The organism is Paenibacillus nasutitermitis (assembly GCF_014641075.1).
In the GTDB taxonomy this organism is placed as follows: Bacteria; Bacillota; Bacilli; order Paenibacillales; family Paenibacillaceae; genus Paenibacillus_Z; species Paenibacillus_Z nasutitermitis.
On sequence record NZ_BMHP01000015.1, the window covers coordinates 1 to 55407 of the forward strand.

General features: G+C 48.6%; 72 protein-coding genes and 1 other annotated feature (1 of these 73 only partly in view). Of the genes, 3 read left to right on the top strand and 69 right to left on the bottom strand.

Annotation, left to right across the window (positions count from 1 at the left end; genetic code table 11):
* Positions 1-171: 171 nt before the first annotated feature.
* Positions 172-393: a hypothetical protein gene (locus IEY46_RS34355; protein WP_189000399.1), complete on the bottom strand. Its 222-nt coding sequence runs from the start codon at positions 391-393 to the stop codon at positions 172-174.
* A 230-nt stretch (positions 394-623) separates the two neighbouring features.
* A complete protein-coding gene (locus tag IEY46_RS34360; protein ID WP_229750739.1) occupies positions 624-1235 on the bottom strand; it encodes a stage II sporulation protein M in 612 nt (203 codons plus the stop codon).
* 111 nt (positions 1236-1346) lie between these two features.
* On the opposite strand from IEY46_RS34360, the gene pdaB reads away from it, so the two are divergent.
* Entirely contained in the window at positions 1347-2150 is an 804-nt protein-coding gene (gene pdaB, locus IEY46_RS34365; RefSeq protein WP_189000402.1) for a polysaccharide deacetylase family sporulation protein PdaB, read from the top strand.
* Between the two features lie 21 nt (positions 2151-2171).
* On the opposite strand, the gene IEY46_RS34370 is transcribed toward pdaB, so the two are convergent.
* Positions 2172-2801, bottom strand: a complete 630-nt coding sequence (locus tag IEY46_RS34370; protein WP_229750740.1) for a KinB-signaling pathway activation protein — start codon at positions 2799-2801, stop codon at positions 2172-2174.
* A gap of 246 nt (positions 2802-3047) precedes the next feature.
* Between IEY46_RS34370 and gerD the strand changes: the two genes are divergently transcribed.
* Positions 3048-3686, top strand: a complete 639-nt coding sequence (gene gerD, locus IEY46_RS36655) for a spore germination lipoprotein GerD (RefSeq protein ID WP_373288942.1) — start codon at positions 3048-3050, stop codon at positions 3684-3686.
* A gap of 225 nt (positions 3687-3911) precedes the next feature.
* Here gerD and salA read toward each other — a convergent pair whose 3' ends face one another.
* The 63 genes from salA to IEY46_RS34690 form a co-directional block, all read right to left on the bottom strand.
* Positions 3912-5015 carry an iron-sulfur carrier protein/transcriptional regulator SalA gene (gene salA / locus IEY46_RS34380; RefSeq protein ID WP_189000406.1) on the bottom strand — a complete coding sequence of 368 codons (1104 nt, stop codon included), beginning with the start codon at positions 5013-5015 and terminating at the stop codon, positions 3912-3914.
* A gap of 202 nt (positions 5016-5217) precedes the next feature.
* Positions 5218-5991: an N-acetylmuramoyl-L-alanine amidase CwlD gene (gene cwlD / locus IEY46_RS34385; protein WP_189000409.1), complete on the bottom strand. Its 774-nt coding sequence runs from the start codon at positions 5989-5991 to the stop codon at positions 5218-5220.
* Positions 5992-6109: 118 nt separating this feature from the next.
* A complete protein-coding gene (sat, locus tag IEY46_RS34390) occupies positions 6110-7276 on the bottom strand; it encodes a sulfate adenylyltransferase (protein WP_189000412.1) in 1167 nt (388 codons plus the stop codon).
* Positions 7277-7292: 16 nt separating this feature from the next.
* A complete protein-coding gene (locus IEY46_RS34395; RefSeq protein ID WP_189000414.1) occupies positions 7293-7985 on the bottom strand; it encodes a phosphoadenylyl-sulfate reductase in 693 nt (230 codons plus the stop codon).
* A 148-nt stretch (positions 7986-8133) separates the two neighbouring features.
* Positions 8134-8526 carry a 30S ribosomal protein S9 gene (gene rpsI, locus IEY46_RS34400; protein ID WP_189000417.1) on the bottom strand — a complete coding sequence of 131 codons (393 nt, stop codon included), beginning with the start codon at positions 8524-8526 and terminating at the stop codon, positions 8134-8136.
* Between the two features lie 19 nt (positions 8527-8545).
* On the bottom strand, positions 8546-8983 hold the full coding sequence (gene rplM, locus IEY46_RS34405; protein ID WP_189000419.1) for a 50S ribosomal protein L13: 438 nt from the start codon (positions 8981-8983) through the stop codon (positions 8546-8548).
* Between the two features lie 211 nt (positions 8984-9194).
* Positions 9195-9935, bottom strand: a complete 741-nt coding sequence (truA, locus tag IEY46_RS34410; protein WP_189000422.1) for a tRNA pseudouridine(38-40) synthase TruA — start codon at positions 9933-9935, stop codon at positions 9195-9197.
* A 638-nt stretch (positions 9936-10573) separates the two neighbouring features.
* Complete coding sequence (rplQ, locus tag IEY46_RS34415; protein ID WP_189000425.1) at positions 10574-10939, bottom strand: 50S ribosomal protein L17; 366 nt, start codon at positions 10937-10939, stop codon at positions 10574-10576.
* A 14-nt stretch (positions 10940-10953) separates the two neighbouring features.
* Complete coding sequence (locus IEY46_RS34420; RefSeq protein ID WP_189000428.1) at positions 10954-11898, bottom strand: DNA-directed RNA polymerase subunit alpha; 945 nt, start codon at positions 11896-11898, stop codon at positions 10954-10956.
* 128 nt (positions 11899-12026) lie between these two features.
* Complete coding sequence (rpsK, locus tag IEY46_RS34425) at positions 12027-12422, bottom strand: 30S ribosomal protein S11 (RefSeq protein ID WP_125663943.1); 396 nt, start codon at positions 12420-12422, stop codon at positions 12027-12029.
* A gap of 18 nt (positions 12423-12440) precedes the next feature.
* Positions 12441-12809: a 30S ribosomal protein S13 gene (rpsM, locus tag IEY46_RS34430; protein WP_189000431.1), complete on the bottom strand. Its 369-nt coding sequence runs from the start codon at positions 12807-12809 to the stop codon at positions 12441-12443.
* An 18-nt stretch (positions 12810-12827) separates the two neighbouring features.
* Positions 12828-12941, bottom strand: coding sequence for a 50S ribosomal protein L36 (gene rpmJ, locus IEY46_RS34435; RefSeq protein WP_003333770.1), 114 nt, complete (start codon positions 12939-12941; stop codon positions 12828-12830).
* Positions 12942-12987: 46 nt separating this feature from the next.
* Positions 12988-13203 (bottom strand): translation initiation factor IF-1, encoded by a 216-nt coding sequence (gene infA, locus IEY46_RS34440; protein ID WP_015847200.1) that lies wholly within the window; start codon positions 13201-13203, stop codon positions 12988-12990.
* Between the two features lie 2 nt (positions 13204-13205).
* Complete coding sequence (locus IEY46_RS34445; RefSeq protein WP_189000574.1) at positions 13206-13478, bottom strand: KOW domain-containing RNA-binding protein; 273 nt, start codon at positions 13476-13478, stop codon at positions 13206-13208.
* A 14-nt stretch (positions 13479-13492) separates the two neighbouring features.
* Entirely contained in the window at positions 13493-14254 is a 762-nt protein-coding gene (gene map, locus IEY46_RS34450) for a type I methionyl aminopeptidase (protein ID WP_189000434.1), read from the bottom strand.
* Positions 14251-14904, bottom strand: a complete 654-nt coding sequence (locus tag IEY46_RS34455; RefSeq protein ID WP_189000437.1) for an adenylate kinase — start codon at positions 14902-14904, stop codon at positions 14251-14253. Before IEY46_RS34455 ends, map begins: the two co-directional genes overlap by 4 nt.
* An 88-nt stretch (positions 14905-14992) precedes the next feature.
* The gene (gene secY, locus IEY46_RS34460) at positions 14993-16294 is read right to left on the bottom strand and encodes a preprotein translocase subunit SecY (protein WP_189000440.1); all 1302 of its coding nucleotides are present in this window, start codon (positions 16292-16294) and stop codon (positions 14993-14995) included.
* A complete protein-coding gene (gene rplO / locus IEY46_RS34465) occupies positions 16295-16735 on the bottom strand; it encodes a 50S ribosomal protein L15 (protein WP_189000443.1) in 441 nt (146 codons plus the stop codon).
* Between the two features lie 50 nt (positions 16736-16785).
* Complete coding sequence (rpmD, locus tag IEY46_RS34470) at positions 16786-16965, bottom strand: 50S ribosomal protein L30 (RefSeq protein WP_189000446.1); 180 nt, start codon at positions 16963-16965, stop codon at positions 16786-16788.
* 13 nt (positions 16966-16978) lie between these two features.
* The gene (gene rpsE / locus IEY46_RS34475; RefSeq protein WP_189000449.1) at positions 16979-17476 is read right to left on the bottom strand and encodes a 30S ribosomal protein S5; all 498 of its coding nucleotides are present in this window, start codon (positions 17474-17476) and stop codon (positions 16979-16981) included.
* A gap of 31 nt (positions 17477-17507) precedes the next feature.
* Positions 17508-17873, bottom strand: coding sequence for a 50S ribosomal protein L18 (rplR, locus tag IEY46_RS34480; RefSeq protein ID WP_189000452.1), 366 nt, complete (start codon positions 17871-17873; stop codon positions 17508-17510).
* A gap of 65 nt (positions 17874-17938) precedes the next feature.
* Positions 17939-18481: a 50S ribosomal protein L6 gene (rplF, locus tag IEY46_RS34485; RefSeq protein ID WP_189000454.1), complete on the bottom strand. Its 543-nt coding sequence runs from the start codon at positions 18479-18481 to the stop codon at positions 17939-17941.
* Between the two features lie 30 nt (positions 18482-18511).
* Complete coding sequence (gene rpsH, locus IEY46_RS34490; protein WP_189000457.1) at positions 18512-18910, bottom strand: 30S ribosomal protein S8; 399 nt, start codon at positions 18908-18910, stop codon at positions 18512-18514.
* Between the two features lie 32 nt (positions 18911-18942).
* Positions 18943-19128, bottom strand: a complete 186-nt coding sequence (locus IEY46_RS34495) for a type Z 30S ribosomal protein S14 (protein ID WP_027087364.1) — start codon at positions 19126-19128, stop codon at positions 18943-18945.
* Positions 19129-19148: 20 nt separating this feature from the next.
* Positions 19149-19694, bottom strand: coding sequence for a 50S ribosomal protein L5 (gene rplE / locus IEY46_RS34500; RefSeq protein WP_189000459.1), 546 nt, complete (start codon positions 19692-19694; stop codon positions 19149-19151).
* A 32-nt stretch (positions 19695-19726) separates the two neighbouring features.
* Positions 19727-20080, bottom strand: a complete 354-nt coding sequence (gene rplX, locus IEY46_RS34505) for a 50S ribosomal protein L24 (protein ID WP_229750742.1) — start codon at positions 20078-20080, stop codon at positions 19727-19729.
* Positions 20081-20132: 52 nt separating this feature from the next.
* Positions 20133-20501: a 50S ribosomal protein L14 gene (rplN, locus tag IEY46_RS34510; RefSeq protein WP_090583243.1), complete on the bottom strand. Its 369-nt coding sequence runs from the start codon at positions 20499-20501 to the stop codon at positions 20133-20135.
* Between the two features lie 43 nt (positions 20502-20544).
* Positions 20545-20808 carry a 30S ribosomal protein S17 gene (rpsQ, locus tag IEY46_RS34515; protein WP_189000461.1) on the bottom strand — a complete coding sequence of 88 codons (264 nt, stop codon included), beginning with the start codon at positions 20806-20808 and terminating at the stop codon, positions 20545-20547.
* Between the two features lie 55 nt (positions 20809-20863).
* Positions 20864-21064 carry a 50S ribosomal protein L29 gene (gene rpmC, locus IEY46_RS34520; protein WP_189000463.1) on the bottom strand — a complete coding sequence of 67 codons (201 nt, stop codon included), beginning with the start codon at positions 21062-21064 and terminating at the stop codon, positions 20864-20866.
* Positions 21054-21488: a 50S ribosomal protein L16 gene (gene rplP / locus IEY46_RS34525; protein WP_189000465.1), complete on the bottom strand. Its 435-nt coding sequence runs from the start codon at positions 21486-21488 to the stop codon at positions 21054-21056. Before rplP ends, rpmC begins: the two co-directional genes overlap by 11 nt.
* Before the next feature lie 2 nt (positions 21489-21490).
* Positions 21491-22159: a 30S ribosomal protein S3 gene (gene rpsC / locus IEY46_RS34530; RefSeq protein WP_189000467.1), complete on the bottom strand. Its 669-nt coding sequence runs from the start codon at positions 22157-22159 to the stop codon at positions 21491-21493.
* A 13-nt stretch (positions 22160-22172) separates the two neighbouring features.
* Complete coding sequence (gene rplV, locus IEY46_RS34535) at positions 22173-22508, bottom strand: 50S ribosomal protein L22 (protein ID WP_189000469.1); 336 nt, start codon at positions 22506-22508, stop codon at positions 22173-22175.
* Positions 22509-22552: 44 nt separating this feature from the next.
* A complete protein-coding gene (gene rpsS, locus IEY46_RS34540; protein ID WP_189000472.1) occupies positions 22553-22834 on the bottom strand; it encodes a 30S ribosomal protein S19 in 282 nt (93 codons plus the stop codon).
* 68 nt (positions 22835-22902) lie between these two features.
* Complete coding sequence (rplB, locus tag IEY46_RS34545; protein ID WP_189000475.1) at positions 22903-23733, bottom strand: 50S ribosomal protein L2; 831 nt, start codon at positions 23731-23733, stop codon at positions 22903-22905.
* Positions 23734-23808: 75 nt separating this feature from the next.
* Entirely contained in the window at positions 23809-24099 is a 291-nt protein-coding gene (gene rplW, locus IEY46_RS34550) for a 50S ribosomal protein L23 (protein WP_189000478.1), read from the bottom strand.
* On the bottom strand, positions 24099-24722 hold the full coding sequence (gene rplD / locus IEY46_RS34555) for a 50S ribosomal protein L4 (RefSeq protein WP_189000481.1): 624 nt from the start codon (positions 24720-24722) through the stop codon (positions 24099-24101). Before rplD ends, rplW begins: the two co-directional genes overlap by 1 nt.
* A gap of 29 nt (positions 24723-24751) precedes the next feature.
* A complete protein-coding gene (rplC, locus tag IEY46_RS34560; protein ID WP_189000485.1) occupies positions 24752-25375 on the bottom strand; it encodes a 50S ribosomal protein L3 in 624 nt (207 codons plus the stop codon).
* A 41-nt stretch (positions 25376-25416) separates the two neighbouring features.
* Positions 25417-25725 (bottom strand): 30S ribosomal protein S10, encoded by a 309-nt coding sequence (rpsJ, locus tag IEY46_RS34565; RefSeq protein ID WP_005544556.1) that lies wholly within the window; start codon positions 25723-25725, stop codon positions 25417-25419.
* Positions 25726-26120: 395 nt separating this feature from the next.
* Positions 26121-27311: an elongation factor Tu gene (gene tuf / locus IEY46_RS34570; RefSeq protein ID WP_189000488.1), complete on the bottom strand. Its 1191-nt coding sequence runs from the start codon at positions 27309-27311 to the stop codon at positions 26121-26123.
* 125 nt (positions 27312-27436) lie between these two features.
* On the bottom strand, positions 27437-29512 hold the full coding sequence (gene fusA, locus IEY46_RS34575) for an elongation factor G (RefSeq protein ID WP_189000491.1): 2076 nt from the start codon (positions 29510-29512) through the stop codon (positions 27437-27439).
* 29 nt (positions 29513-29541) lie between these two features.
* Entirely contained in the window at positions 29542-30012 is a 471-nt protein-coding gene (rpsG, locus tag IEY46_RS34580) for a 30S ribosomal protein S7 (RefSeq protein WP_189000494.1), read from the bottom strand.
* A 54-nt stretch (positions 30013-30066) separates the two neighbouring features.
* The gene (gene rpsL / locus IEY46_RS34585; protein ID WP_189000497.1) at positions 30067-30486 is read right to left on the bottom strand and encodes a 30S ribosomal protein S12; all 420 of its coding nucleotides are present in this window, start codon (positions 30484-30486) and stop codon (positions 30067-30069) included.
* A 133-nt stretch (positions 30487-30619) separates the two neighbouring features.
* Positions 30620-30850 carry a ribosomal L7Ae/L30e/S12e/Gadd45 family protein gene (locus IEY46_RS34590; protein ID WP_189000499.1) on the bottom strand — a complete coding sequence of 77 codons (231 nt, stop codon included), beginning with the start codon at positions 30848-30850 and terminating at the stop codon, positions 30620-30622.
* 286 nt (positions 30851-31136) lie between these two features.
* Complete coding sequence (rpoC, locus tag IEY46_RS34595; protein WP_189000503.1) at positions 31137-34760, bottom strand: DNA-directed RNA polymerase subunit beta'; 3624 nt, start codon at positions 34758-34760, stop codon at positions 31137-31139.
* Between the two features lie 146 nt (positions 34761-34906).
* Positions 34907-38470 carry a DNA-directed RNA polymerase subunit beta gene (rpoB, locus tag IEY46_RS34600; RefSeq protein WP_189000506.1) on the bottom strand — a complete coding sequence of 1188 codons (3564 nt, stop codon included), beginning with the start codon at positions 38468-38470 and terminating at the stop codon, positions 34907-34909.
* A gap of 420 nt (positions 38471-38890) precedes the next feature.
* Positions 38891-39496: a class I SAM-dependent methyltransferase gene (locus IEY46_RS34605; RefSeq protein ID WP_189000509.1), complete on the bottom strand. Its 606-nt coding sequence runs from the start codon at positions 39494-39496 to the stop codon at positions 38891-38893.
* Positions 39497-39695: 199 nt separating this feature from the next.
* Entirely contained in the window at positions 39696-40058 is a 363-nt protein-coding gene (rplL, locus tag IEY46_RS34610; RefSeq protein ID WP_189000512.1) for a 50S ribosomal protein L7/L12, read from the bottom strand.
* 80 nt (positions 40059-40138) lie between these two features.
* The gene (gene rplJ / locus IEY46_RS34615) at positions 40139-40636 is read right to left on the bottom strand and encodes a 50S ribosomal protein L10 (RefSeq protein WP_189000515.1); all 498 of its coding nucleotides are present in this window, start codon (positions 40634-40636) and stop codon (positions 40139-40141) included.
* 59 nt (positions 40637-40695) lie between these two features.
* Positions 40696-40859 (bottom strand) — a sequence feature (ribosomal protein L10 leader region).
* Positions 40860-40873: 14 nt separating this feature from the next.
* Positions 40874-41566 (bottom strand): 50S ribosomal protein L1, encoded by a 693-nt coding sequence (gene rplA / locus IEY46_RS34620; protein WP_189000518.1) that lies wholly within the window; start codon positions 41564-41566, stop codon positions 40874-40876.
* A 111-nt stretch (positions 41567-41677) separates the two neighbouring features.
* Positions 41678-42103, bottom strand: a complete 426-nt coding sequence (gene rplK / locus IEY46_RS34625) for a 50S ribosomal protein L11 (protein ID WP_189000521.1) — start codon at positions 42101-42103, stop codon at positions 41678-41680.
* Between the two features lie 88 nt (positions 42104-42191).
* Positions 42192-42725 carry a transcription termination/antitermination protein NusG gene (nusG, locus tag IEY46_RS34630; protein ID WP_189000579.1) on the bottom strand — a complete coding sequence of 178 codons (534 nt, stop codon included), beginning with the start codon at positions 42723-42725 and terminating at the stop codon, positions 42192-42194.
* 29 nt (positions 42726-42754) lie between these two features.
* Complete coding sequence (gene secE, locus IEY46_RS34635) at positions 42755-42964, bottom strand: preprotein translocase subunit SecE (RefSeq protein ID WP_189000524.1); 210 nt, start codon at positions 42962-42964, stop codon at positions 42755-42757.
* Between the two features lie 20 nt (positions 42965-42984).
* Complete coding sequence (gene rpmG, locus IEY46_RS34640) at positions 42985-43134, bottom strand: 50S ribosomal protein L33 (protein WP_183604319.1); 150 nt, start codon at positions 43132-43134, stop codon at positions 42985-42987.
* Positions 43135-43483: 349 nt separating this feature from the next.
* On the bottom strand, positions 43484-44134 hold the full coding sequence (gene sigH, locus IEY46_RS34645; RefSeq protein ID WP_189000526.1) for an RNA polymerase sporulation sigma factor SigH: 651 nt from the start codon (positions 44132-44134) through the stop codon (positions 43484-43486).
* A gap of 373 nt (positions 44135-44507) precedes the next feature.
* Entirely contained in the window at positions 44508-45029 is a 522-nt protein-coding gene (locus tag IEY46_RS34650) for an NYN domain-containing protein (protein ID WP_189000528.1), read from the bottom strand.
* A 3-nt stretch (positions 45030-45032) separates the two neighbouring features.
* Positions 45033-45794 carry a 23S rRNA (guanosine(2251)-2'-O)-methyltransferase RlmB gene (rlmB, locus tag IEY46_RS34655; protein WP_189000530.1) on the bottom strand — a complete coding sequence of 254 codons (762 nt, stop codon included), beginning with the start codon at positions 45792-45794 and terminating at the stop codon, positions 45033-45035.
* Entirely contained in the window at positions 45791-46237 is a 447-nt protein-coding gene (locus IEY46_RS34660; protein WP_189000532.1) for a Mini-ribonuclease 3, read from the bottom strand. The genes rlmB and IEY46_RS34660 overlap by 4 nt, the downstream gene beginning before the upstream one ends.
* Positions 46234-47640, bottom strand: a complete 1407-nt coding sequence (cysS, locus tag IEY46_RS34665) for a cysteine--tRNA ligase (protein ID WP_189000533.1) — start codon at positions 47638-47640, stop codon at positions 46234-46236. The genes IEY46_RS34660 and cysS overlap by 4 nt, the downstream gene beginning before the upstream one ends.
* Positions 47637-48305, bottom strand: a complete 669-nt coding sequence (gene cysE / locus IEY46_RS34670; RefSeq protein WP_189000534.1) for a serine O-acetyltransferase — start codon at positions 48303-48305, stop codon at positions 47637-47639. Before cysE ends, cysS begins: the two co-directional genes overlap by 4 nt.
* Before the next feature lie 544 nt (positions 48306-48849).
* Positions 48850-50307, bottom strand: a complete 1458-nt coding sequence (gene gltX / locus IEY46_RS34675) for a glutamate--tRNA ligase (protein WP_189000535.1) — start codon at positions 50305-50307, stop codon at positions 48850-48852.
* Between the two features lie 40 nt (positions 50308-50347).
* Positions 50348-50833 carry a 2-C-methyl-D-erythritol 2,4-cyclodiphosphate synthase gene (ispF, locus tag IEY46_RS34680; protein WP_189000536.1) on the bottom strand — a complete coding sequence of 162 codons (486 nt, stop codon included), beginning with the start codon at positions 50831-50833 and terminating at the stop codon, positions 50348-50350.
* Positions 50834-50850: 17 nt separating this feature from the next.
* On the bottom strand, positions 50851-51570 hold the full coding sequence (ispD, locus tag IEY46_RS34685; protein WP_189000538.1) for a 2-C-methyl-D-erythritol 4-phosphate cytidylyltransferase: 720 nt from the start codon (positions 51568-51570) through the stop codon (positions 50851-50853).
* Between the two features lie 85 nt (positions 51571-51655).
* Positions 51656-52744 carry a PIN/TRAM domain-containing protein gene (locus IEY46_RS34690; RefSeq protein WP_373288943.1) on the bottom strand — a complete coding sequence of 363 codons (1089 nt, stop codon included), beginning with the start codon at positions 52742-52744 and terminating at the stop codon, positions 51656-51658.
* A 185-nt stretch (positions 52745-52929) separates the two neighbouring features.
* On the opposite strand from IEY46_RS34690, the gene IEY46_RS34695 reads away from it, so the two are divergent.
* Positions 52930-53325: a nucleoside triphosphate pyrophosphohydrolase family protein gene (locus tag IEY46_RS34695; RefSeq protein ID WP_189000540.1), complete on the top strand. Its 396-nt coding sequence runs from the start codon at positions 52930-52932 to the stop codon at positions 53323-53325.
* Between the two features lie 92 nt (positions 53326-53417).
* On the opposite strand, the gene pssA is transcribed toward IEY46_RS34695, so the two are convergent.
* The 3 genes from pssA to radA all read right to left on the bottom strand — a co-directional run.
* Positions 53418-54176, bottom strand: coding sequence for a CDP-diacylglycerol--serine O-phosphatidyltransferase (gene pssA / locus IEY46_RS34700; RefSeq protein WP_189000542.1), 759 nt, complete (start codon positions 54174-54176; stop codon positions 53418-53420).
* Positions 54177-54270: 94 nt separating this feature from the next.
* Entirely contained in the window at positions 54271-55347 is a 1077-nt protein-coding gene (gene disA / locus IEY46_RS34705; RefSeq protein WP_189000544.1) for a DNA integrity scanning diadenylate cyclase DisA, read from the bottom strand.
* 13 nt (positions 55348-55360) lie between these two features.
* Positions 55361-55407, bottom strand: partial view of a DNA repair protein RadA gene (radA, locus tag IEY46_RS34710; RefSeq protein WP_189000546.1) — the end only. 1321 nt of this gene lie beyond the right edge of the window; 47 of the gene's 1368 nt are visible here — the last part of the coding sequence; its start codon lies off the right edge, out of view; the stop codon is at positions 55361-55363.

A 55407-nucleotide genomic window follows, 5' to 3' on the forward strand; every position in this document is an offset into this window, starting at 1 on the left:
CATTGTTCAGTTTTCAAAGAACAAATGCTTCTTGGTTGGCCGTAATTTCCAGCCTTCTTATTAAGCTTATGATGTTGCCTCATCGGCGACTTTTATAAGATACCATAGGCTATATCCACAATGCAAGCTTTTTTTAAAAAAAGATATTCACATGTGCATAATCTTTCATTTTCAACGGTATGTCTTCATATTAAGCGCATAGCGCGATAGTTCTTTTGAAGAGGCAATACGGGCGTACATACGAAAAATAATCTTGTAGCGCTTGGCAATCGCTACTTTAATATCACTGTCCAAACGGGAGTCGTTCAAATCAAGCAGCATTTCATCAAGCTCTTTGCGCAGTACATAGTCATATTCTTTGCACTCTTTATCACTGAACAGGATTCCAAGCATATCCCTTAAGCCGCCTCCTTATATGCATGTACGAAGAAATGATTCTCTGACTTTACCTTGAGGGTAAAGCTGTTACCTTACTGCGCATGACCCAAGCCAAAGTAATAGAGTTGAAATATAAACACCGTATAGGTGAATACTTATACTTGCTTATATTTTAAAGAAAAGGCGTCTTACGCATGTCGCGAAAGACGCCGCTTTATTGTTATGCTCAGATTTTGGGAATTTTATTACTTGCCGAGCAGCCAAAGTGTAAATGTACTTTCAATAACCGCTGCAATCAACAGCAGACCCACAATGAAAACCATCGCCGGCAGGGTCCTCGCAACAAACCGCTCCAGCTCTTTCCCCCAACCGGTACGTTTGGTCACAGCCGATCCGATCCCTTTGAACATCATCGCCCCAAACTTAAAGCCATAGGCGCAAGCAATAATAATAGCAGGAATTTCAATAATGCCATGGGGCAGCAGTCCCTTCATCAGCATCACGATAGCGTCGCCGCCCCCGGCTGCGGTTTTGCTGACAATATACCCGATCATCATCCCGTTGACGGCCAGGAAAATAAAAGGCACAATTCCAAAAATAGCGCCCAGGTACATCACAATGATGGATTTGATCGCATTATTGAAAAAAATAAACACCATAAACCAGAGCGTCGGGTTACTGCTGCTATCGATGGTCTCCGCCATTTGCTTCAAACCGGACATCTGTCCCTGGATAAAAGAATCAAAGCCGGGGTTTGTGGCACCCACGACAATGCCCGCCAGCATAATGACACAGCTGAAGATTAAATAATGCCGCAGCGTACCCAAATGGCGTAAAATTTCGCGCAAACCAAACAATGGTCTCACCCTCCTTCAGCATCTATTTTCACGGCAATAATGAATAAGTTGATGGTACGAGCATAGATTGTACTAGAACAAGCCTCAATCCAGAAAGGAGCGCCCATTCCCATGAACATGTTTTACGTAATAAACGGCCAGCGGTTGAAACGTTATTTCTTCATCGCAATCGGCATCATCTTTGCGAGCGGCGTCATCTATGCAGAGAAGGATAATATCACGGTGTTTTCGCCGCAGCAGCCAGCCGCAATCTACAGCGTCCCGACAGACAAGAAAGTAGTCGCACTCACCTTTGACATCAGCTGGGGGGAGAAACGGGCAGAACCCATCCTCGAAATTTTGAAGGAGAAAAAAGTAACAGACGCAACATTCTTTTTGTCCGCTCCCTGGAGTCAAACCCATCCGGAAATTGTCAAAAAGATTGTTGATGCCGGTTACGAAATCGGCAGTCACGGGAATAAGCATGAAAATTACAGCACGCTGAACGACGAAGAAATTCGCAAGCAGATCGAAACCGCCCATTCCGTCCTTACTCAAATTACGGGCAAATCCCCCACCTTGATCCGTTTGCCTAATGGGGATTTTGACAAAAGAGTACTGGCTATTGCAGAACAAATGAACTACAAAGTCATTCAATGGGACACGGATTCTCTGGACTGGATGAATATAGGCACGGAGAAAATTGTCAACCGCGTGGTGGGCAAGGCGCATCCTGGTGATATTATCCTGATGCATGCCAGCGATTCAGTGAAACAGACGCATGAGGCCCTCCCTGCCATTATCGATCAGCTTCGGGAAAAAGGCTATGAGTTCGTAACGGTCTCTGAGTTAATTGCACAAACCGAAGTACAGGGCAAAACCGTAAAGGATAAATCAACCATGTTCCAGCAGCTGGATGCCTTTGCCGGTTTGTGATTCACTCCCCGTCTTCGCCAATTACACGACCGGCTTCGCATTGACTGCGGGGTCGGTTGTTCGTTTACCCACTAGACGGTGCAGCCACATAATTTGATAGGCATTACAGACAAACATGGGAATGATCATAAAAACGATGGCGCTGGGGTTGCTTTCTTCCCCCGTCAAGCTTGGCCAGGATTCCAGTATCGTCACCACGATTAGAAGAAACACCGTTGGAATAAAAGCATGGTTATTCGTCTGCTTTGCCTTGAAATAAGCGACCAGCCATGAAGCCAGAGCAATACCGAGCGGTAGAGACCAAAAGAGCCAATTATTCAGAAGCTCTCGGTTGCTATACAAAATGTATCCTAATCCACCAAGCACGAACAGCGTGGTATACGCCTGCAGGGCATTCCATAAGTAGCTTTTTCGAATAACGCTAAGGGCAATGTAATTAAGTGTTAAATAAGCAAAAAAGCCCATTTGACTAAATGCGCCAAATAACAACCCAACCAAAAGCATCATAAGGGCATTAAAGCCAGCTGCCTGAAGTCCCATAAAACCAAAGGATGAATCGGTCCATTGCATAATACTCCCGACGATCATGGTCACGATACCACCAACGGCCATTGTACTCCAAAACAGGAAAAACCATTTCCGTAAATTCACTCTTTCGTTCACTCCTTGGAAGGTTCATGCAAAATAATTTCAACCTTTATTTTACCACGTTCACAACAAAAAGCTATGTCGTGTCCATGATAATACATTGAACAATGTCGCATACTATGGCTTGAACGATTACTGGTGGATTCAATCATGATCCCGCATGATAAAGCGAATTCCCAGGCAGAAAGGAGATGGAGTTTGGAAATGCTCAGACGCTTCGCAATAATGGCTTTCATTGCTGCTTTGACAATGCTCCTGACAAGCTGCGGATCCGAGCCATCCAGTGGCGGCAATCAGATGCTCAGTTATAAAGATATGAAATCCATGGTAATTGACATACTGAAGACCGAAGATGCGCAAAAGGCGCTGCAGGAATCGTCAAGTAGTGGAGGATCCATGGGATCCAGCTCCACTTCAAAGCTTTTATCCATACAGGATCAGGAGCAGGTGAAACTGGCGGTAAAAGATACACTAGTATCTCCGGAATATAACAAGGTCATCGAGAAGTTGATGCTTGATACCCGATTTGCCGGAGAATTTGCCACGGCCGTTAATAAACAAAATAAACAAATCCATAAGGATTTGCTGAAGGACCCCACTTACCAAAAGGACTTAATGAAAGTCATGAAAGATCCGGAAATGGAAAAGATGTATCTTGAGATCATGCAAAGCTCGCAATATCGTTCCCAGGTGATGACAATTATGCAGGAATCGATGTCCAGTCCAATTATCCGCATGGAGATTTTGGATTTGCTTAAAAAAGCGGTAAAAGAAGAGCTTAAGCCCAGTTCCAATGAAAAGCAGAAAAGCGGCTCCGATAAGGGTAAAGACCAGGGAGAAGGCAGTCAACAAGAGTCCAGTGACATGGGTGGTCAAAGCGAAGGTTAATCATATTGTCGGATTTAATCATATTGTCGGACAAGAAGAAACGGCTAACGCCGTCCTTTGCGGGGAAGCAAGTTTCTTCCCTTAGAAATATAAGCCTGATATAGGTGGAAACTTATACGTTCTTATATTTTAAGAAAAAACCCGACCGCTGAGGGATCCGGTTTGTTGTTCGGATCACGCAGTAATCGGGTTTTTATTTACGAGTAATATTTAGGGTGATTAATGTTACGATTCACATTTGGTAATAATCCGGTCGGCAATCTCCAGATACAACCGGCCGACTTCCGTATCCGGCTTATATACAGATGGTGAAAAGTCTGCCTCGGAGGGGTGATTATCCGGCGCTCCAAGCGGAATTTGAGCTAATAGCTCCGCATTAAGCGACTCGGCCAAGCGGGCACCGCCGCCTCTTCCGAACACATACTCTTTTTCTCCGCTTTTGCTTTCAAAATAGGACATGTTCTCAATAATACCCACAATTTCATGATTCGTTTTAATGGCCATTGCCCCTGCCCGGGCAGCTACAAATGCGGCTGTCGCATGTGGGGTGGTCACAATGATTTCTTTGCTTTGCGGGATCAGCTGATGAACGTCAAGAGCGACATCCCCGGTTCCCGGAGGCAGATCGAGCAGCAGGTAATCCAGATCACCCCATTGAATTTCAGCAAAGAAATTACGAAGCATTTTGCCTAACATAGGTCCGCGCCATACAATCGGGGCATTGTCTTCAACGAAAAATCCCATTGACATGACTTGAACCCCAAACTTCTCAATTGGAATCACTCTTTCATTGACGACTTCCGGCTTCTCTTCGATCCCCATCATATCCGGAACGCTGAAGCCGTATATATCAGCATCGATGATACCCACCCGTTTTCCTTGACGGGCCAGAGCCACGGCCAAATTAACGGTCACTGTGGACTTGCCGACACCGCCTTTCCCACTGGCAATGGCAATGAACTGCACATTGCTGTCGTCCCGCAGCAGAGGATGGGATTCGAGTCCCGCCCCATGCCCGCGCACAGGAGCGGTATTTGCTCCAGCACCGCTCGCCGCTCCTGACCCAGCTCCTTGCTTCGCCTCCGGAGTTCCTTCACCCGCCACTGCGGCGGCACGGAACCGGCAATGTACGGATTGGGCTCCTAAACGCGCCACAGCCTCGCGCAGGGCCGCTTCGAAGCCAGTTTGCGCTGCTGGCGCAACCCCCTGCGCTGTTAATGAAACCTGACCATCTCTTACCATCACATCGCGGATGACCACTTGTCCATCCTTGCTATATCGCGCCGCTACAGCTTCAGCGGCAGTAATCGCTTCCTCACGAGTCAACATCGGTTTGCGTCACCTCATATTCCAATATCAGCACTACCGGCATTTGCGATATGTACCCTTCGTATTATATCATAACCGCGAACACTCACGCCCCCTTTTCAAAGGCTGTGCACATTTCTTACCCTCCGTTCCAAGATGCGTTCTTTATAAGCTCTTGCGTTCTGGAAAAAAAATAGCTTCTCCTCGCGGGAGAAGCTGTCCTCTATGAACCATTTGCGGCATTTGGTCCCCACTTTTCCCCGGATGCAAATCGAAGGATACCCTGATATACAGAAGCAGCCACCATTTTCTGATAATTGGTATCCACAAGGCGGCTCGCTTCTCCGGGGTTGGAGAGAAAACCAACCTCAACGAGCGCACTGGGGATGTCTTCTGTCGCTTTCAGCAAATATACGGTATTGACCTTCCCGGCCACTCGCTCAGTATTATCAAGATTTCGTTTAATTTCCTCCTGGATAAACGATGCCAATGCCGAATTATCGGGATGATTGGGATAAAAAAACGTTTGCGCACCCGACCACTTCGGAGAGGGAATACTGTTCATATGGATACTGATCAGCATCGAAGCTTGCTGGTCCTTAACAAATTGTACCCTTTTGAGAAGATCCTCCGTTTTACGTCGGCTGGTTTTTCGCGTCCCTTCGTTCGCCAAATCATAATCGCCCTCGCGTGTCATCACAACAATTGCTCCCGATTGCTGCAAATAATCGCGCAGCTGCAGGGCAATGGCCAAATTGAGATCCTTCTCCACAACTCCCTGCTTGCTGACCGCACCGCCGTCAATACCTCCATGTCCCGCATCGATCGCAATGATTTTACCCGACAGCGGCATGGTCCAATAGGTCCAAGTGCGGGTAGCCGGAACTTCCTGCGTCAGCAGCACGATCGTCAGCAGCACAACTGCCATGCCCACCGCAACACGGAGCGCCCCCCGATACGTAATCCAGATCACAAACCGGTTACGAAAACGGTGCATACAAAAAACCACCCCAATCTCCAACAATGATAACGTGAGAAGCATGTCTTTGCCTGCTCTCTTATCATCTTATGGGACGAGGTGGCTGGTTATGCGAATATCAGAGGCTAATGCTGCATTAGTTCACAGGCTGCTCCGACATGCCTTCAATCAGAATCTGTGCCACTTCCGGACGTGAAAATTCTGGAGGCGGGCATACACCGTCGCGCAGCAAAGCGCGAACCTTGGTGCCCGACAAGGTCAAATGATCTTCTTTATCATGAGGGCAGGTTTTGCTGGATGCCATATTGCCGCATTTCTTACAGAAAAAGCTGTGTTCAAAATAAAGCGGCGTTATGCCAAGCTCTTCTGCTGTGAACGTGCGAAGCAGATCCTGGGCTTCATAGGTTCCGTAATAATCGCCTACGCCGGCATGGTCGCGGCCAACGATGAAGTGGGTACAGCCATAATTTTTACGGACGGTCGCATGGAAAATCGCTTCACGCGGACCGGCATAACGCATCGCTGCCGGGAAAACACCAAGGAATACGCGGTCCTTCGGATAATAATTTTCCAGCAGCGCCACATAGCTCTTCATCCGTACGTTTGCTGGAACGTCATCGGACTTCGTTTCGCCCACAAGCGGATTCAGGAAAAGGGCATCAACAATTTCCATTGCACATTTCTGAATATATTCATGAGCCCGGTGAACAGGGTTGCGCGTCTGGAAGCCGACAATCGTTTTCCAGCCGTTATCCGCAAATATTTTACGGGTCTCAGCAGGGTCAAAATAAAATTCATTAAATTTCTCCGGCTGCGGCCGGTTAATAATTGTGATGGGTCCACCGACATATGTGGAAGGACGTCCAAACAGTTTGGCCACTCCAGGATGCTCTTCATCATCCGTTTTGAAAACATTAACGGCTTCAAGCTTCTGATCTGCCTTGAAGATGCTCTCAATGTCGATAACGCCGTACAATACGCCGTCTTCCCCTGTCAGCGCCGCACGGGTTCCGACAGAAAGACCTGCTGCCACGTTTTCTTCGACCGCAAGGGTAATGGGAATACTCCAGACAATGCCGTTTGCCAGACGCATACGCTCCACAACCGAATGATAATCGGCTTCATTCAGGAAGCCCGTCAGTGGCGAAAACGCACCGACGCCAATTAAATCCAGATCTGATACTGTCCAGGTATTGATGATAATCGATGGCAAGGTTACCGCTTGCGAAATTAGCGCATCGCGCTGTTCTGTATTGGCGATTCGGTTGACGAGTTCGCCGCCATGGGGCTTTATGCTGCTCATGTAATCAAGTGCCTCCTTATTTGTGCAATCCGCATTCTGTTTTTTCTTGGCCAGACCAACGGCCGGCGCGCGGGTCTTCACCAGGCATTACCTGGCGCGTGCAGTGCTCACAGCCAATGCTCGGATAATTATTGTCATGCAGCGGGTTGTAATAAACATTGTTGGTTCTTATATAGTTCCATACATCCTCTGTAGTCCAGCCAGCAATCGGATTAAATTTTACGAGTCCGAACTTGGTATCGTACTCCACTTTTTTGGAATTTGCTCTGGTTGGCGCTTGATCTCGGCGGATTCCAGTTATCCAGGCTTCGTATTTGGAGAGAATCTTGGTCAAAGGCTGCACTTTACGGATACTGCAGCATTGATTCGCATCGCTTTTCCAAAGCTCTTCCCCGAACTGCTCCGCCTGCTGCTCAGGCGTAATCTCCGGCTTTACCTCAACAAAGTTCATCCCGTAAAGCTCTTTCATCCTATCGCGTGTTTCGTACGTTTCCCGGAAATGAAAATCGGTGTCCAAGTAAAAAACATCTGTATTGGGACTGATTTTTTGCAGCATGTCGACCAGTACAACATCTTCAGCGCCAAAGCTGCACGCAAATGTTATATTAGGAAATGTCTCAACGGCAAACTTAATAATTTCCTGGGGTGTCGCATCCTCCAGCTCTACTGCCTTCTGTGTTATAAGTGCTTCTTTTTCAAAAAGATTCATATCTGATGCCCTCCATTACGAATTCCTAGTAAAGTGATCTACTTTAAATTATACGTCTTATGACGATAATGTTCAATCACCTAAATCGTCTAAAATAATGAAAAATACCCCCTCCGACAAGCAGAGGGGGTAGATATCTTTGAATTGATTAACGTTTGGAGAACTGAGGCGCGCGACGAGCCGCTTTAAGACCGTATTTCTTACGTTCTTTCATACGCGGATCACGTGTCAGGAAGCCAGCACGTTTCAAAGCGGGACGGAATTCAGGATCTGCTTTAAGCAGAGCGCGGGAAATACCGTGACGGATCGCTCCTGCTTGACCGGAAATACCGCCGCCGTGAGCAAGTACCAGTACATCGTACTTGTCCGTTGTATCCGTAAGCGTCAGTGGTTGTTTCACGATCAGTTTAAGTGTTTCGAGACCGAAATATTCATTCAGGTCACGTTTGTTAATAATGATTCGTCCTTCACCCGGCACAAGGCGTACACGTGCAACAGAGTGTTTGCGACGACCGGTTCCATAGTATTGAACTTGAGCCATGAAACTGTCCTCCCTCTAATTATCCGCGAAGTTCATAGACTTCCGGGTTTTGTGCTTGATGTGGGTGTTCCGATCCGGCATAAACTTTCAGTTTAAGCTTCATTTTGTCGCCCAGGCGGTTTTTTGGAAGCATGCCGTGAATAGCTTGCTCCAGAACGCGTTCCGGTGTTTTGTTAATCATGTCCTGAGCGGAAGTAACTTTCAAGCCGCCTTGGTACATGGAGTGACGGTAGTACATTTTCTTTTGAAGCTTGTTCCCCGTCAGATGAATTTTCTCAGCGTTGATAACTACAACGAAATCGCCGGTGTCAACGTGCGGTGTAAATTCTGGCTTGTGCTTGCCGCGGATTAAAGCAGCTGCTTCGCTTGCAAGACGTCCCAGAGTTTTTCCTTCCGCATCAATGACAAACCATTTGCGTTCAACTTCGTTTGGCTTAGCCATATAGGTGGTGCGCATGGATGATCCTCCTTCTTCATTAAAACAACCGTTCTCATGTATGAAGAAACGATGTCGTTTCATCGATTCATTAGCATATTGATTATTATTATGGTTTGGCGAACTTAGTCGGGGCCGTGGGATAGCCACTAAGAAAGCACAAGTTATATTCTACTATATACAGAACATATTCGCAAGCACTATCTTTGGGCTTTTTACTTGCCGTCAAAAGCTATGCCAAGTACTCCACTTCCCACAAATTCAGACCATACGCCATCGCTGTCGGTCCGGCTGCGGACCGGTCCTGCGCCTCCAGAATGTCCTGAACCTGCCCTGCTTGCAGCTTGCCTTCCCCAACCAGCAGCAGCGTGCCTGTAATGACCCGCACCATATTGTAGAGGAATCCGCTGCCTGAGATGAATAAGTCCAGCTTGCCATCCGAAGCGTCTATACGGGCCTCATAGACGGTTCTCACATGAGAGGTCTTGGTAGAGCGCCGGGAAGTGAATGAGCTGAAGTCATGCTCGCCAACAAGAAAAGCCAGCCCCTTGCGCATCTCTTCCACGGATAGAGGCGTGGGATGATGAAACCGGTAGCGGCGCTCAAATACATCCGGAAACTTGTTCGTATCTATGGAGTAGCGATACGTTTTTCGTTTCGCGGAGTAGCTGGAATGAAACTCAGGTTCAACCTCATCCACACAGCGGATTACGATATCCGAAGGCAGCCTGGTATTCAGGGCGATCGCCCAACGTTCAACCGGTATCGCCGCATCCGTATGAAAGTTGAACACTTGTCCGCGCGCATGAACACCGGCATCCGTTCTTCCCGATCCGATAATGCGCACGTCTTCGCCGCTCAGCTTCTTGATCGTATCCTGAATGATGTCCTGAATCGTATTGCCGCCCGGTTGTGTCTGAAAACCGTAATAACGGGTTCCGTCATAACTGACGACCACCCTCAGGTTCCTCATCCCACACCTCCCTTCCGTACAAAAACCTTAAGCGTAATGTGAACGCATTGCTGCTTCTGTTATTTCACCCGTAATCTTCTGGCTGCTGGTCTAAGTTGTCGATCTTCTGGGTTGATATGCCATGCGACATGCAGTTGTTGGTCTGCGGTCATTCGATGGTTTGTTTTTGTTGGAAACGCAGTTGTTGGTCTGCGGTTGTTGCAAATGTCTGAACGTGATTCTTTCAATCATGTTGTTTAAGATAGTTAATCTCCTAACCCGTCAGCGGAGCTGGCAAGCCCCTTGCAGGGTCATTTGTAAAGATCTGCTGTTGTCTTTGCCATAAAGGCTGCAAGCCTTTAAAGACGCAGCAGCGTCTGCAGAAGGCTCATAAAGGCTTCTCAGACCAGCCACCGAGGGTTTGCGTCCAATCGCCAGCGCGGCGAGAAGAGCCGTAGGGGAGAGCATAGATGGGGCGGAGAGTTTACGTCCTGCCTTTGTCCACGTGTGATTACCTTGGTAATCCAATTCAATATTATACTTGGACAACAGCAGGCGCAGCCCCATCTATAGCTCGTACCGAAGGCTCCCCGAAGCCGCGCAGCGTACAACTTGGGCACAAAAAAAAGGTGGCCGCAAGGTCCACCCTTTCGTTTGTTCTACGCGCGGTCCACGAGTTCCAAATAAACCATAGGCGCCGCGTCTCCACGACGAGGTCCCAATTTCAAAATACGTGTATATCCACCTGGACGTTCCGAGTAGCGGGTAGCAAGCTCAGAGAACAGTTTTTGGATTGCATCCTGTTCGCCATCGATAGATTCGCGACGAACGAACGCAGCCACTTGACGACGAGCGTGAAGATCACCGCGTTTAGCAAGCGTGATCAGCTTTTCTGCGATCGGGCGAAGCTCTTTCGCTTTCGCTTCGGTCGTTTGAATGCGCTCATACAGGAACAAGTCTGTGCAAAGATCGCGGAATAATGCTTTACGCGAACTAGCATCACGGCTCAATTTTGAATATGCCATCGATTTTCCCCTCCTTATTCTTCCATACGGAGGCCAAGACCTAATTCTTCAAGCTTCTCTTGTACTTCCTCTAAAGACTTGCGCCCAAGATTGCGGACTTTCATCATGTCTTCTTCGGTTTTCGTGATCAGCTCTTGAACGGTATTGATGCCTGCACGCTTGAGACAATTGTAAGAACGTACGGAGAGATCGAGTTCTTCAATCGTCATCTCAAGTACTTTTTCTTTTTTGTCTTCTTCTTTTTCCACCATAATTTCGGCATCCTTGGCTTCATCCGTAAGACCTACGAACAAATCCAGATGCTCGGTCAAAATTTTGGCGCCGAGACTTACAGCCTCTTCAGGCCTGATGCTGCCATCGGTCCAAACTTCCAATGTCAGCTTATCATAGTTCGTTACTTGGCCGACGCGAGTATTCTCAACCGTGTAGTTCACCCGGGTAATCGGCGTGTAGATCGAATCTACAGGGATTACACCAATCGGTTGATCTTCCCGTTTGTTACGATCCGCTTGAACGTAACCACGTCCACGATTTGCGAATACACGCATGTGAAGCCGTGCACCGGAAGCCAGAGTAGCGACATGAAGATCAGGGTTTAAAATTTCGACATCGCTATCCGCGCGAATATCGCCCGCCGTAACGTTGCCCTCGCCTTCAGCGTCAATTTCCAATACCTTCTCTTCGTCGGAATGGATTTTGAGTGAAAGTCCTTTGAGGTTCAGAATGATCTCGGTTACGTCCTCCATCACACCTGGAACCGTCGAGAATTCATGAAGCACGCCGTCGATCTGAACCGATGTTACAGCAGCGCCCGGCAATGACGACAAGAGAATTCGGCGAAGCGAATTTCCGAGCGTCGTTCCATATCCGCGTTCCAACGGTTCGACTACGAAACGTCCGTAAGTGCCTTCCTCGTTCAGCTCTACGGTTTCGATTTTCGGCTTTTCGATCTCAATCACTAGTAGTCCCCTCCTTCAAAACGTCGCTCCGTTACCATGATCGCAATTGAAGTCTAATCATGTAGTATGCCAAACCTTCACAACCATTATTCACAAGTTGTCGATATTTGATACCACACCCGGCTAGACTATACGCGACGACGTTTCGGCGGACGGCATCCGTTATGCGGAACAGGCGTTACGTCCTTAATGAGGTTAACTTCAAGACCAGCTGCCTGCAGGGAACGGATTGCTGCTTCACGACCTGCACCAGGACCTTTAACCATGACTTCAACAGCTTTCATACCATGCTCCATCGCTGCTTTAGCAGCGGATTCAGCGGCCATTTGAGCTGCGAAAGGCGTGCTTTTACGGGAACCTTTGAAACCAAGGTTACCTGAGCTTGCCCAAGAGATTGCGTTGCCGTGCGGATCGGTAATGGTAACAATCGTGTTGTTGAATGTTGAACGAATGTGTGCCACGCCCGATTCAATATTTTTACGGTCACGACGTTTTGTACGAACCGCTTTTTTCGGTTTTGCCATTTGAGTTATCCCCCCTTATTATTTCTTCTTGTTAGCTACAGTCCGGCGAGGACCTTTACGCGTACGAGCATTGGTTTTCGTCCGTTGTCCGCGAACTGGAAGTCCACGACGGTGACGAACACCACGGTAACAGCCGATCTCGATCAGACGTTTGATGTTAAGAGAAACTTCACGACGAAGGTCGCCTTCCACTTTAACGGTTTTGTCAATCGTTTCGCGGAGTTTGCTGACTTCATCTTCAGTCAGGTCGCGAACGCGTGTCTGTTCGCTGATACCTGTAGCACTCAAGATCTTGTGAGCTGTTGTTGTGCCGATACCAAAAATGTAAGTCAAAGCGATGACGACGCGTTTATCACGCGGTAAGTCTACACCAGCAATACGTGCCATGTAACGTTATCCCTCCTTTTATCCTTGTTTTTGTTTGTGTTTCGGATTTTCACAAATCACCATTACATTGCCTTTGCGACGAATGACTTTGCATTTCTCGCAGATCGGCTTGACCGAAGGTCTGACCTTCATTGTGATTACCTCCCGAATTCTTTCGTTAGCAAAACCGTATACCGGCTTACTTCCGATAGGTAATGCGTCCTCTGGATAGATCATAAGGCGACAACTGAATGACCACTTTGTCTCCAGTCAGGATACGGATAAAATGCATTCTGAGTTTACCCGATACATGAGCCAGGATTTGGTGTCCATTTTCCAGTTCAACCTTGAACATGGCGTTAGGCAACGGTTCAATTACCGTACCTTCGACTTCAATGACATCTTCTTTAGCCACAGTCAATCTCCTTTCCCTTGCGCTGCTCTCTGAATTGCAAAACGCAGCTTGGCGTTCGTAACACGGCCGGTTTCCCGCATGCTGTCTGTCACTTCATGACTGACGACCGGCTGCATCGCAAGATGCAGTACGTTCTTCTTCTTCGGTTGATCGAAGCGCCGCTTGTCACCGTCTGCGATAAGGACGAATTTCTCATCGACAAGGCCGACAATAACAGCGTAGCTGCCTTCTTCCTTACCCCGCAGCACCTGGACAACGCGGCCGATTTCCGGCATATGTTCCAATGCGTTCAACCTGCCTGCTCCCCTAATAGGGTTAAAATTTCACAGCCGTCTGCCGTTACTGCCACAGTATGCTCAAAATGGGCGCACCATGAACCGTCTTCGGTGACAACTGTCCAATTATCCTCCAGCGTACGTACGTAACGCTCCCCAATGTTGACCATCGGTTCAATCGCGAGCACCATGCCCGGTTTGAGCCTGGGGCCATGATTGGGCATACCGTAATTTGGAATCTGTGGCTCTTCATGGAGACTGGCCCCAATGCCGTGACCAACATATTCACGAACAACGGAGAAGCCAGCAGCTTCGATCACTTGTTGAATCGCATGCGAGATCGTAAACAACCGAACATCCGGTCTGACGAGCGCGAGGCCTGCATACAAGGATTCTTCCGTCACCTTCAACAGCTTGCCCGTCTGCTCACTGATCGTTCCTACGCCGTAGGTCCAGGCCGAATCGCCATGGTATCCTTTGTACTGCGCACCGATATCGATACTGATGATGTCGCCATCATTCAGTTTGCGTGAGCCCGGAATTCCATGTACCAGCTCTTCATTGACCGAAGCGCAAATGCTGGCAGGAAATTGATTGTAGCCTTTAAAAGAAGGAATGGCGTTCTGGCTGCGGATGTAAGTGTCCGCGATCCCGTCCAATTCCTTGGTGGTAATGCCCGGACGAATGGATTGTTTCAATAACCGGTGCGTCTGCGCAACGATTCGGCCAGCTTCTCTCATATATTGCAATTCCGACTCGGATTTGCATATAATCATTCGGCTGATCCCCTTAGAGCAGAAACAATTTCAGACGTCACTTCATCAATCTCTCTCTCGCCGTCCACCTCGCGCAGGATCCCTTTGCCCGAGTAATAGTCCAGTAGAGGAGCTGTTTTCGAAATGTACTCGTCAAGACGGGTACCGACTTTCGCTTCCGTATCGTCTGACCGCTGGTACAGCTCGCCGCCGCATTTATCGCAAATGCCTTCTTGCTTTGGCGGATTGAACATAATGTGGTAGGTCGCACCACAAGATTTACAAATGCGGCGACCGGTCAGACGCGCAAGCAGCAGACCGCGATCAACCCGAAGGTTAACCACATGATCAATGCTTCGACCCATTTCAGCTAGCATACCATCCAAAGCTTCAGCTTGCTGTAGTGTCCGTGGAAAGCCGTCAAGCAGGAATCCTTTTTGACAATCTTCTAGCAACAGACGATCACGAACAATTCCATTCGTGATTTCATCCGGTACAAGCAGACCTTGATCAACGTATTCTTTAGCCTTCTGTCCCAGAGGCGTGCCTTGTTTCATGGCCAGTCGGAACGCATCGCCCGTAGAAATATGAGGAATCCCGAAGGTTTCCACAATTCTCTCGGCCTGCGTGCCTTTACCGGCGCCTGGAGGACCCATGAATAAAATGTTCATTAGCGTGTTCCTCGCTTTAAGCACAATAGGCTCTAAGCGGGTTCCGTCACACGATAACCTGCACGGAATCCCGATTTTGAACCTATCATTATTTATTGATAAACCCTTTATAGTGGCGCTTGATCAATTGTGTCTCGATTTGCTTCATCGTATCCAGCGCAACGCCGATAACGATCAGCAGCGAGGTACCGCCGAGTCTTACGTCAGCTGGCAAATCTGCAATTTTACCGAAGATAACCGGCAAGATCGAGATGAGGGCCAAAAATATGGCTCCACTTAGCGTTATTCTGGACATGACCCGGGTAATGTAAGATGAGGTAGGCTTGCCAGGACGGATGCCCGGGATATAACCACCGTTTTTCTTCATTTGGTCCGCCATTTGTACCGGGTTAATCTGCACAAAGGTATAGAAAAACGTGAATGCCAGAATCAATATTACATACAGTACCATACCGAGAGGCGCGTCATATGTCAAATTATCCTTTACCCATATCGCCCAGCCATGAGTCGACCAGAACTGAGAAATGGTATACGGGAACATTAGAAGCGATGACGCAAAGATGACCGGAATAACACCTGCTCCGTTCACTTTCAGTGGAATGTGTGTGGATTGACCGCCGTACATTTTACGTCCAACTACACGTTTAGCATATTGCACCGGTATTTTTCTGATTCCTTGTTGTACGAAGATAACACCAACCACGATCGCAATTACAACGATGACGAGAATCGCAACTTTAACGATATTAAGGAAAAGCGCGTCTCCTGCATCAACAAATTCATTTGTGTAAATGGATCGAATGTGACTAGGTATGGATGCAACGATACCGGCAAAAATCAGGACCGAAATCCCGTTCCCGATACCCTTCTCCGTAATTTGCTCACCGAGCCACATAAGGAAGGCTGTACCTGCCGTCAGGATAATCGCAATCATCAGATAATCGCCAAATCCTGCACCTGGAATCATGTCGTACTGGTATTGACGGTTAAACCCAATAGCTGTACCGAAACCTTGGATTAAGCCTAGTACGATAGTACCATAACGAGTGATTTGTGCAAGTTTGCGTTTACCATTCTCTCCTTCTTTTGCCCATTCAGCAAATTTAGGAATGACATCCATCGATAACAATTGCACGATGATAGAAGCCGTAATGTAAGGCATGATTCCAATCGCAAAGATCGAGAATTGGAACAATGCTCCCCCAGAGAAGGTATTGAGCAAACCGAACAAATCAGCTCCGGATTGATCAACACTTTTGAATACATCTTTATTGACGCCAGGCACCGGAATAAATGAACCGATCCGGTAAACGAGCAAGATGAACAATGTGAACAAAATCCGTTTTCGAAGGTCTTCCACTTTCCAAATGTTGGACACGGTCTTGAACAATTAGATCACCTCGGTTTTACCGCCGGCAGCCTGGATTTTCTCTACCGCAGATTGAGAGAATTTGTTTGCTTTTACGGTAAGCTGAACAGTGATATCGCCATTGCCGAGAACTTTAATGCCGCTCTGCGGGTTTTTGACAATTCCTTGCTCCATAAGCAACTCTGGCGTAATTTCTGTGCCTGCTGCAAAGTTGTTCAACTCATCGATGTTCACAATCGCATACTCTTTACGGAATGGGTTGTTAAAGCCGCGCTTAGGAACACGACGATACAACGGGTTTTGACCGCCTTCGAAGCCTGGACGAACACCGCCGCCGGAACGGGCATTCTGACCTTTGTGACCGCGACCAGCCGTTTTACCATTGCCGGTACCGATACCGCGACCTTTACGGAACGCTTCTTTGCGGGAACCCGGTGCTGATGTGAGTTCATGCAATTTCATCGTAGGTTGCACCTCCTTATGATTTCTTGTGCCACAAGTGGCGATATATCTTATACTTCTTCAACTTTAACCATATGGCTAACAGTGTTTACCATACCGCGGACAGCTGGGTTATCATTGTGGACAACCGATTGCCGAATTTTACGCAGTCCGAGCGATTGAATCGTTGCACGTTGCTTCTCGTTACGACCAATCAGGCTGCGAACGAGGGTGATTTGCAATTTTGCCATCGTATTCCCCCCCTTAACCTAAAAGCTCTTGTACGGTTTTTCCACGCAATTTGGCAACATCCTCAGCGCGTTTCAGGCGGGAAAGCCCTTCAAGCGTCGCGTTAACCATATTCATGGAGTTCGAAGAACCCAGTGATTTTGTAAGAATATCGCCTACACCTGCAAGTTCGAGAACCGCACGAACAGGACCGCCTGCAATCACTCCGGTACCTTCCGATGCCGGTTTGAGCAATACGCGTCCTGCGCCAAAATGTCCAAGCACCAGATGCGGGATCGTTGTTTTAACAAGTGGCACGTGGATCAGGTTTTTCTTCGCATCGTCAATGCCTTTGCGGATGGCATCCGGAACTTCGCCCGCTTTGCCGATTCCTGCGCCAACATATCCTTTGCCGTCTCCGACAACTACAAGCGCGCTAAAGCTGAAACGGCGTCCGCCTTTTACTACTTTAGATACGCGGTTGATTTGAACAACTTTTTCAGTCAGTTCTAATGCATTCGGATCTATACGCAAGTCGTTTTACCTCCTTATTAAGGTTTTTCAATTAGAATTGAAGTCCAGCCTCGCGAGCTGCGTCAGCCAGAGCCTGTATTCTACCATGGTACAAGTAGCCACCGCGATCGAAAACGACATGCTCAACGCCTTTCGCTTTCGCACGATTCGCGATGAGCTCACCGATTTTACGAGCTGCTTCAACGTTTCCGCCGTTGCTTACATCGGTGATTTCTTTATCCAGCGTAGAAGCCGATGCAATCGTTACGCCTTGAACATCATCAATCAGTTGTGCATAGATGTGTTTGGAGGAACGGAATACAGCAAGACGCGGACGCTGCTCGGTTCCATTGATTTTCTTACGAACGCGCAGGTGACGTTTCAAACGCGCTTTGTTTTTATCGCCTTTTGTAATCATTCGTGTACACTCCTTTCCTACTGTCCTTATGTGATGCTATCCATTAAGCAGCTTTAGCGGGCTGCTTATTTTTTCTTACCGGCTTTACCTTCTTTACGAATAATGCGCTCACCTTCGTACTTGATTCCTTTGCCTTTATACGGCTCTGGTTCACGTACGGAGCGGATTTTCGCAGCAGTTGCGCCAACGAGCTCTTTGTCGATCCCACGAACAATAATCTTGGTGTTCGTTGGAACGTCAAACTCGATGCCGCCCTCAGGCGTAATTTCAACCGGGTGGGAATAGCCGACGTTAAGAACGACTTTTTCACCAGCTTTGCTTGCACGGTAACCAACGCCTACCAGCTCCAATGATTTAGAGAAGCCTTCGGTTACGCCACTCACCATGTTTGCGATAATGCTGCGCGTTGTGCCATGCAGGGAGCGGTGCAATTTATTGTCAGTCGGACGTTCGATTGTAATTACACTGTCCTCCACTACCACCTTCATGTCCTTGTGAAGTGAGCGGCTCAGCGAACCCTTCGGTCCTTTAATTGTAATAAAGCTGTTGTCCAAGTCGATGTTTACACCACCGGGTACTTGGATCGGTTTACGGCCAATACGAGACATTGTTACACCTCCAATCGTTGTGACAGTTTCTTACCAAACGTAGCAGACGACTTCGCCGCCCGATTTCACTTGGCGTGCTTCTTTATCGGTCATAACCCCTTTAGACGTTGAAATGATTGCCATTCCAAGGCCGCCTAGAACACGAGGGACTTCTGTGCTTTTTGTGTAAACGCGCAGTCCCGGTTTGCTGATACGTTTCAGCCCGGTAATGACACGTTCTTGATTGGGACCGTATTTCAAGAAGATACGGATAATCCCTTGTTTGCTATCTTCGATATACTCAGCGTCGCGGATAAAGCCCTCGCGTTTCAAAATTTCTGCGATTTGCTTCTTCACCTTCGAAGCAGGCATTTCAACCGTCTCATGACGCACAACGTTTGCGTTTCGGATACGCGTGAGCATATCAGCAATCGGATCAGACATAACCATTGTGAGAACCTCCTTCCCGATACTTAAGCTGATTACCAGCTTGCTTTTTTAACGCCAGGAATCTGGCCTTTGTATGCTAATTCGCGGAAACAAATCCGGCAAATTTTAAACTTTTGCAAAACGGAATGCGGACGGCCGCAACGCTCACAACGCGTATAAGCTTGCACTTTAAATTTCGGTGCGCGCTGCTGCTTGATCTTCATCGAAGTTTTTGCCACTTGGTAGTACCTCCTGTGGATTACTTCGCAAACGGCATGCCCATTTGGGTAAGCAGTTCACGAGCCTCTTCGTCCGTTTTTGCCGTCGTGACGATGACGACGTCCATACCACGTACTTTATCAACTTTATCATACTCGATTTCCGGGAAGATAAGTTGTTCTTTCAAGCCGAGTGTATAGTTACCACGACCATCAAACGCTTTGTTCGATACGCCGCGGAAGTCGCGAACGCGTGGAAGCGTTACGTTGAACAGTTTATCAAGGAAATAGTACATGCGCTCGCCGCGCAATGTTACTTTAACCCCGATTGGCATATTTTCGCGAAGTTTGAAACCAGCGATGGATTTCTTCGCGCGTGTGACTACCGGCTTTTGTCCGGAAATCAGACGAAGGTCTTCAACAGCAGTGTCAAGCACTTTGGAGTTGGAAACCGCTTCGCCAACACCCATGTTGATTACGACTTTCTCGATTTTCGGCACTTGCATGACGGTTGTGTAATCGAATTTCTGCATCAGCGCAGGCGTAATGTCATTCAGGAAACGATCTTTCAATCTTGTTGTAGCCATGTAACGTGGACCTCCTTTCCGCAATCGGTCAATTAATCAATTACCTCACCGGATACTTTAGCGATCCGGACTTTTTTACCGTTGTCGAGCGTTTTGTATCCGATACGGGTTACTTTACCGCTCTTCGGATCGATGTGCATCACATTGGAAACATGAATCGGCGCTTCTTGCTCGATAATTCCACCCTGCGGGTTAGCCTGGGAAGGACGAGTATGCTTCTTCACCATGTTGACGCCTTCGATCAGAACGCGATTCTCCCGTGGATACGCGGCGATGACACGGCCTTTCTTGCCTTTGTCTTTGCCGGTGATGACGATAATCGTGTCGTCTTTCTTGACGTGCAATTTATTGTTATGGGACTCCAACACTTTTTTCAACCGTGGCATGAGTTACACCTCCTGCTTGCTTGTGATACAAGCCTTTTTTTCTGGGGAAGTCTTAAATAACTTCCGGTGCCAGCGATACGATTTTCATAAAGTCACGGTCGCGAAGTTCACGGGCAACTGGTCCGAAAATACGTGTTCCACGCGGGCTTTTGTCTTCCTTAACGATAACCGCTGCATTCTCATCAAATGCAATGTATGAACCGTCTTTACGGCGAACCGCACGCTTCGTACGAACGATAACCGCTTTGACAACATCACCTTTTTTGACAACGCCACCTGGTGTTGCTTGTTTAACGGAACAAACGATCAAATCGCCGATATGGCCTACTCGACGTCCTGTACCGCCCAGAACACGAATACACATCAATTCTTTCGCGCCAGAGTTGTCAGCAACCGCTAAACGCGTAAATGGTTGAATCATTTCAACGTCCTCCTTCCGTCCAAATGCTTATGAACAAGCATTTTTACAAAATAATAGCTGCTTCAACGATTTCGACAAGGCGGAACCGTTTATCTTTTGAAAGCGGACGAGTCTCCATAACCTTGACAGTATCGCCAATTTTCGCCTGGTTGTTCTCATCATGTGCTTTAAATTTTTTCGTGTATTTGATGCGTTTATGGTAAAGATCATGTTTTTTGTAGGTTTCTACAGCAATCACGATAGTCTTATCCATTTTGTCGCTCACGACTTTTCCGATTTGAACTTTGCGCGCATTACGTTCGCTCATTGTTCATCCTCCTTTCTTACGATAGAACTTGCGTTATCGTTCCCGGATCCTAAACTTAACTAGTGATACCGAGTTCTCTTTCACGAAGAATGGTTTTAGCACGAGCGATATCCTTCCGCACATCACGAATACGTGTCGGATTTTCCAATTGACCGGTGGCCAACTGAAAACGAAGGTTAAAAAGCTCCTCTTTAAAACCATTTACTTTTTGTTCAAGTTCAGCAGAGGTTAGGTTGCGAAATTCATTAGCTTTCATTTGCTTCACCACCCACTTCTTCACGTTTCACGAACTTCGTTTTGACTGGAAGCTTGTGAGCGGCAAGACGCATGGCTTCACGGGCGACTTCTTCCGAAACACCTGCAAGCTCAAACATGACTTTGCCGGGCTTAACAACAGCAACCCACTTCTCCACGTTACCTTTACCGCTACCCATACGAACTTCAAGCGGCTTCTGTGTAATTGGCTTAGCAGGGAATATCTTGATCCAAACTTTACCGCCCCGTTTGATGTAACGAGTCATCGCAATACGGGCAGCTTCGATTTGACGGTTCGTAATCCATGATGGCTCTACCGCTTGCAGGCCGTATTCACCGAAGTGAACTTCCGTACCGCCCTTAGCGCGACCTTTCATGTGACCGCGTTGTTGTTTACGATGTTTAACACGTTTTGGTACCAACATGATTAGTTGCCTCCTTCCTGGGGAGCAGCAGCTTTCTTCTTCGTAGGAAGGATTTCGCCACGATAGATCCATACTTTTACGCCGATCAGGCCATAAGTAGTATGGGCTTCAGCTGTACCATAGTCAATATCCGCACGAAGCGTATGAAGAGGTACTGTGCCTTCGCTGTATCCTTCCGAACGCGCAATTTCTGCACCGCCCAGACGACCGCTGACTGCTGTTTTAATTCCTTTTGCTCCGGAACGAATCGTCCGTTGAATCGATTGTTTCATTGCACGACGGAACGACACACGACGCTCAAGCTGTTGTGCAATGCTCTCTGCAACAAGAATCGCATCCAATTCGGGATGTTTGATCTCGGAGATGTTGATGTGAATTTTTTTGCCTTTAGCGATTTTAGCAAGTTCGGAGCGAAGGTTCTCAACCTCGGAGCCGCCTTTACCAATAACCATACCAGGCTTGGCAGTATAGATTGTTACGTTAACGCGATTTGCAGCACGCTCGATTTCAAAGCGGGATACAGCCGCGTCTCTCAATTTGTTCTTGAGATACTCACGGATTTTAACATCTTCCATAAGCAGCTCGCCGAAATCCTTGCCTGCGAACCATTTGGATTCCCAGTCACGGATAATACCGATACGTAGACCAACCGGATTTACCTTTTGTCCCACACGTTGTCCCTCCTTATTTTTCGGATACCACCAATGTAATGTGGCTGGTTCTTTTATTAATCCGACTTGCACGACCCATGGCGCGCGGACGGAAACGTTTCATTGTTGGCCCTTGGTTAACAAAAACCTGAGCGACGACCAGTTTGTTAATGTCCAACTGGTAGTTGTGCTCCGCATTTGCAATAGCGGAGTTAAGCAGCTTCTCCACGATTGGGGAAGCGGATTTTGGCGTATGACGCAAAATCGCAATTGCTTCGCCGACTTGCTTGCCGCGAATCAAATCCACAACCAGCTGTGCTTTGCGAGGTGCAATGCGGACGTGATTAGCGCTCGCTTTAGCTTCTTGCATGGTTGAACCTCCTCTCGATCGATCATCCAAAAACTTGTTATTGATTAACGACGGCCTGTCTTCTTGTCGTCGTCACCATGGCCTTTATATACACGCGTCGGTGCAAACTCACCGAGTTTGTGACCAACCATATCTTCCGTTACATAAACCGGCACATGCTTACGACCGTCATAAACAGCGAATGTATGTCCGATGAATTGTGGGAAAATAGTAGAACGGCGAGACCACGTTTTAACAACCGTTTTCTTGTCCGCTTCATTCAGCACTTCAACTTTTTTGAGCAGGTAACCGTCAATAAACGGTCCTTTTTTCAAACTGCGACCCATAGATGATCCTCCCTTCACGCTGGCTTTGCGTGACGCACCCGCGTCACGCGGCGGCGCTCATGCACCTATTACTTCGTACGGCCACGAACAATATACTGGCTTGATGCTTTTTTCTTCTTACGCGTTTTGTAGCCAAGGGTTGGCTTGCCCCAAGGAGACATTGGCGATTTACGACCGATTGGAGCGCGGCCTTCACCACCACCATGCGGGTGATCGTTCGGGTTCATAACTACGCCACGCACTTCAGGACGTTTGCCGAGCCAACGGGAACGGCCGGCTTTACCGATTTTCACGAGCTCGTGATCTTCGTTGCCAACAGAACCGATTGTTGCACGGCAGGTTTTCAGAATGCGGCGAACTTCACCAGAGGACAAACGGATAACCGCATAGTTGTCTTCTTTACCGAGAAGCTGAGCTTCTGTACCAGCGGCACGAACCAGCTGTCCGCCTTTGCCAGGCTTCATCTCGATATTGTGGATAACTGTACCAACCGGAATGTTTTCCAGGGGCAGTGCGTTACCGATTTTGATATCTGCGTCTGCGCCTGACACGATTTTAGTGCCGACTTTCAGACCTTTTGGAGCAATGATGTAGCTTTTTGCGCCATCCACATAGTGGATAAGTGCGATGTTCGAGGTACGGTTCGGATCGTATTCGATCGTTGCAACATTACCTACGATACCATCTTTGTTACGTTTAAAGTCGATGATCCGGTATTTACGTTTATGGCCGCCACCATGGTGACGAACCGTGATTTTGCCTTGATTATTGCGTCCGGCTTTTTTGAAAAGCGGAGCAAGCAGCGATTTCTCCGGTGTGCTTGTCGTGATTTCTTCGAACGTCGAAACAGACATATTACGACGAGCCGGAGATGTCGGTTTATACTTCTTGACTGGCACTTCGATTCCCTCCTTAACCGTTATGTTACGGCATAGCTGATTGCTGGAGGCTCGTTAAAGCCTCTGCCTGTTCTATTATACCGTTTCAAAAAATTCCAGTTCATTGCTTTCTGCGCTCAATTGCACAATTGCCTTCTTCCACTCGGATGTATATCCGCTGTGGCGGCCTTGGCGTTTCGGTTTACCCGGTACGCGCATCGTGTTTACGCTGGAAACTTTGACTTTGAAAATTTGTTGAATGGCATCTTTGATTTCCGTTTTGTTCGCGCGAATATCCACTTCGAACACATAACGTTTATTTGCCATAAAGTCACTTGTTTGTTCCGTGATAATCGGGCGCTTGATAATATCGCGTGGATTTTTCATTACGCAAGCACCTCCTGTACTTTCTCAACTGCTTCTTTAGTAATAATCAGTTTGTCATAGGTCATGACATCCAGAACATTAATGCCATCGGCTGCAACGAATTTGATGCCCGGAATGTTACGAGCGGACAATGCTACATTGTCCTCATAAGTTGCCGTTACAACAAGTGCTTTGCGAGCGACTTTGAGGTTGCCCAGAATGGCGGTAAATTCTTTTGTTTTCGGCTGAGCAAATGCCAGCTGATCCAGAACAATGATGTCATTGTCGATCACTTTCGAAGACAAAGCCGATTTGATTGCCAGACGGCGAACCTTCTTCGGCAGTTTGAAGCTGTAGCTGCGAGGTGTCGGTCCAAAAACCGTACCGCCGCCAACCCATTGTGGCGAGCGCGTGCTACCTTGACGAGCGCGGCCCGTACCTTTTTGTTTCCAAGGCTTACGACCGCCGCCACGTACTTCAGAGCGGCCCTTCGTCTTGTGCGTGCCTCTGCGAACCGAAGCTTGCTGAAGCAGTACTGCACTGTGCAGGACGTGAACGTTAGGTTGGATTCCGAAAATCGTTTCCGACAATTCGATATCGCCAACTTGCGATCCATTCACGCTAAAAATTGCTACTTTCGGCATTTCATGTTCCTCCTTTCTTAGACGGTTATTTATTTCTTAACGGTAAGTTTTACTTTTACAAAGCTATTTTTAGGTCCAGGAATGGAGCCTTTAATGAGCAGAACATTACGTTCGGCATCGACACGCACGACTTCAAGATTCTGAATCGTGATCGTTTCGCTACCCATGTGACCTGGAAGGCGTTTGCCCTTCGGTACACGGTTCGCTTGAATCGATCCCATCGAACCTGGTCCACGGTGGTAACGCGATCCGTGAGACATCGGTCCGCGGGTTTGGCCCCAACGTTTGATACTACCTTGGAATCCTTTACCTTTGGAAATACCTGTTACGTCAACAAACTCGCCTGCGGCGAACAAGTCAGCTTTCAATTGCTGGCCAACTTCATATTCGCCCATGTTAATGCCGCGAATTTCACGAACGTAGCGCTTAGGAGCCGAATCGGCTTTTTTAGCGTGGCCGATCTCCGGCTTTGTCGCTCTTTTTTCTTTTTTGTCTGAGAAACCAAGTTGTACCGCTTCATAGCCGTCATTTTCTTGGTCCTTCTTCTGTAGAACAACACAAGGTCCTGCTTCGATAACCGTAACCGCAATTACGTTACCTTCAGGAGTAAACACTTGCGTCATACCAAGTTTTTTACCTAAGATACCTTTCATGTTGACACCTCATTTCCTCTCTTGTTTCCGTTATGCAAAAATTACAATTTGATTTCAATATCGACACCGGATGGCAGATCTAAGCGCATCAATGCATCGACCGTTTGCGGCGTTGGGTTGACAATGTCGATCAAACGCTTGTGAGTGCGCATTTCGAATTGTTCCCTTGAATCCTTGTACTTGTGTACCGCACGCAGAATGGTGATGATTTGCTTCTCTGTCGGAAGCGGAATCGGCCCAGATACACCTGCCCCGGAACGTTTCGCAGTTTCTACGATTTTCTCCGCAGACTGGTCAAGAATCCTGTGATCGTACGCTTTTAAACGAATACGAATCTTTTGCTTTGCCATATAAGTCCCTCCTTCTATCGCCCAATTTAGTATCGGACATACTCCACGAGAAAAACCCGCCACGCCCCTCATGGCAAAGGAGCCGTGTGTGTCGGCAACCTCTCGCATCATCGCAACGTCGCAGACCAACGCTCACTATTATATCTTAACTGGTAGGCGAATGCAACATTAATTTCACATAATGTATTACACCAATTGAGCACTATAAAACGCTTCTATTATATAGTATTGATCTGAGGCCCACCACGAATTGGATTAGCAAGTTGCCTCCTATGTCTGATAGTGGACCTTCGAGTTGTTTGGTCCTCCATTTATCCAGCTGTGGATAAATAAATAAAAGCCCTCACCGAAGTGAGGGCTTTGGATTAAAGCGATGCGGCTGATGCCGCACTGCCTTATTTTTGGATGCTTGCCACTGCGCCGGCGCCAACAGTACGGCCGCCTTCACGAATGGAGAAGCGAGTTCCATCTTCCAGAGCGATTGGAGCAATCAGCTCAACGGTTACGGTGATGTTATCACCAGGCATAACCATTTCAGCGCCTTCTGGAAGGTTGATGATGCCCGTTACGTCCGTTGTACGGAAGTAGAATTGTGGACGGTAGCCTGTGAAGAAAGGCTTGTGGCGTCCACCCTCTTCTTTAGTCAGAACGTAGATTTGTGCAGTGAAGTTTGTGTGTGGTTTAACCGAACCCGGTTTAGCCAATACTTGTCCACGCTCAATATCTTTACGCTCAACACCACGAAGCAGTGCGCCGATGTTGTCGCCAGCTTGAGCAGAGTCAAGCAATTTACGGAACATTTCAACGCCCGTAACAACACATTTGCGGGATTCTTCAGCAAGACCGATGATTTCAATCTCATCGGATACTTTAACAACGCCACGCTCTACACGGCCAGTTGCAACTGTACCACGGCCTGTGATTGTGAATACATCCTCAACCGGCATAAGGAACGGTTTGGATACGTCACGCTCAGGAGTAGGGATGTACGTGTCAACTTGCTCGAACAGTTCAATGATTTTGTCAGCCCAAGGGCCATCCGGATTAGCAAGAGCTTCACGAGCTGCGCCGCGGATGATTGGAGTATCGTCACCTGGGAACTCATATTCATTAAGAAGGTCGCGAACTTCCATCTCAACAAGCTCCAGGAGCTCTTCGTCTTCAACCATGTCGCATTTGTTCAGGAATACTACGATGTAAGGAACACCAACTTGGCGGGAGAGCAGAATGTGCTCGCGCGTTTGCGGCATAGGACCGTCAGATGCGGACACAACGAGGATTGCTCCATCCATTTGTGCTGCTCCTGTGATCATGTTCTTAACATAGTCGGCGTGACCAGGACAGTCAACGTGAGCATAGTGACGAGTTGGTGTTTCGTACTCAACGTGAGATGTTGAGATTGTGATACCGCGCTCGCGCTCTTCCGGTGCTTTATCGATTTGATCAAATGCAATTGCGGAACCACCATATCTTTTGGAAAGAACGGTCGTGATGGCAGCCGTCAACGTTGTTTTACCATGGTCAACGTGACCGATTGTACCGATATTAACGTGCGGTTTATTACGTTCAAATTTTGCCTTAGCCATTGAACTAATTCCTCCTTAATATGAAAAGATTGTATATGTGATCGGCCGTCATGCACCAGCCGGCTGGCTGATCATCATTTTGGCCAATGTACAACTTATTGGACACCCGTTATATTGCTTTCCAACTAGGCGCCTTTGGATTTGGAGATAATCTCTTCCGAGATCGATTTCGGTACTTCTTCATAGTGCGAAAGCTCCATGGAGAATACACCACGGCCTTGTGTACCTGAACGCAATGTTGTGGAATATCCAAACATTTCGGATAGAGGCACCTTGGCACGAATGATAAGCGCACCATGACGGGTGTCCGATCCCTCGATACGGCCGCGACGGGAGCTAAGCATTCCCATTACATCGCCCATATATTCTTCAGGAACGGTAACTTCAACTTTCATGATAGGCTCAAGCAGAACTGGACTACATTTTTCTTTAGCAGCCTTAAGCGCCATTGAACCGGCAATTTTAAACGCCATCTCCGAGGAGTCAACGTCATGGTAAGAACCGTCAACGACAACCGCTTTGATGTCAACAAGCGGGAAGCCTGCAAGAACACCAGTCTTCATTGTTTCTTCGATACCAGCTTGAACAGGTCCAATATATTCCCGCGGAATGGAACCACCCACGGTTTTGTTTTCAAAGATGAAACCTGTACCTGGCTCAAGCGGCGAGAATTCAACCCAGCAATGTCCGTATTGACCACGGCCACCTGATTGACGAACGAATTTACCTTCGACCCTAGCAGGCACACGGAAAGTTTCACGGTAAGCAACTTGCGGTTTACCGACATTCGTTTCGACTTTGAATTCGCGAAGCATACGGTCGACGAGGACTTCAAGGTGAAGCTCGCCCATGCCTGCAATGATCGTTTGACCGGTTTCTTCATCCGTGTGGGCACGGAATGTAGGATCTTCCTCGGAGAGCTTCTGAAGAGCGATACCCATTTTATCCTGGTCGGCTTTCGTTTTAGGCTCAACCGCGAGCTGGATAACCGGCTCAGGGAAGTTCATCGATTCCAGAATAACCGGGTTTTTCTCATCACAAAGCGTGTCGCCCGTTGTTGTATCTTTCAATCCTACCGCTGCCGCGATATCACCGGAGTAAACTTCGCTGATCTCTTGACGCGTATTGGCGTGCATCTGAAGGATACGTCCAATCCGCTCGCGTTTGCCTTTCGTTGCATTCACAACGTAAGATCCGGAATGCAATACGCCGGAGTATACGCGGAAGAACGTCAGTTTACCTACAAACGGGTCAGTCATGATTTTGAAGGCCAATGCCGAGAAAGGCGCTTCGTCGGAAGACTTGCGGATCGTCTCTGTGCCATCATCAAGGTGACCCTTGATATCCGGTACATCGATCGGAGCTGGCAGGTAATCCACAACAGCATCAAGCATCAGTTGAACGCCTTTATTGCGGTACGAGGAACCACAAATTACCGGGAAAATCTTCACTTCGCAAACACCTTTGCGCAATGTAGCTTTCATTTCGGCAATGCTGATTTCTTCGCCTTCGAGATATTTCATCGTAAGCTCTTCATCGAGCTCAGCGATTTTCTCGACAAGCTCCAAACGAAGCTCTTCCACTTGTTCTTTATATTCTGCAGGTATTTCCATTTTCTCAGGGTCTTTGCCAAGATCATCTTTATATTTGTAAGCGACACGCTCAACCAGGTCGATTACCCCTATAAAGTCATTCTCAGCGCCCATTGGCAATTGAATAGCTACTGCATTTGCGTTAAGACGCAGGCGCATATCATTGATAACATTCAAATAGTCTGCACCAATGATATCCATTTTGTTGACGTAAGCAATACGCGGTACGTTATAACGGTCGGCTTGACGCCATACCGTTTCGGACTGCGGCTCAACGCCTTCTTTCGCACTGAAAACTCCAACAGCCCCGTCCAATACACGAAGGGAACGTTCGACTTCAACCGTGAAGTCAACGTGTCCCGGGGTGTCGATAATATTGATGCGGTGACCATTCCATTGAGCAGTTGTAGCAGCGGAAGTAATCGTAATTCCGCGCTCCTGTTCCTGCTCCATCCAGTCCATCGTAGCAGCACCTTCGTGCACTTCACCGATTTTGTGGGTACGGCCTGTATAGAACAGAATCCGCTCCGTCGTGGTTGTTTTACCAGCGTCAATATGCGCCATAATCCCAATATTACGCGTATTTTTCAAGGAGAACTCTCTTGCCATAATTTCGTCTCCTCCCGATTATGCGAATCCTACCAACGGTAGTGCGCGAATGCTTTATTCGCTTCAGCCATCTTGTGTGTATCTTCACGCTTTTTCACAGACGCACCCGTGTTGTTCGATGCATCGATGATTTCAGCAGCCAGACGCTCTTCCATCGTCTTCTCGCCGCGGTTTCGTGAATAGTTCACGAGCCAACGGAGACCAAGCGCTGTACGACGTTCTGGTTTAACTTCAATCGGTACTTGATAGTTCGAACCACCAACACGGCGGGCTTTTACTTCAAGTACAGGCATGATGTTTTTAATAGCCGCTTCAAAAACTTCCATCGGCTCCGAACCTGTGCGCTCGTTAATCAATTTGAAGGCATCATACAGAATGGTTGCGGCAACACCGCGTTTCCCATCAAGCATAATACGGTTAATTAGACGAGTTACCAGTTTGCTGTTATAAAGCGGATCCGGTAAAACGTCACGTTTTGTAACTGGACCTTTGCGTGGCATGTGCAGATCCCCCTTTCTTCAAGTTTTCATGAAATGACTTTCATAAATTAAATCTTATTTTTTCACTTTCGCGCGCTTCGTACCGTATTTGGAACGAGCTTGTTTACGATTGTTAACACCTGCAGTATCAAGTGCTCCGCGAACGATGTGATAACGTACACCCGGTAGATCTTTAACCCGGCCGCCACGAACCAATACGACGCTATGCTCCTGCAAGTTGTGACCGATACCACCGATATAAGCCGTAACCTCAACGCGGTTCGTCAAACGCACACGTGCGTATTTACGAAGAGCAGAGTTCGGTTTTTTTGGTGTCATTGTACCGACACGAGTACAAACACCACGTTTTTGAGGCGCACTGATGTTTGTTTCTTCACGTTTCAAAGCATTAAACCCTCTTTGAAGTGCTGGCGATTTCGATTTAACGACTTTCGCTTCGCGGCCCTTGCGGACTAGTTGGTTAATTGTTGGCATGCTGCCACCTCCTTCCCATGATAATAAACGGGACTAATATTTCGGCTTATTTAAGCCCACAGATCCAGGCGGTTCATAAAGAAACAAATGAAAGTTTCTGCCTCTTCTCTTTCAAGGCAAAAACGTTATTTCCTTATTCAATTTCTGGTATCACTGCCGCCATTGCAGCGCCGACCTCTATGCCGCAGGTTTCCCCGAGACCTTTCATCGTATCTACCCATGAGATAGGCACGCCAGCCGCCGTACAAAGCCGTACAATATCATCCTTCATTCGTGGATCTGTATCTTGCGCAACATAGACAAGAACGGCTTTGCCTTGCTCCACCATCTTAGTCGTCTGTTTACTGCCGATTATGAATTGCATGTCTTCCCTTCCTTTCAAGCCAAACCTATATGTTACTTCTCTATGAAAGAAACAAAATATCGGTTGGTTTAAATGCAGGGGTTATGCAAGTAGGCACACTTCGACATATTAGCATTTCAGGCCGCAGTATGTCAAGCTGCTGGGAAGATATTTTTTTCATATGCCCGGGATGCTTTGTTCCCATGCTGGAATCAGCGCAGAAAACGGCGGTGTTAACCTCCATGGAGGTTAACACCGCCGGTCCGCTACTGACCACTACGCGGGAAAACAGCCAATCAACTGATGATTAAGACTCAACCGGAACGATCTCATCCACTTGTTTCTCAGTTGATTCCACATCATCGTCATAACCTTTCAGGCGAATACCGCGGTAGCGCTGCATTCCCGTACCTGCTGGGATCAGCTTACCGATGATGACATTCTCTTTAAGTCCAAGCAACTGATCGACTTTTCCTTTTATCGCTGCATCCGTCAAGACACGAGTCGTCTCTTGGAAGGAAGCCGCAGACAGGAAGGAATCCGTCTCCAGTGAAGCTTTTGTAATCCCGAGCAGAACCGGTTTGGCAACCGCTGGCTCTCGTCCAGAGAGAAGGGCGTCGCGGTTGGCTGCTTCGTATTCGTGGATGTCAACGAACGCACCTGGAAGCAATGCCGTTTCACCTGCATCGACGATTCGGATTTTGCGCAGCATCTGCTTGATCATAACTTCAATATGCTTGTCGTTGATCTCAACGCCCTGGTTACGATAAACGCGTTGGACTTCCTGCAGAATATAGTTCTGCACACCGCGGATACCTTTGATGCGGAGCATATCCTTCGGATCGATCGAACCATCTGTCAGCTCGTCTCCCGCTTCAATATGCTTGCCTTTTGTAACACGAATACGCGAACCGTAGGTAACGGCATAAACCTTCGACTCCGCTTCACCCTGCACTTCAATCTCACGACGGTCCTTCGTCTCACGGATGTCCTTGATGACTCCATCGAGCTCGGAGATGATCGCTTGACCTTTCGGGTTACGCGCTTCGAACAACTCTTGAATACGCGGCAAACCTTGCGTGATATCATCGCCGGCAACACCGCCGGTGTGGAACGTACGCATCGTGAGCTGCGTTCCTGGCTCACCGATGGATTGTGCCGCAATGATACCAACTGCTTCACCGATTTCAACGAACTTACCTGTTGCCAGGTTGCGTCCGTAACAGATTTTGCATACGCCATGACGGGCGCGGCAGCTCAGAACTGAACGAATTTGCAGCTTCTCTACGCCAGCGGCAATAATTTCTTCCGCCTTGTTGGAGTCGATCAGCTCGTTGCGGTTCAAAATCACTTCACCCGTAGATGGATTGCGCACGGTTTCGAAGGAGTAACGCCCTTCAATACGGTCGTACAGATCCTCAATAACCTCTTTACCGTCTTGAATTTTGCTGACAGTAAAGCCTTTATCCGTCCCACAATCATCTTCACGAACAATCACATCCTGGGCCACATCAACCAGACGACGGGTCAAGTACCCCGAGTCAGCTGTACGAAGCGCCGTATCGGCAAGACCTTTCCGCGCTCCGTGAGTCGAGATAAAGTACTCGAGTACAGTAAGGCCTTCACGGAAATTCGATTTGATCGGCAATTCGATGATCCGTCCGGATGGATTCGCCATCAGTCCCCGCATACCGCCCAACTGGGTGATTTGCGATTTGTTACCCCGTGCTTTGGAATCCACCATGAGCATAATGGAATTGTAACGGTCCATTGATTTCATGAGCACTTCCGTGATGGTGTCCTTCGTTTTGCTCCAGATCTCAATAACCCGATCATACCGCTCTTCGTTCGTAATCAAACCACGACGGTACTGGTTGGATACCACCTTTACCTTCTCTTCCGATTCGTCCAGGATCACTTTCTTCTCATCCGGAACGATAACATCAGATACGGCTACAGTTATACCGGCACGTGTTGAATACGTAAAGCCAAGCTCTTTGATCCGGTCAAGAGTAACGGATGTTTTGGTCGTATGATATTGCCTGAAGCATTCCGCAATAATCAGACCGAGATACTCTTTTCCTACCGCACCCATTTGTGGAACTTCTTCCATAAATTTATGCAGATCGGTACCTTTTTCATAAACAAAATATCGGTCGGGCGTCCCCTGCAGCAAGTTGACTTTCGTCGGCTCATTGATATACGGGAACGTCTCCGGGAATATTTCATTGAAGATGATTTTACCAACTGTAGTAGAAATCAGAGATTTCTGCTGTGCTTCGGTGAAAATGGTTTTGTTCAGCACTTTAACCGGTATAAAGATACGCGCGTGAAGGGATACAATTCCACGCTGGTAAGCGGAAATCGCTTCGTTCACGGAAGCAAAGACAGAACCGCTCCCTTTGGCTTCTTTATTGTCCATAGTCAAGTAGTAGCTGCCCAGAACCATATCCTGTGAAGGCGTAACAACCGGCTTGCCGTCTTTCGGATTCAAAATGTTGCCCGATGCGAGCATAAGCAGGCGCGCTTCAGCTTGAGCTTCAGCAGAAAGCGGAACGTGGACGGCCATTTGGTCACCATCGAAATCCGCGTTATAGGCGGTACAAACGAGCGGGTGAAGCTTGATGGCGCGGCCTTCTACGAGAATCGGTTCAAAGGCCTGGATACCCAGTCTGTGAAGCGTAGGGGCACGGTTCAGAAGAACCGGGTGCTCCTTAATAACTTCCTCAAGGACATCCCATACCTCAGGGCTGACACGCTCAACTTTGCGTTTGGCGCTCTTGATATTATGAGCCAGCCCTTTATTGACCAGCTCTTTCATAACAAAAGGCTTAAACAGTTCAAGCGCCATTTCCTTCGGAAGTCCGCATTGGAACATCTTCAGACTTGGTCCGACAACGATAACGGAACGGCCGGAGTAATCGACACGTTTACCGAGCAAGTTCTGGCGGAAACGTCCTTGTTTACCTTTGAGCATATGGCTCAGCGATTTCAAAGGACGGTTACCCGGACCGGTTACCGGACGGCCGCGGCGGCCGTTGTCAATCAGTGCATCAACCGCTTCCTGAAGCATTCTTTTCTCGTTCTGCACGATGATATCCGGTGCACCCAGATCAAGCAGACGTTTCAGACGGTTGTTACGGTTAATAACACGGCGGTACAGGTCATTCAGATCAGAGGTGGCAAAACGTCCTCCATCCAGCTGCACCATGGGGCGAAGCTCAGGAGGAATAACCGGAAGAACATCAAGGATCATCCATTCCGGCATATTGCCGGAGTTACGGAATGCTTCGATAACTTCAAGGCGCTTGATCGCCCGGTTACGACGCTGGCCTTGTGCCGATCTCAGGTCTTCCTTCAATGTTTCCAGCTCGCGCTCCACATCGATATCCTGAAGTAGCTTCTTGACGGCTTCCGCGCCCATGCCCGCATGGAATCCATATCCGTATTTCTCGCGGTAGCTGCGGTATTCCTTCTCGGAGAGAAGCTGCTTTTTCTCAAGTGGCGTATCCCCTGGATCCGTTACAACATAAGATGCGAAATAGATAATTTCCTCGAGCGAACGAGGAGACATATCCAGGGCAAGCCCCATCCGGCTTGGAATCCCTTTGAAGTACCAGATATGCGATACAGGAGCAGCAAGCTCAATATGCCCCATACGCTCACGGCGTACCTTCGCACGCGTTACTTCGACGCCGCAGCGGTCGCATACCACGCCTTTATAACGAACCCGCTTGTATTTACCGCAATGACATTCCCAGTCCTTAGTCGGCCCGAAGATCTTCTCGCAGAAAAGCCCTTCTTTCTCCGGCTTCAATGTCCTGTAGTTGATCGTTTCCGGTTTTTTGACTTCTCCGCGGGACCAAGAGCGGATTTTATCCGGTGATGCCAAACCAATTTTCATATACTCGAAGTTGTTCACGTCCAACAAGGAGCAACCCTCCTTCTGTATGTTACGGCAATCAATTTGCCCGTTAAAGCCGGACCTGCCTGCTTAAGCACTGCTGACGAGGTCCGGCTCTGTAACGCCGTGAGACGCTAACGGCCTGTTATTAAACCGACTGGTACAAGAAACGTCTATTCTACGCCTACTTCCGTACCTTCAAGGTTCAGGTTCAGCTTATCGCTTTGTCCGTCATCCTCGTCGTCCATTTCCTTCATTTCGATCTCTTCTTCGTTCTCGCTCAGGATCTTCACGTCCATACCGAGACTTTGCAGCTCTTTAATGAGGACCTTGAACGATTCCGGAACTCCTGGCTCCGGCACATTCTCACCCTTGACAATAGACTCGTACGTTTTAACACGGCCGACCACGTCATCGGACTTAACAGTCAGAATCTCCTGAAGCGTATAGGCAGCACCGTAAGCCTCGAGCGCCCATACCTCCATCTCACCGAAACGCTGTCCGCCGAATTGAGCTTTACCTCCCAGAGGCTGCTGGGTAACAAGCGAGTAAGGACCTGTTGAACGGGCATGGATTTTATCGTCGACCATATGCGCCAGTTTGATCATATACATGACGCCAACCGTGACCTCACGCTCAAACTCCTCACCGGTACGTCCATCATAAAGAATGGTTTTACCATTACGCTGCATGCCGGCTTCTTCCATAGCATTAAACACGTCATCCTCACGCGCTCCATCGAAGACCGGAGTAGCAGCATGCATGCCGAGAATTTTACAGGCCATGCCCAAATGGACTTCCAGTACTTGCCCGATGTTCATCCGCGATGGTACGCCAAGCGGGTTGAGGACAACCTCTACAGGCGTGCCATCCGGCAGGAACGGCATATCCTCTTCCGGCAGAATGCGTGCGATAACCCCTTTGTTACCATGACGTCCGGCCATTTTGTCCCCTTCGGAAATTTTCCGTTTCTGGGCAATATAAGCACGAACGAGCTGATTAACGCCAGGCGGCAATTCGTCGCCATTCTCACGGGTGAACACTTTCACGTCCACAACAATACCATCCGTACCATGAGGTACCCGGAGACTGGTATCGCGTACTTCTCGGGCTTTCTCTCCGAAAATCGCGTGCAGCAATCGTTCCTCAGCGGTAAGCTCCGTTACCCCTTTAGGCGTCACTTTGCCGACCAGAATATCGCCTGCGCTGATTTCCGCACCGACGCGGATGATTCCACGCTCATCAAGATTGCGAAGCGCTTCTTCCCCTACGTTTGGAATATCGCGGGTGATTTCCTCCGGTCCAAGCTTGGTATCCCGCGCTTCAGACTCATATTCTTCAATGTGAATCGAAGTGTAGACATCCTCTTTAACAAGCTTCTCGCTAAGCAGGATGGCATCCTCGTAGTTATACCCTTCCCATGTCATGAACGCGACAACAACGTTTCGTCCAAGCGCCAATTCACCCATTTCCGTGGAAGGACCATCAGCCAGAATATCGCCTTTTTTCACCACATCGCCTTTACGGCAAAGCGGTCTCTGGTTAATACAGGTACCTTGGTTGGAACGCATGAATTTATGCAGCTTTTGTTTGATCAGATCGCCGGTAACCGGTTTGCCGTCAATCATCTCAACGCGGCGCAGCCAAATTTCATTGGCAGACACACGCTCGATGACACCGTCATATTTTGATACAATACAAACTCCGGAATCTTTAGCGGACTTATGCTCCATCCCCGTTCCGACAAGTGGTGATTTCGGAATGAGAAGTGGAACGGCTTGCCTCTGCATATTGGATCCCATGAGCGCACGGTTGGAGTCATCATTCTCAAGAAACGGAATCAGCGCCGTTGCAACGGAAACAACCTGTTTCGGCGAAACGTCCATATAGTCAACACGATCGGTCGGCATAGTCAGGATATTATCAGCCTGCTTGTTGTAGCGTACGATGACAGAGTCATCAGCAAACTTTCCGCCTTCGGTCAACTGCGCATTCGCTTGGGCAATGACATAGTTGTCTTCTTCATCGGCCGTCAGATACGCAATCTGCTCGGTTACGATAGCCGTCTTCGCATCTACCCAGCGGTATGGAGCTTCGATAAAGCCATACTCGTTGATTCGGGCAAAGCTCGACAGGGAGTTGATCAGCCCGATATTCGGTCCCTCCGGCGTTTCGATCGGACACATACGGCCATAGTGAGAATTATGAACGTCACGAACTTCAAATCCTGCGCGCTCCCTCGTCAAACCACCGGGGCCCAGCGCGGACAGACGGCGTTTATGCGTAAGCTCCGCAAGCGGGTTCGTCTGATCCATAAACTGTGACAGCTGAGACGATCCAAAGAACTCTTTAATCGATGCAATAACAGGACGTATGTTGATAAGCGCCTGAGGCGTAATCGCATTGGCATCCTGAATGGACATCCGTTCGCGAACCACACGTTCCATACGGGATAAGCCGATACGGAATTGGTTTTGCAGCAGTTCGCCTACCGAACGGAGTCTACGGTTACCCAGATGGTCAATATCATCCGTGCTGCCGACACCGTGGAGCAGGTCAATAAAGTAATTAATGGACGAAATAATATCCGCCGGCGTAATATGCTTCACAGCTTTATCAATCAAGCCATTCGCAATCACCTTAAGAACTTTTCCGTCATCATTAGGTGCGAATACACTTATAGTCTGTAGAGGAATACTATCTGCATCAAGCACGCCATTGGCAACATGGTAGGTCTTGAAGCCGACATTCTTCTCCAGATGAGGGATCAATTCATCAAGCAAGCGCCGGTCAATCATTTGTCCGGTTTCTGCCAGAATCTCACCCGTCGTCGGGTCTACAAGCGTCTCAGCCAACCGCTGATTAAACAGACGGTTTTTGATATGAAGCTTCTTGTTGATTTTGTACCGGCCAACATTAGCTAAATCATATCGTTTTGGATCAAAGAAACGCGCTACCAGCAAGCTCTTGGCATTGTCCAGCGTCGGCGGCTCGCCTGGACGAAGACGTTCGTAAATTTCGATAAGCGCCTTCTCGGTTGAATCCGTGTTGTCTTTATCCAGCGTGTTGCGGATATATTCGTCATGCCCGAGCAAATCCAGAATTTCCGCATCTGTGCCAAAACCTAATGAACGAAGAAGAACCGTAACCGGTATCTTCCGTGTCCGGTCGATCCGGACATAGACGATATCCTTCGCATCAGTTTCAAGCTCCAGCCATGCACCGCGGTTCGGAATCACCGTAGCCGTGTAGTTTTTCTTACCATTTTTGTCAACTTTCGTGCTGAAGTAGACGCTAGGTGAGCGAACCAATTGACTGACGATGACACGTTCCGCACCGTTGATTATGAACGTACCTGTCTCGGTCATGAGCGGAAAATCACCCATGAACACTTCTTGCTCTTTCACTTCGCCGGTTTCCTTGTTGATAAGCCGGACCTTAACCCGCAGCGGAGCCGCGTAAGTTACGTCGCGCTCTTTCGATTCATCGACCGAATATTTCGGTTCGCCCAGCGAATAATCGATGAATTCAAGCATCAAATTACCTGTAAAATCCTGAATCGGCGAGATATCCTGGAAAAGCTCAAGAAGATCCTTCTCCAAAAATTTCTCGTACGATTTTTGTTGGATTTCAATCAGGTTCGGAACTTCAAGCACCTCGCGAATACGAGCATAGCTTCTGCGCGTGCGTCGACCATACTGAACAAGTTGTCCTGCCAACTTAACCTCACCCCTCATGTCTGCTTCACAGAAAGTGAACGTAAATCCTTCCTAAATCACCGTGCTCAGCAGGCAAATTCTGTTGGAAACCAGCAAAAACCGACCGTTCGTCCTCTAGGGGACGGCGATCTTGTGAACCTTTCATCTCCAGAAAGAAGGATTTCTCCAAACTTTCTCGAATGAATAAAGAAAAGCCCTTATCGAAAATTTCGAAAAAAGAGCATGTTTCCGTCAGCCGCTTCCCGGGTAAAAACACGGAAGGTCTCATATCAAGTAATTTTGCCCAAAAGATTAACATTTTATGTCAAATGCGCCCTTTTACTCTCATAAAATAGCGCTTGACATTTTAGTTGACTAAAGAGAAAGAGCCCATTTTAATACTGACATTTTATAATGATATCACATCAGTCAACCCAAGTCAACAAAATATTCATGTTGTCAGCCTGGTTTTTTTATGGACCGAAAAACCCGATACCCCTTGTCTTTGATCACTTCTTCCACATTGTCAAAGATACTCTCCAGCTTCGACTCAGCGGAAGGCGCCCCTTGCTTCTTCTGAATGACCACCCACATCGCTCCCCCGGGCTCAAGCAGCTTCGCGCCCTCCTCGAATATCCGGTGAACAACTGCCTTCCCAGCCCTGATCGGCGGATTGGTGATAATGGCATTAAACCTCCGGTCAAGAACCGCTTCGAATAGATCACTTTGCAAAACCGTGACATTATTCACATCGTTCAGCGTCGCATTCTCCAGAGCCAATGCTACTGCACGCTCATTAATATCGATCATCGTTACATGGCCCGCGTCCGCCACCAGAGCTGCCGAAATCCCGATCGGCCCATAACCGCATCCCACATCGAGTACTCTTGCATCCCGCTCCAGGTGCAGATTCTCTATTAGCACACGGCTACCATAATCGATACCTGTTTTGGAAAAAACGCCGGAATCCGTGATAAAGCGAAGCTTTCTTCCACGCATAACCGCTTCATGGATTTGGCGCTGATGTTTGACATCGGGGGTTTGTGTGAAGTAGTGATCCGACATGATTTCCCTCCACTCGTTAACCTGAAATTTTCCTGCAGATAAGAAGAAACAGCTGACACCTTCCTTTGCGGCGAAGCAATTCTCTTTACTTAGAAATATAAGCCTCGTACAGGTGAAAACGTATGTCCTCTTATATTTTCAATAAAACGAACCCCTTGAAGCCAAAGCCTCAAGGGGTCCGCTGCTATAAATAAGCGTATTACTTCACTTCTACGGAAGCGCCTGCTTCTTCAAGCTTCGCTTTAACCGCTTCTGCTTCTTCTTTAGCTACTTTTTCTTTAACTGGTTTTGGTGCGTTGTCAACAAGATCTTTCGCTTCTTTCAGGCCAAGACCTGTGATTTCGCGAACGACTTTGATAACGTTGATTTTGGATGCGCCAGCACCGTTAAGAACAACGTCGAATTCTGTTTGCTCAGCAGCTTCTGCAACTGCAGCTCCGCCGCCCATTGCTACTGGTGCAGCAGCGGTTACGCCGAATTCTTCTTCGATTGCTTTAACGAGATCGTTCAGTTCAAGAACGTTCATGCCTTTAATGGCTTCCAAGATTTGATCTTTACTCATGGTAGAACCTCCAAATGTTTTTTTTATTTTTTTGTTCCAATCATGCCAGTAGTGCTGCCCGGTTCAGCCGAGCCTGTTCCTTACGCTTCTTGCTTCTCGGCCACTGCTTTAACCGCAAGGGCGAAGTTCCGCATTGGTGCTTGCAGGACGCTGAGGAGCATGGAGAGCAAACCTTCGCGGGACGGAAGATCCGCCAACGCTTTGATTTGTTCCGCATTCATAACTTGGCCTTCAACAACGCCGCCTTTCAGTTTCAAAGCGTCGTTCTTTTTAGCAAAATCATTCAAAAATTTTGCAGGAGCAACTGCATCGTCTTTACTGAAAGCAACAGCGGTTGGGCCTACAAGAACTGCATCCAGTTCCGATAGTTCCGCTCCTGCCGTAGCACGACGTACAAGTGAGTTTTTCAGCACTTGAAACTCAATGTTCGCTTCGCGAAGCTGTTTACGGAGCTCCGTAATTTGTTTCACGCTCAATCCACGATAGTCTGCAATTACTGTGCAGGAAGATTCGCGAAGTTTCGACGCGATTTCGTTAACAGCTTGTTGTTTGTTTTCAATAATTTTAACGTTTGCCATTTTCGTACACCTCCCGTTTTGTTCTCGGGCATTCCCGCTTCTAGCGAAGGATTTCTTCCTCGATGCATGAGAAAGGCCCCCGCAGCAATTGCGAAGGCCATGATGGTCCGTTTAACATTTCATTCTTGATGATTGAAATGAACAAACACTATTATCATAACACCTCGGTAGGAAATTAAGCTTCAGCAGCACCTACTGTCTACGGTATGCGTATTCGATTGTTGGATGTTGTTTCTCTTAACGGTAGACGGACGTGTTAACACGCGCGCCAGGACCCATTGTCGAGGAAACAGCAATGTTTTTCAGGTAAACCCCTTTGGCAGCTGCCGGTTTCGCACGGTTCAGCGCATCGATAAGTGCACGAAAGTTCTCGTTCAGCTTCTCTGCGTCAAACGATACTTTGCCGATTGGAGCATGGATTTGACCTGCTTTATCAAGGCGATACTCGATTTTACCGGCTTTGATCTCTTGAACAGCCTTCGTCACGTCAAACGTAACGGTACCCGCTTTCGGGTTCGGCATAAGACCTTTACCACCGAGAATACGACCCAGTTTACCAACTTCAGCCATCATGTCCGGAGTAGCGACGCAAACGTCGAATTCGAACCAGCCTTGTTGGATTTTGGTGATCATGTCAGCATCGCCAACAAAATCTGCGCCAGCCGCTTCCGCTTCCTTGGCTTTGTCGCCTTTTGCGAAAACAAGCACACGCTTGGTTTTACCTGTACCATGCGGAAGAACGACTACGCCGCGCACCGCCTGGTCCTGTTTTCTTGGGTCTACACCCAAACGAACAGCAACTTCAACTGATTCGTCGAACTTGGCTGTCGCTGCTTTTTTAACAAGCTCGATCGCCTCAGCGGCTTCGTAGATTGCTTCGCTGTCAATCAGTTTGGCAGCTTCTTGGTATTTCTTACCGTGTTTAGCCATTGAAATTTTCCTCCTCGTGTGGTTTTAACGGAAAATCCTCCCTTTAGGAGATCCTCCCACTACTAGCAAAAGCATAGCTTCCGCTAATTCCTGACACCTTGCGTTTTTTGATTAGTCTTCGATGACAACGCCCATACTGCGCGCCGTACCTTCAACCATAAGCATAGCTGCTTCAACGGAAGCTGCGTTAAGGTCAGGCATTTTTTGCTCTGCGATTTCACGTACTTTCGAACGTTTAACCGTAGCGACTTTCTTCTTGTTCGGTTCACCCGATCCTTTATCGATTCCTGCTGCAACGCGAAGTAATACGGCTGCCGGTGGAGTCTTGGTGATAAAAGTAAACGAACGGTCTTCAAAAACAGAGATTTCAACCGGAATAATCAAGCCGGCTTGATCCGCTGTACGAGCATTGAATTCTTTACAGAATGCCATAATGTTTACGCCAGCTTGACCCAGTGCAGGACCGATCGGCGGAGCCGGATTCGCTTTACCTGCTGGAACTTGCAATTTCACCATTTTGATGACCTTTTTTGCCATGATGCACACCTCCTTGCTCAAATAATCCATTTGGCTGTCAGAATAGAATTCTTACACAACCAAGCTTTTTGTCCGAAGACAGCGGGAATCAGATTTTCTCCACTTGAGTATAGTCCAGTTCAAGCGGCGTTTCCCGGCCAAACATGTTGACGTGTACCTTGAGCTTGCTTTTGTCCAGCAGAATTTCTTCTACCGTACCGACAAAATCGGCAAAAGGTCCAACTTTCACACGAACCGTTTCCTTCAAATCAAATTCGATTTTTGGCTTAGGCTCGTCGATACCCATGTGGCGCAAAATCTGCTCCACCTCATCAGGCAGAAGGGCAGTAGGCTTTGAACCGGAACCAGTTGATCCGACAAATCCAGTCACGCCAGGCGTATTACGAACCACATACCAGGAATCATCGGTTTGAACCATTTCCACCAGGACGTATCCGGGGTAAACTTTACGCATGACGACCTTTTGCTTGCCGTCCTTGTTTACCACTTCTTCTTCCATAGGAACAAGCACACGGAAAATTTTGTCCTCCATGCCCATTGATTCAACACGTTTCTCCAAGTTCGCTTTTACCTTGTTTTCATACCCGGAGTAGGTATGCACAACATACCATCTTTTTTCCATTTCCATAACTAGCCACCCTTGGCCCCTTCTTAAACGATCAGTTCGACCAATGCGGAAATGCCGATGTCAAGAACCCAGAAGTAAATGGTTACCGCTATAATCGTTACTAATACTACGAGTGTATAGCTGGTCAACTCTTTACGGCTTGGCCAACGAACCTTCTTTAATTCCGCGACGCTGTCGGAGAAAAAGGAAAAAGTCGACCCGAAGCTTTGCTTCATTTTAGCAAAAAATGTCACTTCCACACCTCCAAATTGACCTATCTTGTTTCACGATGAGGAGTATGTTCGTTACAGAACTTACAAAACTTCTTCATCTCGATGCGGTCGGGGTGATTCCGTTTGTTCTTGCTGGAAGCGTAGTTTCTTTGTTTGCAGTTTGTGCAAGCCAACGTAATAATTACCCGCATTGCTTTACACCTCCCGAACTACCATAAATAAAAAAAGTTTAAATCCGTTAAACCCCGATCCCGATTGTATGTGGAACAAACAAGATTCAAGATTCAAATGCGCCCATCAAAAAAAAGACCTATTTAGGGCTACCTGGGATACTTTATCATATGCAATATACACTGTCAAGATAAATTGAATCTTAACCAATCGGCCCCCTCCTGCCGAACCCCGCTGATTCAAACAATTACGAGGATTAGAATAAGGGTGAATACCTGCTATTTCCATTATGCGCGGCATTGCGTTATTTCAAACCGAACGCCTGTAAAATAAAAAAAGAAGAAACCGACTTCGTTTCTCCTTGAATCCTCAGTTGCTAATATTGCGAATTTCCAGATAACGCTCCAACTTGCGTTTGACCCGCTGCAGCGCATTGTCAATAGATTTCACATGCCGGTCCAGATCAACTGCAATTTCCTGATAGGAGCGCCCGTCCAGATAGAGCATAAGCACCTTGCGTTCCAGATCGCTTAATATTTCGGACATCTTATCTTCCAGACCTACAAATTCTTCCTGATTGATGATCAGCTCTTCGGGATCAGATACCCGAGTCCCGCAAATGACGTCAAGCAGCGTACGATCGGAGTCTTCATCATAGATGGGTTTGTCCAACGAGACATATGAATTGAGCGGGATATGCTTCTGGCGGGTTGCCGTCTTGATGGCGGTAATGATCTGACGCGTGATGCAAAGCTCGGCAAAAGCCTTGAAGGAGGCCAGCTTGTCGCCTTTGAAATCACGGATGGCCTTGTAGAGGCCGATCATCCCTTCCTGCACAATATCCTCCCGATCAGCCCCGATTAAGAAATAGGACCGCGCTTTGGCACGCACGAAATTCTTGTACTTGTTGATCAAATATTCCAGCGCTTCGCCGTCACCCTCACGAACCGCTTCTACAATATCTTCGTCCGTTCTGCAGTCATAGTCCAGCGGTTTCCATTCTTTGAGGTCGATGCTCACGAACAATCCCTCCGGCTCGAAAGGCGTGCATTGCGCAAAATTTAAAGAGACGCAATCATTTTCGTTAATAGGTTACAATTCCACTATGTCATTACAAGAAAAGATACCAAGCTATTAAGAGATTATTCAAAAAAATCCTTTGGTGACGAAGCAGGTCAGGCGCATAAGTAAACCTGTCTTTTTGAACATTCACTTAACTAACTTCTACCAAATCCCGACAGAAACATAGAATCAGTATACATTATGTAACCTTGGGCCGTCAATCAACTTCCTGCTGAATAATCTTTGATAAATTAGCAAATCTGGAAGATAGTCCCGTTTCATACTCATTTTGCGTCAAGTTTTATAACATTATCGTCCAGAAAGCGTCCAATCAATGCTCGCCTCTGCGCCAGCGCTCCAGCTTGGAGCGGACATCCAGGGTCAAATTATCATCCAGTTCATTGCGCCGGTAAGACTTGTCCACCAGGGTACGCTCAATGGCTTTGCGGTTTTGCTCGATATCGATCAGCAGCTCCCGGGCGGAAATCCGAAGCGCCCCTTTGCCAAAAGCAACATGCTGCTCTACCAGATCGGACGTCGCCACATAAAGGTTTCGGCTGCGCAGTGCAAGCTCTATCGCCAGCCGTTCGATACAGGAGTCAGCGGTCTCTTTCTCTTTGGTATACACAACCGATACCCGGAACTGGTTAAAGGAAGACCCTGTGCCCGGAACCTGATGCGCGTCAAATACGACCGTGACGGACATGCCTGTGAAGCCCTGATAGTCAGCCAGCATTTCCAGCAGCTTATCGCGTGCGCCTTCCAGATCCGTATCGCGCATCGCGGCAAGATTCGGCCATGCTCCAATCATGTTGTAGCCGTCCACAAGCAGTACATCGTCGCGGCGTCGCATTGCCTAGAGGCTCCCGCGCTGCCGCAGCACTTCGTACATCAGCACCCCGGCGGCAACCGAAGCATTCAGCGAATTCAATTGTCCATTCATTGGCAGCTTGACTAGAAAATCGCATTTTTCCTTGATCAACCTGCCGATTCCTTTGCTTTCATTCCCAATGACGATCGCCAGCGGCATATCGAATTTCGTGGAAGACGCATATACGTCCTGCTGCGCTCCCACATCTGCGCCCGCAACCCAAATGCCTTCTTCTTTCAGCTTGTCGATCGTCTGGGCAAGGTTGGTAACACGGCAGACGGCCACATATTCCACCGCGCCCGCTGAGGTTTTTGAAACGGTTGCGGTCAACGATGCCGAACGGCGTTTGGGAATAATGACGCCATGAACCCCCGTGCATTCCGCTGTCCGCAATATCGAACCCAGGTTATGGGGATCTTCGATTTCATCGAGCAGCAGAAGGAACGGCATCTCTGCGCTTGACCGCGCCCGCGCAAGCAGCTCGTCCAGCTCAAAATAGCGGTAAGCGGCCGCCTGTGCGACAACGCCCTGGTGATTTGCGCCTTCCACCATCCCGTCCAGTTTGCGTTTGTCGGCAAACTGGACGATTATACCCGCTTTTTTCGCTTCGGCAATAATGGGGGCGGCGTTCTTCTGGGATTGTTCGGCAATCCAGATTTTATTGATTTCCCGTCCGGAACGCAGCGCCTCCATCACCGGATGCTTGCCGGCTATCCATTCTTCCTGTGAATCATGCTGCTCTGTCATCTGTTATCCTCCTCGAAATGGCCTGCCGCTGCAGATGAATCTTGAAAAGCGATCTCCATCAGCTCACGAAGCCGATCTGTTTGTTTCTCATAATAAAGATACCCGACCAGACATTCCAAAGCTGTAGCCTGGCGGTAATCCGCCAGATCGGCATTTTTTGGGGGCGCGCCCGATTTCGCATTGCGCCCGCGGCGGACGATGTCCGCTTCATGCTCCGTGAGCAGAGGCTGCCACCGCTCCAGGATGACACGCTGCGCTTTTGCGGAAACAAAGCTTGTCGCTTGCCGGTGCAAATAATTCGACTTGTGATTGGGCTTGGCGACCAGATATTGCCGGACAATCATCTCAAACACGGCATCGCCCACATAGGCCAGAACAACCGGGTTGATCAGATTCGTCTGTTTGGCCGGCGGATAGAACAATAGACCATTCGTATCCATCATTTGCGCCGCCAGCGAATGCCCTGCGGGGTATCTTCCAGGACAATCCCATGCCCTGCCAGCAGATCGCGGATTTCATCGGCACGCTTCCAGTTCTTCGTTGTTCTCGCCTCCGTCCGTTCGACAATTAATGCATCGATTTCCGAATCGTGCAGCTCGCCTTCGCCAGCCGCCGGCAGCAGCCCAAGAACCTTGTCGAAAGCTTCAAAAGCGGAGATCAGTATTTGCAGTTCTTCCGCGGCTGCAACGGGACGCTGCAAATACAAATTAGCTTCGCTGACCAAATCAAAAACCGCCGTAATCGCATCGGGAGTATTAAAATCATCATCCATTTTGGCTTGAAACTGAGCCTGAATAGCTTCTACGCGGGCACGCAGCGCAGCCGCCCCTTCACCTTGCTCGTTCACTGCGACGGCCAGCCGGTGATGCAAATTGCCATAGCAGTTGGCAATCCGTTCCACGCTGTTTTCCGATTGAGCGATGGTCTCGTCATTAAAATTCAACGGACTTCGGTAATGCGCGGAAAGCATAAAATAACGGAGGGCTTCCGGCTTCACCCGTTTGAGCAGCTCATTGACCGTGATGCCATTGCCCAGCGATTTCGACATTTTTTCATTATTGATATGAATGTAGCCGTTGTGCATCCAGTATCTTGCCAGCGGCTCGCCTGTAAAGGCCTCCGACTGGGCCACTTCGCATTCATGATGCGGGAACTGCAAATCATGGCCGCCTCCGTGAATATCCAGCGTATCCCCTAGGTATTTGCGCGCCATGGCCGAGCATTCAATATGCCATCCAGGCCGCCCTGCTCCCCAAGGGCTTTCCCAATGCACTTCTCCCGGCTTCGCCGCCTTCCAGAGCACAAAATCCTGCCCGTTTTCCTTGCGGCGGTCCACTTCAATCCGAATACCGAGCTGCAGCTCCTGCATATTCTGGTGCGACAGCTTCCCGTAGTCCTTGAATTTTCCAGTCCGGAAAAAGACATCCCCGCCGCTTTCATAAGCATAGCCGGTCTCCACCAGGCCCTCGATAAAGGCCAGGATCTCCGGAATATGATCCGTCACTCGGGGGTTCAACGTAGCCCGGTGCACGCCAAGAGCCTCAATATTATCGTTAAACGCATGAATAAATTTCTCCGCCACTTCCGCAACGGTCATATCCAGCTGCTCGGCTTTACGGATCAGCTTATCGTCCACATCCGTGAAATTTACGATATAGTTCACGTGATAGCCGGTTGTTTCCAGGTAACGCCGGACCACATCAAAAAAGATCACAGGCCGCGCGTTGCCGATATGAATATAATCATATACCGTAGGGCCGCATACATACATCTTGACCTGGCCGGGCTCCAGGGGCTTGAATTCTTCTTTGCTCCGGTGCATCGTATTATAAATGTGCAGACTCATCTTATCTGATCTCCTCCAGCAATAGATTGCTTTTGCCGTTCGCGTTCAAGCTCGGCTCTTAATTCCTCTATTTCTTTATGCATGCCCCGCAGCATATCAATCACGGGATCCGGCAGCTGGGTATGATCCAGCCGGTCCTTCACCCGCTCCCCATCCTTTCGAACCATTCTCCCTGGAATCCCAACCACGGTGCTGTTTGCCGGCACCTCGCGGAGCACCACCGAATTAGCGCCAATATTTACATTATCCCCGATGCGGAACGATCCAAGCACCTTGGCTCCCGAAGCAATGACCACATTATTGCCGATGGTCGGATGCCTCTTGCCCTTTTCCTTCCCTGTTCCCCCAAGTGTGACCCCCTGATAAATGACAACATTGTCGCCAATCTGACAGGTTTCGCCGATAACGACTCCCATGCCGTGATCGATGAACAACCGCTCACCGATCGTTGCCCCCGGATGGATTTCGATGCCTGTGAAGAAACGGCTTATTTGCGAAATCAGGCGGGAAACGGTAAACCATCGCCGCTTATACAGCCGATGCGCAAGGCGATGCGCCCATATGGCATGCAAACCCGAATAGGTAAAAACAACCTCAAATGAATTCCGGGCTGCGGGGTCATTATCGAGCACCGTTTCAATATCGGATTTCAGATGGCGAAACATGGTCAAGACTCCTCTCAAAAAGCGTCTAACGCCTGCCTGCTGCAATACCAAGCATTACCAAGCATTTCTGCAGCTCTTCGCCAAACATAAAGAAAGCCCCTGCAGCTCCAGGGCTGCAGAGGCGTGTGGACGCGGTTCCACTCTGCTTGGAGATCAGATCTTGCGCTGATCTTCCGTCTTAAAGTCCATAACGCGGACAACTCGTCAACTTCTACCCCGCCTTGCTTATGCAATTACATCCGTAATCCAGGCCTCTCAGGGCCAGCATACGGAAAATCGACACGCGCGCGGATCGAAAGAGCAGCTCCCAGGTGCAATGCAGCATTTCAAGGAATAAGCGACTCCCAGCCTTTCCACTAGGCAGCCCTGAGGTCACCGTTTAGAAAGATCGCTCTCTCTGAATTCCTATAGGAAATGAACACTCCTGTTCCAAGCCTTTAGACCGATACAACTTTGTTAATAAGGTACTACAATTATAGCGGACTGGTGCATAACTGACAAGGGCTCTGGTCCATAACCTTAGCATCTGCAGGCCGCTTCTGCTCTAGCTTAGCCGCTGGCGCAAACGCTGCTCCACCTTCACCTTGCCAAGCAGAGCGATCGTGCGGTTCAAGTCCGGCCCGTGCGTTTGTCCAGTCAAAGCCGCGCGAATCGGCATAAACAGCTGCTTGCCTTTAAACCCGGTCGTCTGCTGTACGGTCTTGATTGCCGTCTTGACAGCCTCTGCATCCAGCGACTCGATCGGCGCCAGCTGCTCGGAGAAGCTTGCCAATACCGCCGGCACTTGCTCCTCGGCGAGCACAAGCTTCGCTTCCTCTTCATCTTCCATCCCGTCTTCAAAGAACAGACCCGTCAGGGGAACGATATCGGCTGCGCAGCGCAGCTTATCCTGATATAAGCCAATCAGGTCGGCGGCCCATTCCCGCCCGCGTTGATCCAGATCCCCGTCCAGGCGGCCCGCCTTCTGCAGATGCGGCAGGCATAAGTCCACCACGCGCGGCAGCTCTGTTTTCTTCAAGTACTCATTGTTCATCCAGCTCAATTTAGCGGTATCAAACACAGCCGGGCTTTTGCTCAGCCTTGCAGGATCGAAGGCCTCAATCAGCTCCTCGCGTGTGAAAATCTCCTGTTCGCCCTCTGGCGACCAGCCCAGCAGGGTAATAAAGTTAAACATCGCCTCAGGCAAATAGCCAAGTTTATCATATTGCTCAATAAACTGAATAATCGACTCATCGCGTTTGCTCAGCTTCTTGCGCTGCTCGTTCACAATCAGTGTCATATGACCGAACTTCGGCGGCGTCCAGCCGAATGCCTCGTAAATCATCAGCTGCCGCGGCGTATTGGAGATATGGTCTTCTCCGCGCAGCACATGGCTGATTTCCATTAGATGGTCATCAAGGGCAACTGCGAAATTATAGGTCGGAATACCATCCTTCTTCACAATAACGAAGTCTCCGACCCCATCGGCTTCAAAGCTGATTTCACCTTTTACGATATCATCGAATGAATAGGTTCTGCCCTCGGGAACGCGGAAACGAACGCTCGGAACCCGCCCTTCCTCTTCAAAGGCCTGCTGCTGCTCCGCAGTCAAATCACGATGTTTGCCGGAATAACGCGGCATTTCTCCGCGCGCTGTCTGCTCTTCCCGCTCCGCTTCGAGCTCCTCTTCGGTACAGTAGCATTTATACGCCAGTCCCTTGTCAATCAATATCTGCCAATACTCGCGATACAGATCGAGCCGTTCCGTCTGGCGATAAGGGCCGTATCCTCCGCCTACGTCGATACTTTCATCCCAGTCGATACCCAGCCACTTCAGGTAGGTCAGCTGACTCTCTTCTCCGCCCTTAATGTTTCGTTTCAAGTCTGTATCTTCAATACGTATAATAAACTTGCCGCCCAGACTGCGCGCAAACAAATAATTGAATAAGGCCGTTCTCGCGTTTCCGATATGCAGATGTCCTGTTGGCGATGGCGCATACCGTACCCGAATTTGTTCTGACATATATGTTAAGCCCCTTCCATCATGCTTCGTTTTCAACCGATCATAGCATAACCTTTACCAGACAGACAACCGATTGCGCAGCGATCCCTTCACCCCGCCCGGTGAAGCCAAGCTGCTCCGTTGTAGTCGCTTTGACATTTACCTGGGACCGCTCCTCGGCTTCCAGGACATTTGCGATCACTTCTACCATCTGCGGAATATACGGCGCCATCTTGGGACGCTGGGCAATGATCGTCGAATCGATGTTGCCCAGCTTATAGCCGCGTTCCTTCACCAGCTGCCATATATGCTGTAGCAGCTTCAAGCTGTCCGCATCCTTGTAAGCGGGATCCGTATCGGGAAAATGCTTGCCGATATCTCCAAGTCCCAGTGCGCCGAGCACCGCATCGCTGATAGTGTGCAGGAGCACATCGGCATCGGAATGGCCCAGCAGCCCCTTCTCATATGGAATGGTCACACCTCCAATAATGCAAGGGCGCCCCTCTACCAGCTGATGTACATCAAAGCCTTGTCCCACACGAATCATATCCGATTCCCCTCTCTTTATCTCCCTAGTTGTGTGTTCGCACGAGTCGCAAGTAAAAACTCCGCCCAAGGCAGATCCTCAGGCGTCGTAATCTTTATATTGGTATAGTCGCCCTCCGCCACCGTGACCGGTTTCCCCAAACGTTCCACCACCATGGCATCATCGGTGCCGACAAAACCGTTCGCCGCCGCTTTCTCATGCGCTTCCAGCAGCAAGGAACGCCGAAAAGCCTGCGGCGTTTGAATGGCCCACAGACTACGGCGCTCTGGTGTCGCCACAATGACGCCGGCTTCACCCACCTGCTTGATTGTATCTTTAACGGGCACGGCCAGCACCGCCGCATCGGTCTTTGCAGCCTGTGCCATGCAGGAGCGGACCGCCTCTGCGGTTACCAGGGGACGCACGCCATCGTGGATCATAACCCACTCCAGCCCCTCGCTCACGGATTGCAAGCCGATACGTACCGAATGCTGGCGCTCGCTGCCGCCGGCCAGGACAGCCTTAACCTTGCGAAGCTTGTACTCCCGCACTAACGTACTCACCCGGTCTGTATCGTCTGGCCCTACGACAAGAAGCATCTCGCGAATTTCATCCATCGCTTCAAACCGCTCCAGGGTATGTACGATTACGGGCTTGTCTTGAAGAAGCAAATACTGCTTGCTTTCCTTCGTTCCCATCCGTGTTCCGCGTCCAGCCGCCACGATGACGACACCCCAACTTGCTTGTGCTGCCTCCATGCCTTCAACCGCCTCGCTATTTACTGTAAACTTCGATGCAGCCTCTACAGTGCCGGCAACATCATCCGTTTACTATCATAACGTGTTACAGCGCTTTTTCCAACAGCTTCGGCTTGGCAAAAATCATCCGGCCGGCCGAGGTTTGCAGGACGCTCGTTACGAGCACCTCCATCGTGCTTCCGATATAATCCCGTCCGCCCTCCACAACAATCATGGTTCCATCATCCAGATAAGCGACGCCTTGCCCATGCTCCTTGCCATCCTTAATCACTTGGACCACGATTTCCTCACCCGGAAGAACGACCGGTTTCACGGCATTGGCCAAATCATTAATATTAAGAACCGAAACGCCCTGAAGCTCGCATACCTTATTCAGATTGAAATCATTCGTAACCACTTTGCCGTGAAGCACCTTGGCGAGCTTGACCAATTTGCTGTCCACTTCTCCTTCTTCCATATCCCCCTCATAAATAAGGACTCTCACATCCAACTCTTTCTGAATTTTATTCAGAATGTCGAGTCCCCGGCGGCCACGGTTTCGTTTGAGCAAATCGGAAGAATCGGCAATATGCTGCAGCTCCTCCAGAACAAATTCCGGAATAACAAGTGTCCCTTCAATAAATCCGGTTTTGCAAATATCGGCGATTCGGCCGTCGATAATGACGCTTGTATCCAATATTTTATGTTCTTCATAGCTGCTGTCATCTTCACCGCGGCTGCCTTTGCCGCGTTCCATCAACAAAGAGATATGTTCTGACAATTCCTCACGTTTGCTAAACCCGATCCGCATCCCGGCATAACCGGTAATCAGCATAATTGCGATGGGGATAAATTCGCCTGCGCCTGTCAATCCCGAGACGGCTGGATAAAGCAAAGCGGAAAGCACCAGGCCAAGAATAAGCCCTAAAACTCCTGCCAGCAAGTCACCGGTAGGCAGGGAAGATATCCGGTCCGTTCCTGACTGTATCCATCGGATCAGCGGAGCGGCAAGCATAGAAGCCAGTACAAGTCCGCACAATGCACCAATACCGACATTCATATAATAGCTGCCTGACTGCATGGCGGAGGACGACTCCATCCACAGCGTCCCCATAGTCGTCCAGCTGTGCAGTTCGGCACCCATAACCCCACCAAAACATATACCAAACAATTGAACCATTCGTTTCATCATAATTCCACCTCCTTTACAATTATGTTCCAATTTTGCGAACGTTAATCGTAGGAAGGGAGGAAAGTATTAGAATTTATTAACCTTCTTCGATAAAGAGGCTAAATAAATAAATCGCTTTTGAATTACTGACTGCCGGAGCTTATAATAAAGTGAAGCACTGCCAATCCTTAAAAAGAAGGTGGAACAAGATGAGCGCCCCAACATTGGATCAATTTCAGCAGCAAGTGTCGGAACTGCTGCTGCGTCATCGCAGTTTGCTTGATGTCTTATCGAAATATGGCCAATCTGGTGCTTCCGTTAATCGAGCTGTGGCCAAATCCGTTACCGAATGCGGTTGTATCGAGTTGAATGCAAAAAGGCAGGAGTTCACAGATGAAATCAATCTGGAGCAAGCAAAAAATACGCTGCATTACCACGTCAGCGGGGAATTATGCGAACACTGCAGAGATGCCATCAAAAGCGAGCTCGGCCGAAACCTCTTCTACATGTCCGCCATGTGCAACCTGCTCGATATTCAACTTGATGACGTTGTTACCCAGGAATCGGATAAATGCTCCACATTAGGCCTATTCAATTTGACCTGAAGGTGAACAACAGCGCACGGCACCAGCGTTTGCTCCAAACAAATAAACCGCCTGATACCCCGAGGGGTCATCAGGCGGTCCAATTGGACAGCTTATGCACTGTGCTCGCTCGGAATAATATCTTCCAGCAGCTCAGCTTGTTTGCGGCGTTTCCGATTTCGTCCCGAAAAAGGGAGACGCCGATCAACGTTTTTTTTTAGGCCGTAGAGCGCGTACAGAACCAGCGGGATAAAAACAATCTTCGATAACTGGCTTTGAAACATAATGCCCAGTACAACGGTGACAACCACAATAAGCGGAATGACCCAAATCGCACTTTTTGGCATCCCCATCTTTTTGAAGCTGGGATATTTAACCGTACTCACCATCAGGAAAGAAAGAACCAGCGTGCTCCCCATTAATACCGAAACGGGAATATCCTTATGAAACAGAGCGAGTGTCGCAAGCACGCCCCCTGCCGCCGGAATAGGCAACCCAATAAAATAACCGGGCATTCCGGAGATTACATTAAATCTGGCCAGTCGCAGTGCGCCGCAAATCGGGAAAAGTGCTGTGATGATCCATGCCGCAGCAGAGCTAAGCTCCTGAAACGCCACGCTGTACATAATAAACGCAGGCGCAACGCCAAACGAGATCACATCCGATAGAGAGTCCAGCTCCTTGCCGAATTCACTTTGCGCATTAAGCGCGCGTGCGACTCGCCCATCCACGCCATCCATCAGCATCGCAATGATAACCATCATAGCGGCGACTTCCGGTTTTGCGTTTTCTGGAAATATAAGAATAATGGCGACAATACCCAAGAATAAATTCGCCACCGTAAAAAGACTCGGTATCGACTTCGTAATCATTTTGTTCCACCTCATCTTTACTATGCCCCAACACTAATTTTTATCATTAATTAACGATGCACATGGTTATCCACATTCTAACATTGTATGTGATTTAGATATGCCTGTCAATGAACATCTGTTCCTGAATACGCTTCAGCCCATCTTTGATCGTACGGGCCCGCACTTCCCCGATTCCATCAACCGCATCCAATTCCTCAATGGTAGCCATTAAAATATGGGGCAAACGCTCAAAGCGGTCCACCAGATTATTCACGATAACGGCAGGCAAGCGCGGGATCCGGTTGAGCAGCCTATATCCCCGGGGAGCGATCATTTCCTCGGAAGCCATACTGGCTCCCGTGTAACCGAGAAGCTTGATAATAGAGCTGATATCAAACAATTCTTCCGAATTCAATTTATGAATGCCCGCACGGATTTCACGGATTTTGTCCTCATGAGGATTCTTTGCATAATCCTTGATCAAAAACCAGGACTCCTCCTCAACGCCGCCGACCAGTTCTTCCATCTGCATGCTGATGAGTCTGCCTTCCGTCCCCAGTTCATTCACATACCGTTTAATTTCCATCTTCACACGGATTAGCATTTCCATGCGTTTGACAACATGGGCGACCTCATGCAGCGTGACCAATTCCTCAAATTCCAGGGCTGATAAATTTGTAAAAGCCTGGTTAAGCACCGTTTTATATTTCTCTAGAGTTTGAATCGCCTGGTTGGCTTTGGTAAGAATCACGCCAATTTCCTTAAGCGAATATCGAAGCTGCCCTTGATACAGCGTAATGATATTCCGCCTTTGTGATATGGATACCACAAGCTTGCCGGTCTGCTTGGCGACCCGCTCGGCCGTCCGATGACGGATTCCCGTTTCCACGGATGAAATAGAGCTGTCTGGAATGAGTTGGGTATTGGCATACAGGATCCGCTTGCGGTCTTCGCTTAAAATAATAGCGCCGTCCATCTTGGCAAGCTCATACAGATAATAAGGAGAAAAGTCGCAATTGATAGAAAACCCTCCATCTACGACCTCCATGACCTCCGGACTGTATCCAACAACGATCAGCGCGCCCGTCTTCGCACGCAGCACATTGTCCAATCCTTCCCGAAAAGCCGTGCCTGGTGCGACCATTTGCAGCAGCTGATTCATAACTTCTAGTTGATTCGGCTCCTTCATCATCTTCCCCCTCTTATCCAAGCGCCGCCTTAAGCGCATCCGCCACTGTCTCGACCCCTA

Bases quoted from the DNA above. Each gene is read 5' to 3' on its own strand.
- IEY46_RS34355 (WP_189000399.1), bottom strand. From the start codon at position 393: ATGCTTGGAATCCTGTTCAGTGATAAAGAGTGCAAAGAATATGACTAT.
- pdaB (WP_189000402.1), top strand. From the start codon at position 1,347: ATGAACATGTTTTACGTAATAAACGGCCAGCGGTTGAAACGTTATTTC.
- gerD (WP_373288942.1), top strand. From the start codon at position 3,048: ATGCTCCTGACAAGCTGCGGATCCGAGCCATCCAGTGGCGGCAATCAG.
- salA (WP_189000406.1), bottom strand. From the start codon at position 5,015: ATGTTGACTCGTGAGGAAGCGATTACTGCCGCTGAAGCTGTAGCGGCG.
- cwlD (WP_189000409.1), bottom strand. From the start codon at position 5,991: ATGCACCGTTTTCGTAACCGGTTTGTGATCTGGATTACGTATCGGGGG.
- sat (WP_189000412.1), bottom strand. From the start codon at position 7,276: ATGAGCAGCATAAAGCCCCATGGCGGCGAACTCGTCAACCGAATCGCC.
- IEY46_RS34395 (WP_189000414.1), bottom strand. From the start codon at position 7,985: ATGAATCTTTTTGAAAAAGAAGCACTTATAACACAGAAGGCAGTAGAG.
- rpsI (WP_189000417.1), bottom strand. From the start codon at position 8,526: ATGGCTCAAGTTCAATACTATGGAACCGGTCGTCGCAAACACTCTGTT.
- rplM (WP_189000419.1), bottom strand. From the start codon at position 8,983: ATGCGCACCACCTATATGGCTAAGCCAAACGAAGTTGAACGCAAATGG.
- truA (WP_189000422.1), bottom strand. From the start codon at position 9,935: ATGAGGAACCTGAGGGTGGTCGTCAGTTATGACGGAACCCGTTATTAC.
- rplQ (WP_189000425.1), bottom strand. From the start codon at position 10,939: ATGGCATATTCAAAATTGAGCCGTGATGCTAGTTCGCGTAAAGCATTA.
- rpsK (WP_125663943.1), bottom strand. From the start codon at position 12,422: ATGGCAAAACCGAAAAAAGCGGTTCGTACAAAACGTCGTGACCGTAAA.
- rpsM (WP_189000431.1), bottom strand. From the start codon at position 12,809: ATGGCACGTATTGCTGGTGTAGACTTACCGCGTGATAAACGCGTCGTC.
- rpmJ (WP_003333770.1), bottom strand. From the start codon at position 12,941: ATGAAGGTCAGACCTTCGGTCAAGCCGATCTGCGAGAAATGCAAAGTC.
- IEY46_RS34445 (WP_189000574.1), bottom strand. From the start codon at position 13,478: ATGCCGGAAATCGGCCGCGTTGTCCAGGTGCTGCGGGGTAAGGAAGAA.
- map (WP_189000434.1), bottom strand. From the start codon at position 14,254: ATGATTATATGCAAATCCGAGTCGGAATTGCAATATATGAGAGAAGCT.
- IEY46_RS34455 (WP_189000437.1), bottom strand. From the start codon at position 14,904: ATGAACATTTTATTCATGGGTCCTCCAGGCGCCGGTAAAGGCACGCAG.
- rplO (WP_189000443.1), bottom strand. From the start codon at position 16,735: ATGAAATTGCATGAACTCACATCAGCACCGGGTTCCCGCAAAGAAGCG.
- rpmD (WP_189000446.1), bottom strand. From the start codon at position 16,965: ATGGCAAAATTGCAAATCACCCTCGTTCGCAGCCTGATTGGTCGTAAC.
- rplR (WP_189000452.1), bottom strand. From the start codon at position 17,873: ATGATTACAAAAGGCGATAAAAACAAAGCGCGTTTGAAACGTCACCTG.
- rplF (WP_189000454.1), bottom strand. From the start codon at position 18,481: ATGTCTCGTATTGGCCGTAAACCGATCCAAGTACCCGGTGGTGTAAAC.
- rpsH (WP_189000457.1), bottom strand. From the start codon at position 18,910: ATGGTTATGTCTGATCCGATTGCTGATATGCTCACGCGTATCCGAAAC.
- rplE (WP_189000459.1), bottom strand. From the start codon at position 19,694: ATGGCTACAACAAGATTGAAAGATCGTTTCCTGAATGACATTACGCCT.
- rplX (WP_229750742.1), bottom strand. From the start codon at position 20,080: ATGCCACGGTTGAAAAAAGTGTTGGAGTCCCATAACAATAAATTGCAC.
- rplN (WP_090583243.1), bottom strand. From the start codon at position 20,501: ATGATTCAACCATTTACGCGTTTAGCGGTTGCTGACAACTCTGGCGCG.
- rpsQ (WP_189000461.1), bottom strand. From the start codon at position 20,808: ATGAGCGAACGTAATGCGCGCAAAGTTCAAATCGGAAAAGTCGTGAGC.
- rpmC (WP_189000463.1), bottom strand. From the start codon at position 21,064: ATGAAAGCTAATGAATTTCGCAACCTAACCTCTGCTGAACTTGAACAA.
- rplP (WP_189000465.1), bottom strand. From the start codon at position 21,488: ATGTTGGTACCAAAACGTGTTAAACATCGTAAACAACAACGCGGTCAC.
- rplV (WP_189000469.1), bottom strand. From the start codon at position 22,508: ATGCAAGAAGCTAAAGCGAGCGCTAATCACGTCCGCATTGCACCTCGC.
- rpsS (WP_189000472.1), bottom strand. From the start codon at position 22,834: ATGGGTCGCAGTTTGAAAAAAGGACCGTTTATTGACGGTTACCTGCTC.
- rplW (WP_189000478.1), bottom strand. From the start codon at position 24,099: ATGAAAAATCCACGCGATATTATCAAGCGCCCGATTATCACGGAACAA.
- rplD (WP_189000481.1), bottom strand. From the start codon at position 24,722: ATGCCGAAAGTAGCAATTTTTAGCGTGAATGGATCGCAAGTTGGCGAT.
- rplC (WP_189000485.1), bottom strand. From the start codon at position 25,375: ATGAAAGGTATCTTAGGTAAAAAACTTGGTATGACGCAAGTGTTTACT.
- rpsJ (WP_005544556.1), bottom strand. From the start codon at position 25,725: ATGGCAAAGCAAAAGATTCGTATTCGTTTAAAAGCGTACGATCACAGG.
- tuf (WP_189000488.1), bottom strand. From the start codon at position 27,311: ATGGCTAAGGCAAAATTTGAACGTAATAAACCGCACGTTAATATCGGT.
- fusA (WP_189000491.1), bottom strand. From the start codon at position 29,512: ATGGCAAGAGAGTTCTCCTTGAAAAATACGCGTAATATTGGGATTATG.
- rpsG (WP_189000494.1), bottom strand. From the start codon at position 30,012: ATGCCACGCAAAGGTCCAGTTACAAAACGTGACGTTTTACCGGATCCG.
- rpsL (WP_189000497.1), bottom strand. From the start codon at position 30,486: ATGCCAACAATTAACCAACTAGTCCGCAAGGGCCGCGAAGCGAAAGTC.
- IEY46_RS34590 (WP_189000499.1), bottom strand. From the start codon at position 30,850: ATGCAATTCATAATCGGCAGTAAACAGACGACTAAGATGGTGGAGCAA.
- rpoB (WP_189000506.1), bottom strand. From the start codon at position 38,470: ATGAGGGGTGAGGTTAAGTTGGCAGGACAACTTGTTCAGTATGGTCGA.
- IEY46_RS34605 (WP_189000509.1), bottom strand. From the start codon at position 39,496: ATGTCGGATCACTACTTCACACAAACCCCCGATGTCAAACATCAGCGC.
- rplL (WP_189000512.1), bottom strand. From the start codon at position 40,058: ATGAGTAAAGATCAAATCTTGGAAGCCATTAAAGGCATGAACGTTCTT.
- rplJ (WP_189000515.1), bottom strand. From the start codon at position 40,636: ATGGCAAACGTTAAAATTATTGAAAACAAACAACAAGCTGTTAACGAA.
- rplA (WP_189000518.1), bottom strand. From the start codon at position 41,566: ATGGCTAAACACGGTAAGAAATACCAAGAAGCTGCCAAACTGATTGAC.
- rplK (WP_189000521.1), bottom strand. From the start codon at position 42,103: ATGGCAAAAAAGGTCATCAAAATGGTGAAATTGCAAGTTCCAGCAGGT.
- nusG (WP_189000579.1), bottom strand. From the start codon at position 42,725: ATGGAAAAAAGATGGTATGTTGTGCATACCTACTCCGGGTATGAAAAC.
- rpmG (WP_183604319.1), bottom strand. From the start codon at position 43,134: ATGCGGGTAATTATTACGTTGGCTTGCACAAACTGCAAACAAAGAAAC.
- IEY46_RS34650 (WP_189000528.1), bottom strand. From the start codon at position 45,029: ATGCGACGCCGCGACGATGTACTGCTTGTGGACGGCTACAACATGATT.
- rlmB (WP_189000530.1), bottom strand. From the start codon at position 45,794: ATGACAGAGCAGCATGATTCACAGGAAGAATGGATAGCCGGCAAGCAT.
- IEY46_RS34660 (WP_189000532.1), bottom strand. From the start codon at position 46,237: ATGATGGATACGAATGGTCTATTGTTCTATCCGCCGGCCAAACAGACG.
- cysS (WP_189000533.1), bottom strand. From the start codon at position 47,640: ATGAGTCTGCACATTTATAATACGATGCACCGGAGCAAAGAAGAATTC.
- cysE (WP_189000534.1), bottom strand. From the start codon at position 48,305: ATGTTTCGCCATCTGAAATCCGATATTGAAACGGTGCTCGATAATGAC.
- gltX (WP_189000535.1), bottom strand. From the start codon at position 50,307: ATGTCAGAACAAATTCGGGTACGGTATGCGCCATCGCCAACAGGACAT.
- ispF (WP_189000536.1), bottom strand. From the start codon at position 50,833: ATGATTCGTGTGGGACAAGGCTTTGATGTACATCAGCTGGTAGAGGGG.
- ispD (WP_189000538.1), bottom strand. From the start codon at position 51,570: ATGGAGGCAGCACAAGCAAGTTGGGGTGTCGTCATCGTGGCGGCTGGA.
- IEY46_RS34695 (WP_189000540.1), top strand. From the start codon at position 52,930: ATGAGCGCCCCAACATTGGATCAATTTCAGCAGCAAGTGTCGGAACTG.
- pssA (WP_189000542.1), bottom strand. From the start codon at position 54,176: ATGATTACGAAGTCGATACCGAGTCTTTTTACGGTGGCGAATTTATTC.
- disA (WP_189000544.1), bottom strand. From the start codon at position 55,347: ATGAAGGAGCCGAATCAACTAGAAGTTATGAATCAGCTGCTGCAAATG.